The organism is Flagellimonas lutimaris (genome assembly GCF_003581615.1).
Lineage (GTDB): Bacteria > Bacteroidota > Bacteroidia > Flavobacteriales > Flavobacteriaceae > Flagellimonas > Flagellimonas lutimaris.
Genome location: NZ_QXFH01000077.1, coordinates 362,756 through 420,426, shown reverse-complemented (window position 1 = coordinate 420,426; position 57,671 = coordinate 362,756). Strand labels below are relative to the sequence as shown.

Here is a 57,671-nt window from a genome sequence, read left to right as displayed (position 1 = left end):
ATGCACTTGATGGAAATCAATGAAAATAAAGAAGCTAAAAAGGGCTTGATGATCATTTCCAGACAGCATCCGCCAGAAGTTACAGGGTTTTTAGCCATGAAATCCTTTATTGAAACCATTTCAGGTGATTCGGAACTTGCTCAAGAATTTAGACAAGAACATTCTATTTTTGTAGTGCCATTGATGAATCCTGATGGAGCAGACAACGGGCATTGGCGACATAATATGGGCGGTATTGACCTGAACAGGGACTGGCAAAACTTTAATCAGCCTGAAACTAGAAATGTTCGTGATTTCCTAGTAGAAAAGGACAAGGATTATGAGTTTGTTTTCGGAGCTGACTTCCACTCGACTTGGGATGATATTTACTACCCTATTGATACCACTGTGACAGGTGAAAAAGGAAAAATAATTTTTGATTGGATAGAGCATATCAGTGAAAGGTTACCTCAAAAGAAAACCAACATTAGCGCTTCCGATGAAATTGACCCAACCATGGTTTCCAGTAAATACTTTTACGTGCACCACGGAATGCCTGCCATTGTATTTGAGTTGGGCGATAACACTTCAAGACCTTTCCTAAAAGAAAAAGGTAAGGTGGCTGCCGAAGAAATCATGAAACTTTTAATGGAAGAATAGTCTATTTTTTGGCGTAATGCACTTTGTAGCGCCAAAAACTTATTCCCCCTAAAATAAAGACCCCAAGTACCGTATACCATACAAAGCTTGGGGTTATTACTTGGTCTCCACTTGCATAACTGTGCAAGCCTGCCAAGTAGAAGTTTACCCCAAAATAAGTCATCATAATACTGGCAAAGGCGACAATGCTAGCGAAATTGTAAATCCATTTTCCGCGTAGCCCTGGAACCAAACGCATGTGCAGTACAAAGGCATAAATCATAATGGAAATTAATGCCCAAGTTTCCTTGGGGTCCCATCCCCAGTAACGACCCCAACTCTCGTTGGCCCATTGGCCTCCCAAAAAGTTACCTATGGTAAGCATCACCAACCCAGCCGTCAATGCCAGTTCATTGATAACCGTAAGCTCTTTAATAGCAAGGTCCATCCGTTTTTTGTTCTTCTCGGTAGTAAGTATCATTAATAACAATGAAACCACACCCAAGATCATTCCCACTGTTAAAGGACCATAACTACCTACGATTACCGCCACGTGAATCATCAACCAATAGCTATCCAACACAGGAACCAAATTAGCAATGGCTGGATCCACCCAGCTTTGGTGAGCTATCCACAATAACATAGCCGTTACAAATGCACTTGCTGCGATAGTCAATTCACTTTTCCGACCCAATGCCAAACCAATACCCATGGTCGCCCATCCTACATATAAAATACTTTCGTAGGCATCACTCCAAGGTGCGTGGCCAGAAATGTACCAGCGCAATATCAAACCAATGGTATGCCAAATAAAGAACAAAATGATGGTCCCTTTCAACAAATAGGCAAACGCATCCAAAAACTTCCGCTCCTTAAATATTTTGGCAATGAGTACAAAGAACAATAGGACACCTACCATTGCATAATACTTGTACAAACGGTTGAACAAATCCAGCTTGTTGTAGATTATCTCGGTCTTTATTTTGTTTTCTGATGGTAATACTTCTTCACCATGATTCTTTTGGTTTTGCTGGAATGCTTCCAACATTCTGTCTGGTTGAGAATAATCCCCTGTAGCAATGGATTGTTGTAGCGAGTTTAAATAATAAGGCATCGCATTCCTTATAAAATTGGAATACAAAGAATCTTGCACTTGATATTGTCCGGAACGGTATTCCACGGCAGAAATCCATTTGTTGTTCTCATCGTTCAACAACGGAAATATCTTCACAATTTGCCCGCTAAGAGCGATATCCAACAAACTCAACCGCTCCCCTACTTTTTTAAAGTCCTTTTCAAAGTTGGATGGATTGTTCGTGGAAGTTGCTTTCTCCAGATAAGGTCTTAGTTTATAAGAACCTTTTGAATCGAAAAAGTCGGTAGCTTTTACAAACTCGGTTCCTTCGGGAACTCCAATTACCTTACGGATACTATCATTCTCCTTTTTGCCCAAAGCAATTATATCGGTAGTATACCAAACCCCTGGGTTCAGCATCATGGAAAGGAAAACTTGATTGGCGGAAAGGTCTTTGTACTCGTCATCACCACTCAACTTTCTTAGTAGCTCTGAAGCGAAAGTGTTCACAGGTTTCATTCGTCCACCTTCATCCTGAATGACCAAAGCACCAAATTTTTCTGCATGTTCCTTGGCTACTGTTGTAGCATGAATAACTGAGTCAATTTGAGCTTGTGTCGGTACAGAAGCATGTTCGTGGGTTTCCTGTGCGTTTGCCGATACGAAAGCAAATAAAATCGCGATAGTGGTCAATGCGGCTTTCTTGGCCTTTATTTTTTCGAGCATCTCCTGCAAATCCCTAAATCTAGTTTTACCAAAGAACATAATACCCATCAAACCAATATAGAGCAGAAAATAACCGATATAAGTTATCCAAGTTCCCCACCAATCGTGGTTTACGGAAAGTACCGTACCCTTTTCATCTGGATCAAAACTCGATTGGAAAAATCGGTATCCTTGGTGATCCAAAACATGGTTCATAAAAATATCGTAATCAAAAGGTCGGTCATCATGTACCGTTACCTTACTCATAAATGAGGCATAGCCTACTTCAGTACCCGGATATTTTTCCGCAATAAAATCGTTCAACTCAATGGAAAAGGGAAGTTCGTACACTTTAGATCCATAACTCAGTGAAAAATCCAAGCCGCCCACATTAATTTTATCCGAAAAATTCGAGGTTCCTTTGCTTCCTAGCAATTTTACTTCTTTGGTTTCTCCATTCGCAGAAATAGAAACAATCAAAGCATCTTGGGTAACCTTGGTAATTTCCTCATCGGGTACTTTAACAATGCCATATCTCCCTTTAACCAAAGGCTCGGGCACCACAAACTGCATGCCTCCCATAGTATAGAGTGAACGTAATTGCAAAGGTTGAATGCTATCACTGGCCACTTCGCCTTGGAATTGGTCCGCCATTCGCATAAAGTTACCCTCAAACGGAGATTCTATACGGTAACCGTTTTCTTCGTCATAAAAAATGTTGACAGCCCCGTCGGTTTCATTGTTCAGTGCAAAAAGAATATTGTGGACACTGGCTATTTTTCCGTTTTCCAGATAATGTTCATGGCGCTGTCCATTGCCAGCTTCCACGATTTGCAAGTATTCCTTTCCATTTTCATCTGGAATCAACCCCTTTTCTGCGCCTTTGATAAAATCCACATAACTGATGGAAAAAGGCTGTCCATTGAAATCGGATTTCCAAGGCAAGCTAGAGCGTTTACCTTCGGGCGTTACCAAAATATCATCCTCCAAAATTCTTCGTTTGGTTTCCCCGTTGATATCACCATCCACAAAAGCGGTTAAATAGGTTTTATCCGAATAAAATATTTTTTCCGTTGCGCCCTCTCGAATAGGCATCATCCCCTCGTAACTGATGTATCGGGTGACAAAAGCACCTACGATAATCAAAATCCAAGAAAGGTGAAGAATAAGTACAGGCCATTTTTTCCATGTCAAAAGACGATATCTGTAAATATTTCCAAAAAAATTAATCACAAAAAAGACCATGATAACTTCAAACCATGTGGTGTTGTAAATATAAATACGTGCGGTTTCTGTACTGTACCAGCTCTCCACAAAGGTTCCAATGGCCATTGCCGCGGCAAAAACCAAAAAAAGAACAGCCATAAGTCTTGTGGAAAAAAGCGTTTTCTTAAGAATATCGATCATGGAAATTCGGTCTACTTTCGGCTCGCAAAAATACGGCCTTTTTAGAACTTACGTGTTTTCTTCTGGCATAAAAATCTAACAGATTTGTTAATTCTTACTACCCTGCATCAACCCTAAATTTGTAGTTTTGGGTATGGTCAATATTGTGATTTTAGGAACTGGAAACCTGGCCAAACACCTCTACTCGGCTTTTTCAAAAGCTGATAATGTTGATGTGGTGCAAATTGTGGGACGAAATCGGGAAGAATTACAGCAGTTTTCTGAAAAAGTACACACCTCTAACGATTTTAATGCAATTTTAGATGCTGATGTGTATCTGATTGTAGTAAAAGATGATGCCATTGCAGAAGTGTCCAATTATTTAGCGAACAAAAAAGGTGTTGTAGTCCATACCTCGGGAGCTACGGATTTAAATGCAATAAAGCCCGAAAACAGCGGTGTTTTTTATCCGCTGCAAACCTTTACCAAAGGTAAAACGGTGGATTTTAGTTCCATCCCCATTTGTATTGAAGCAGAAGAAAAAGAATCATTGGAAACCTTGCGAAAGTTGGCTGGTTCCATTTCGCAAAACGTGCATCATATTGACTCGGAACAGCGAAAAAAATTGCATCTTGCAGCCGTTTTTGTGAACAACTTCACCAATTACCTTTATGGTGTTGGCGAAGAACTTTGTTTGGAAGAGGGACTCTCTTTTGATTTGTTGAAGCCTTTGATTTTGGAAACTGCCGAGAAGGTTCGGACCATGTCACCAAAGGAAGCACAAACGGGTCCAGCATGCCGAAATGATATAAAAAGCATGGAAAGCCATCAGGAACTTTTGAACAACGAAGAACATATTACACTCTATAAATTATTGAGTCAAGCCATAAAACAAGCCCATGAAGAAGAATTATAAAGAGCTTTTAAGCAGTATTACAACCTTTGTTTTTGATGTTGATGGTGTTTTTACAGACGGAACGGTATTGATTACTACCGACGGTGAACTTCTACGAAAAATGAGTGTTAAAGACGGTTACGCCCTCAAAACTGCCATAAAAAAAGGGTATAACGTATGTATTATCACAGGGGGCACCAATGAAGGGGTGAAAGAGCGCTTAAAAGGTCTCGGGGTAACTGATTTTTATATGGGTGCCCACCACAAGGAAGAACCTTTGGAAGAGTACTTGGATATTCATGGTATTGACCCTGAAACTGTTGTTTATATGGGTGATGATGTACCCGATATACCCCCGATGAAAATGGTTGCACTGGCCACTTCTCCACAAAATGCGGTGCCTGAGGTAAAAGCTATTTCGGACTATGTTTCCCATAAAAATGGCGGCGATGGTTGTGTTCGTGATATTATTGAACAGGTTTTAAAGGTTCGCGGGGACTGGAACGATAATTTTAGCGCTAAGAATGACTAAAAACCCACTCAAAGAAAAGCTTTCGGATAAAAATATTATTCTTGGTTCAGGTTCGCCAAGACGAAAAATGTTCTTGGAAGAGTTGGGCCTTGACTTTGAAATTCGTCCAAAATCAGTGGAAGAAATCTATCCCGAAGAACTGCAAGGTCTGGAAATATCAGAATATTTGGCACAGTTAAAAGCGACACCCTTCAAAGAAGAATTGGAATCCAACCATATTGTGATCACTTCGGACACTGTGGTTTGGCACAACAAAACTTCCTTGGCCAAAGCTGCCGACAAAGGGGAAGCCTTTAAAATGCTTAGGACCTTATCTGGCGATTGGCACGAGGTGATTACCTCCGTTTGTTTTACTACGAAAGAGAATCAAAAAACAGTGAGCAGCATCACCAAAGTGAAACTAAAAGATTTCACGGATGACGAAATCAACTATTACATCGATACTTGCCGACCCTTTGATAAGGCAGGTGCCTATGGGATTCAGGAATGGATCGGGATGATTGGAATTTCTGAAATTCAAGGTTCGTACACCAATGTAGTTGGGCTCCCAACCCATTTGGTCTATAAAACACTGATGGAGTTGTAGTCAAGTTCTTTTTACCGAAATAATTTTGACGGGACAGGCTTTGGAAGCTTGTTCGCAACTATCATAAATCCCTTCGTCGTGTGATTTAATGGTATGAAATCCCTTTTTGTTCTGGGAATGTAGCAGAACGGACTTACCATCTTTTTTGGACATGGCAAACTGATCTGGCGCCATCTCCACACAATAGTTACATCCAATACATTTTTCACGCTGAAGTGTAACAACAACCATTAAGCCTCGACCTTATTTTCAACGATTTTGTACAATTTGTCCGAAAGCCGAATTCTAAAATTCAAAGGAATGGTAACAGAATCTCCCTTTTTTGCGGTTGAAAGTTTCGCATCGTTCACTAACATTTCGGTCACCTTCATTTCTTTGGCTCCTGTGGTCGGGCCTGTCACCAAAATGGTATCTCCTATTGAAATGTCATAAGCTTCAATGGTAAACTCGCCGATATTACTCTTTGGGAAAAAATGAGCGCCCTTTCCAATATAAACTTTCTTTTGCGTAGCGGAAGAACCAGGGATTTTACTCCATTCCCCTAATTTTTGACCTAAATAGTACCCACTCCAAAATCCTCGATTATACACTTTCTCCAGTTCTTGCATCCAAGAAATCACTTTTTCCTTGTCATAATTGCCCTCATATAAACTATCCAAGGCCTGACGGTAACATTTAATCACCTTGGCAACATATTCGGGAGCGCGCCCCCTACCCTCAATCTTTAGAACTTTGATTCCTGCATCAGCTACTTGGTCCAAAAAATCGATGGTACACAAATCTTTTGGGGACATAATGTACTCATTATCCAGTTCCATTTCAAAACCAGTTTCTTGGTCAATTACCGTGTACTTTTTTCGGCAGTTTTGTTTGCAAGCCCCTCTGTTTGCAGATGAGTTGTAGGAATGTAAGCTCATATAACATTTGCCCGAAACGGCCATGCACAAAGCTCCATGGCCAAACACCTCAATCTCCACTAAACGACCAGATGGCCCTTTGATCTGTTCCTTTTCTATCTGTTCGGTAATCTTTTTTACCTGACGCAAACTCAACTCCCGACTCAACACCATGGTATCGGCAAACATGGCATAAAATTTTACCGTTTCAATATTGGTTACATTGATTTGGGTTGAAATATGCACCTCTAATCCCAATTCCCTTGCAGAAGCAATTACAGCTTGGTCCATGGCAATAATGGCCGTCAAACCAACTTCTTTGGCTTTCTTCAACAAGGTTTTGACAATGGAAAGATCGTGGTCGTAAATAATAGTGTTAAGAGTAAGATATGTCCTCACCCCTTTTGCGTTGCATCGCTTGGCAATCTCGGGAAGGTCGTCCAAGGTAAAGTTCATAGTGGCCCTTGCCCTCATGTTCAACTGTTCCACACCAAAATATACCGAGTCCGCACCATTTTCCAATGCTGCTTGTAAGGATTCGAAATTACCCGCAGGCGCCATTAACTCAATCTGTTGCATACCAAAAAAGTTTAACTTCCGAAATATTTTGCAAAACTACATTTTTCCTTTCATTACAAAAAGTTAAGTATATTGATACAATCCGACTATACCTATAACTTCGAAAAAATGCGCTTATGAAACCTTCATTTTCCACTTTCCTCAGATTCTTACTGTTATCCCTGATATTGTTTATAACAGGGTGTAAACAAGAAAAGACTAGAAAGACAAACACAGAGAACACACATTCAGAAACAGTAACACAATCACCCAAAAAACCGTTATCTGAAGATTTTAAGAAATACTGGTATGCCGGTGATGCGGAAATAACCTCATACAAGTTGGAACAGGCCCGGTATGGGGAACTTCGCGATGGCAATGCTGTGTTAATTTACGTTACGGAACCCTTTTTGCTGAAGGAGCAAGTAAAGGCGAACGGGAGCAACCCTGAAAACATATCAGTTTTAAAACTCAATGCCACCAAAAAGTTTTTGACGGGGATATATCCCTACTCCATAATGAGTAGCACTTTTTATCCAGTTTATGATAATCAACATGCCATCAAGACTAGCTTATCTGTACAGGAATGGTGTGGGCATGTATATTCACAACTCAACAATCGTGAAAAATTTGAGTTTACGTCACACTCTTATTTTGAAGGTGAGGCCGACCAAGCCTTTTCTATGGAAAAAACAATATTGGAAAATGAAATCTGGAACAAAATCCGTGTTAATCCAGATAATCTTCCTTTGGGTGATATTTCTTTAATTCCCTCATTGGAATTTCTCCGTTTAAGACATCAAGAATTGAAAGCCTATCAAGCTAAAGGAAGTATTTCATCAAAAGATGGGATAATCAATTACTCCTTATATTATCCAGAACTGGAACGTACGTTGACCATTAACTTTACTTCAGACTTCCCGTACTCCATTGAAAGTTGGACAGAAGAATTTAAAAGTGGATTTGGTCCAAATGCAAAATCAATGATGACATCTGCATCAAAAATTAAAACCTTAAAAACAGCATATTGGGGTCAAAATGACAACAAAAATGAAATTTTAAGAGATAGTTTAGGTTTATAACAACAATAAATTGCTATGTTAAAACTCTTCTAAATAAGCCGAAGACTGAATGCAAACTACCTATATTTGAATTAACCACTAAACGACCAACTATGAAGTATTTTTGGGTGTTTTTCTCCATTACATCACTTTTTTTCACAAACTCGTTTGCCCAAAAACCAGATAAGCTTACCTCTGCCGAACTGTTTCATGAAATCCAAAAATTGAATTTTTTGGGAACGGCACTCTACGTTGCAGCACATCCCGATGATGAAAATACAAGCCTGATATCCTATCTCTCCAACCACGAAAAAGCAAGGACGGTTTATTTATCGATGACAAGAGGCGACGGTGGACAAAATTTGATTGGTTCTGAACTAGCAGAGCTTTTAGGGGTATTGCGTACACAAGAACTTTTGGCCGCAAGGCATATGGATGGCGGTGAACAACGCTTTACCCGTGCAATCGACTTTGGATTTTCCAAGCATCCAAACGAAACTTTAAAAATTTGGGACAAAGAGAAAGTTCTGGCCGATGTGGTTTGGGCGATACGAAATATTAAACCAGATGTGATCATCAACCGTTTTAATCACAGAACCCCTGGGACCACACATGGTCACCATACTTCCTCCGCTATTTTGAGTGTGGAGGCCTTTGACCTCACCAATAACCCCGAAGTTTATCCGGAACAATTGGAATGGACAACACCTTGGCAACCTAAACGAATTTTCTATAATACTTCGTGGTGGCAATACGGTAGTCAAGAAGCATTTGAAAAAGTTGACAAATCTGGTATGGTTCGGCTAGATGTAGGCACCTATTATCCAGAACTGGGACTGTCCAACAACGAAATTGCCGCTCTGGCACGTAGTCAGCATTTGTGCCAAGGATTTGGCAGATTAACCGATAGAGGTTCCTCGAACGAGTATATTGAATTGCTCAAAGGCGACATGCCCAAAGAAAATGATGTTTTTGAGGGCATCAATACGACTTGGTCCCGAGTTCAGGGAGGTAAAGCCGTTGGTGATATTTTATATAAGGTTGAAGAGAATTTCGATTTCCAGAACCCGTCAAAACATATCCCCGAGCTTGTAAAGGCATATCAACTGTTGCAAAAGGTTGAAGATGAGCATTGGAGAACACTGAAGTCGGAAGAATTGAAGAAAATAATTTTAGCTTCGGCAGGATTGTATTTAGAAGCCAGTTCAGCTAGTTCTTCAGCCACACCTGGCAGCAAAGCTACCATCAATATTGAAACCATTAATAGGACGGCTCCTAGTGTCACTTTAAAGGAGATTGATATTGTTGGTGTAGATGTAAAACTAACGCCCAATAAAGTTTTAGGTGATAACCAAAGAGAAAATTTCGAGCTAAGTTTTACAGTTCCCCAAGACATTTCTTATACCAGTCCCTATTGGTTAAACAAGCCTGGAACTTTGGGGACGTATACTGTGAACAACCAAAGTTTGATTGGAAAGCCTGAAACACCAAGTGCATTTAAAGCTGTTTTTACATTGGTTATTGATGGTGTTGAAATTCCTTTTGAAAAATCTGTAGTACATCGTTATTCCAAACCGGATAAAGGAGAATTGTACGAGCCTTTTGCCATTTTACCCGAAGTAACCTCCAAAATCGATGAAAAGGTTTTGATTTTTGCTAATGCCGATACCAAAGAAGTACAGGTGAAAATAAGAGCTGGGAAAAATGATGTCTCTGGTTCTGTTGAGTTGAATCATCCATCAGGTTGGGTAGTTTCGCCATCTAGCATTCCTTTTTCCATTGCCCAGAAAAATGAAGAAATCTCAGTAACATTTAATGTTACTCCTCCCAATAGAGAAAGTGAAGGAAAAATTGAACCCAAAATCACTTCGGGCAACAAAGTATATGGCAAAGAACTTGTGGAGATAAATTACGACCATATTCCAAAACAATCTGTTCTACTTCCATCAGAAGCTAAAGTGGTTCGGATGAATATTAAAAAGTCTGGGGAGCACATTGCTTATATCATGGGAGCTGGTGATATGGTGCCAGAAAGCTTAGAACAAATCGGTTACCAAGTTCATATTGTAGATCCAAATGATATTCAAAATGGTGATTTGGATAAATACGATGCCGTGGTGATAGGAATTAGAGCATACAATGTGGTGGACGCCCTAAAGTTTAAACAACCTGTGTTGTTCGACTATGTAGAAAAAGGCGGCACCATGATTGTGCAATATAATACTGCTGGAAGATGGGCCAGTCAATTTAAAAATATTGCTCCTTACAATGTGACACTTTCAAGGGATCGAGTAACGGATGAAAACGCAGAGATAGAAATATTGGCACCCAACAATTCCCTCGTCAATTTCCCGAACCCCATCACAAAAAAAGATTTTGATGGATGGGTACAGGAACGGGGACTTTACTTTCCAAGCAAATGGAGTGGAGAGTTTACTCCCATTCTATCTATGAAAGATGAAGGAGAAACAGAGAAACAAGGTAGTCTTATTGTGGCACCTTATGGAGAAGGTCATTATATTTACACAGGTTTAAGCTTTTTCAGGGAATTGCCCGTTGGTGTTTCGGGAGCATACAAGCTCTTTGCCAATATGCTTTCCGTAGGAAAAGATGAAGTAAAAAAAGATAGCAATGTCAAAGGATAATATGGATACCAAATTCGAATGGAAAAAGGAATACAGCATAGTAATCCTTTTAAATGCCATATATATTTTAGTTTTTTACCTCATCATGATATTAAACAATTAGAATCCTGAATGGCATTACTTGATTGGATTATTCTTGGTAGTACCCTACTCTTCATCGTTGCATACGGTGTTTGGAAAACTCGTGGCAACAATAATGTGGACGACTATGTTCGAGGTGGGGACAATGTAAAATGGTGGACCATAGGTCTATCCGTAATGGCCACTCAAGCAAGTGCCATTACCTTTTTATCCACACCGGGACAAGCTTTTCACGATGGAATGGGGTTTGTTCAATTCTATTTTGGACTTCCCTTGGCGATGATTGTGATTTGCCTTGTATTTATTCCCATCTACAAAAAATTAAAGGTTTTCACGGCTTACGAAATGCTTGAAGGCCGTTTTGATTTGAAAACACGGACACTAACTGCCCTTTTATTCTTAGTGCAACGTGGTCTTGCGGCTGGTATCACAATTTTTGCCCCTTCTATAATCCTTTCTGCCGTATTGGGATGGGACTTAAGGACTTTAAACGTAATTATTGGGATTCTTGTAATCATTTACACCGTATCGGGCGGTACCAAAGCGGTTAGCATGACCCAAAAACAGCAGATGTTCATCATTATGTTGGGGATGTTCTTTGCATTTTTCTTTATCATGGGCGCCCTACCTACCGACCTTTCTTTTGGTAAAGCACTAAAAATAGCTGGGGCCAATAATAAGCTTAATATTCTCGATTTTTCCTTTGATACTAATAACAGATACACCTTTTGGAGCGGTATCACAGGAGGTTTCTTTTTGGCCTTGGCCTATTTTGGAACTGACCAAAGTCAAGTGCAACGTTATTTATCCGGAAGGTCTGTGCGCGAAAGCCAATGGGCATTGATTTTTAATGGGGTTTTTAAAATACCGATGCAGTTCTTCATTCTTTTGGTGGGGACTATGGTATTTGTTTTTTATCAGTATAACTCATCCCCTCTTAACTTTAATCCTGCAGCAACCGAAGCCGTTATGCAATCAGAATATGCAAATGACTACCAAGCGCTTGAAACGGACCACAAGGAATTGGAGAAAGAAAAAAGAATAGCCCAACATTCTTTCTCAGCTGCCCTTGAGTTGAAGGAGTACAATGCCATAGAGCAGGCGAAGCAGGATATTATTAAAATCAACGAAAAGGAAAGTGAGAACCGGGAAATCGCCAAAAATTTAATTTCCCAAGCAGATAATACGGTGGAAACCAACGACAAGGATTATGTATTTATTCATTTTATTTTAAATAATTTGCCCATGGGGCTGATTGGTCTTTTATTGGCGGTTATTCTTTCCGCAGCTATGTCGTCTACAGCATCGGAGCTCAATGCTTTAGGTACCATTACCGCTTTGGACCTATATAAACGAAATGTCAAAAAAGAACATACTCAAGAACATTATTTAAAGGCCACCAAGGCCTTTACCCTACTATGGGGGATTATTGCCATTATTATTGCGAATGTGGCCAATCTTTTTGATAATTTGATTCAATTGGTCAATATTATTGGTTCCATTTTCTATGGAAATGTACTCGGTATATTTCTATTGGCCTTTTTCTTCAAATTTGTAAAGGGGAATGCTGTTTTTGTAGCGGCCATTGTCACCCAAGTCATTGTGATTATTGGCTGGTATTTTGATTGGATGTCTTACTTATGGTTAAATGCCTTTGGGTGTGTTTTGGTTATCGTTTTGGCCACCATTACCCAAATGTTTGATAATTTCTTAGGTAACTCAGCTGTTGAAATCGAGAAATAAAAAAACCCACCGTACAGTGGGTCTTTCTATTATTTAAGATAAATGTTATTACATTTTAGCCCATTCTTTTAGGGAATCTTTGTTCATTTTTACATAATCTTGATTACCTGCGGCTTGGGCAGCGGCCATAGATTTTTTAGCAGCTTCGATGGCAGCTTTTTTGTCACCCATTTTCGCATAGATCAAGGATTGTGTACGCATCATCCAATACGCTTTGCCCCCATCCATTTCAACGGCTTTGTCCACCCATTCCTTGGCCTGCTCCATATTCACTCCCTCAGAGAAATAATAAGAACCTGCGGCAAAATAGTCATTGGCTTTGAGATCTTCTTTGTTGGCCATGGTTTCTTGAATGCTCTTCATTGCTTTATCAACCGTAGGAACCACAAAATCAACTCCTACATAAGTGTTCTCCCACATAATACCTAAGGCTGCCCCGTTGTTATGGAGGTCATCAATAGTTATTGTGAATGACTCAATTGGCATCGGAATATCCATGGTTTCAACTTTTACCGTTGCTGCAACTTTAGATGCATCCCATTCTTGCGGGTTTCCCCAATTATCAGTAGTAGTGTAAAAGAAAACTTCCCAAACAGCCTCATTTGGTCTTGTGTAAATGGCATAGCTACCAGCTTTAAGCTCTTTTCCTTTAACCGTTACATCATCACTAAAAGTGATTACCGTATTTTGATTGGCACCAGTTCTCCAAATAGCACCATAAGGGACCAAATCTCCAAATATTGTTCTCCCTCGCATGGCCGGGCGTGAGTATTTAACCGTAACATCTGTCAATCCAACTTTTTGTTCCAAAGTGGAAAATGGACTAGGCGCTGGCGTCTGTATCTGTGCTTCCAAAGAAAAACACAATGATACCATAAATAGTAAGAGTGCAAATTTTTTCATAGTTGTTGTATGTATTAATTGTTTAGCAAAGCAAAATTAAGACAAAGCGATGCTCTATTTGTTAATTAAACCTTAAAACAAAAATAGGAAATAAATACCCATGATTTAATTTTTGTTTAACTGTTTATTATTTTTATTAAACATTTTACTATTATCTTTGTTTAAAATCAATTGGATGCAACTCTATCAATTAAAGTCAAAGCAAGTATTTCCTATAAGTAAAAAGGAAGCCTGGGATTTCCTGTCAGACCCAAAAAATCTTGCTGTTATAACGCCAAAACACATGGGTTTCCACATTTTGACAGGAGCGGATAGACCCATGTTTCAAGGCCAGATAATCCAGTATATCGTAAAACCATTTCCTTTTGTTTCCACCAAATGGGTCACCGAAATATCCCATGTTAAAGAAGGTGAATATTTTGTGGATGAGCAGCGTTTTGGCCCCTACTCCCTTTGGCACCACAAACATTTTATAAAAGAAGTTGCCGAAGGTGTGGAAATGGAGGATGTTATCGACTATAAATTACCGTTTGGGTTTTTAGGTCAACTGACCCATCCCATTTTAGTGAAAAAACAATTGCAAAAGATTTTTCAGTTTCGCGAGAACAAACTAGCAGAATTGTTTGGTACGGTGGATGGAAAAGAAAACTATTTAAGCATAAGAAAGATATAAAATGGAAAAGAATATTTTATTGATTGGAGGCTCCTATGGCATTGGATTGGAAATGGCCGAAAAGCTATCCATGGAGAACAATGTATATGTCGCCAGCCGAAGTAACGAAGAACTTTCAAATTTGGATGTAACCCATATTCCTTTTGATGTTTTAACCGATGACATATCAGAGAAAGCTATCCCAGAAAAACTGGATGGCTTTGTGTACTGTCCAGGAAGCATCAACCTGAAACCTTTTAAAACTATGGGCGTTGATACCATTCAAAACGATATGGAAATCAACTTTATCGCTTTGGCGAAAACGGTTAAATCTATCATCAACAGAATGAACGATGGTTCCAGTATGGTGTTTTTTAGCACAGTTGCCGTTGGAACAGGAATGCCTTTCCATACCAGCGTTTCGGCAGCAAAAGGGGCTATCGAAGGATTTGCCCGAGCACTAGCAGCGGAATATGCACCAAAGGTGAGGGTAAATGTTATTGCCCCTAGTTTGGTGGACACCCCATTGTCCGAGCGGTTGTTGAGCAACGACAAGAAAAAAGAGATGATGTCCGAAAGACACCCAATGAAGAGGGTGGGTAATGCCAAAGATATTGCCAATATGGCCATCTTTTTGTTGGATTCTGTTAATTCATGGATTACCGGTCAGGTTATCGGGGTCGATGGTGGAATGTCTAGTTTAAATGTGAATTCATGAAAGACGATGTCATACTTTTTTGGTTCAGACGTGATTTAAGATTGGATGACAATGTCGGGTTTTATCAGGCACTTCAGAAAGATGTCCCTGTGCTTCCCATTTTCATATTTGATCCAGAAATCCTGGATAACCTGTCCAAAAATGATGCAAGGGTCAGTTTTATTCATGAACAGACTCAAAAAATAAGCAATCAACTAAGTACGAATTACGATAGTAGTCTTGCTCAGTTTCATGATTCACCAAAAGCAGTCTTCAAAAAATTGATGGAGGATTACAACATTGAAGCTGTCTACATTAACCACGATTATGAACCCTATGCTAAAAAACGTGATGGTCAAATAAAGGAATTTTTAGAGGAAAACGATATCCAGTTCAACACCTTCAAAGATCAGGTGATTTTTGAAAAAGAAGAAGTGGTTAAGGATGATGGTGACCCCTATGTGGTTTACACGCCATACATGCGAAAGTGGAAAGAAAACTTTAATCCTTCCATCCATTTGGTAACGTATGATACGCTAAATGATTTAAGTAAAAACCTATATCAGTCTAAATCTTTGCCACAGATTTCTTTGGAGGATATGGGGTTCGAAAAATCTTCCATCAAAGTTCCCGATTTCACTGTGACACCCAACCTCATTCAAAAATATGAGGATACACGGGACTACCCTGCCAAAGAAAAAGGCACATCCCGATTGGGTCCACATTTACGGTTTGGTACGGTTTCCATCCGGAAAATGGTAAAGAAAGCCATTGATGAGAAGAATGAAACCTTTTGGAACGAATTGATATGGCGGGAATTCTTTATGCAGATTCTTTGGCATTTTCCTCATACCGTAAACAAAGCTTTCCGCTCTAAATATGATAGAATTGAGTGGCGTAACAATGAAGAAGAATTCGAAAAATGGAAAACTGGGCAAACGGGCTATCCATTGGTGGATGCCGGAATGCGCGAACTGAACGAAACAGGCTATATGCACAATCGGGTTCGCATGCTGGTAGCTAGTTTTCTTTGCAAGCATTTATTAATTGATTGGCGTTGGGGGGAAGCCTACTTTGCCGAAAAGCTTCTGGATTACGAAATGTCCAGCAACGTCGGTAACTGGCAATGGGCCGCAGGCAGCGGTGTGGATGCTGCCCCTTATTTTAGAATATTTAACCCAACTACACAGATCAAAAAGTTTGATAAAAACAAAGAATACATCAATACATGGGTGCCCGACTTGCAAGAATTAAGTTATCCAGAACCCATGGTAGACCACAAAATGGCCCGCGAACGATGCTTAAAAGTGTACAAAGAAGCGGTAAGTTGAAGCATTTTCGTTAATTTTAGTTTCTGTTGATGGGTTTGGTATTTTACAAAAGAAGCTGGGCAAAATCAACGGAATGTAACTAACTCAAAACCTTTAAAATGAAGAAACTTTCAACCTTACTCCTTTTGGGATTGATATCGATGAACTTATCGGCCCAGAAGATGACCAAGGACAAAAAAGCCGTCGTCGCTTCGGTAGAAAAGCACAAGGAAAACCTTATTAAAATCAGTGATTCCATTTGGGCACTGGCAGAGACTGCATTTGAAGAGTCCATTTCAGCAGACTTGCTTGCAGATTATGCCGAGGAAAATGGAATGACCGTTACCCGAGGCGTAGCCAATATTCCAACAGCTTTCGTTGCCACATATGGTTCAGGGAAACCTGTAATCAGTGTATTGGGCGAGTTTGATGCACTTCCAGGGCTTTCTCAAAATACAGTCCCCACTAAAGACCCTAGAATTGAGGGTGAACCAGGTCACGGTTGTGGCCACAACATGTTCGGTGCTGCCAGTTTAGGTGCCGCCATCGCCATTAAAGAGCAAATTGAAGCCGGAAATATTAAAGGAACCGTAAAATTCTTTGGAACCCCTGCGGAAGAAAAGTTCTTTGGAAAAGTTTGGATGGTAGAAGCTGGACTTTGGGACGATGTTGATGTAAATGTAAGCTGGCACCCATCCGCGGAAATTGAAGCCGATGTGCAAAGCGGATTGGCCTTGGTAGATTTTATGGTAGAATTCTATGGCCAGGCAGCACATGCGTCGGCAGATCCTTGGAACGGCCGAAGTGCTTCGGATGCTTTGGAATTGTACACTACGGGTATCAATTATTATAGGGAACATATTAGACCAACATCGCGTATTCATTACCACATTCAAGATGGAGGACAAGTGGTTAACGTGGTTCCCGATTACGCTCGCTTATGGGTTCGCGTACGTGACCCCAAGAGAGATGTCATGCTTCCCACTTTTGAACGAGTCAAGGCGATGGCAGAAGGTGCTGCAATCATGGCCAATGTAGATTATAAATACTCATTGATTTCAGGTATTTACGAAACTTTGGTAAACCGAGAGGGCGGTAAAATCATGCAAAACAATTTGGAACTTTTGGGTCCCATAACCTATACTGAAGAAGAGGAAGCCTATGGCAAAGCTATTCAGGAAGCTACAGGAAAGCCTCAAGTGGGTATGGATGGTAAAGTACATCCGCTAAAGGAAACCGAGAAACTTCCGGGAGGTGGCTCTACCGATGTTGGCGATGTTAGCTGGAACGTACCGAACATTAACCTTGGTGTAACCGTTGCTCCAAAAGACACTCCGTGGCACTCATGGGCTGTTGTTGCATGTGGTGGAATGAGTATTGGCCATAAAGGAATGATCTATGCTTCTAAAGCAATGGGCATGACCATGTTGGACCTTTTTGATGATCCAAAATTGGTCGAAAAAGTAAAAAAAGAATATAAAACCAGAAAAGGTGATGTTAAATATGAGGCCATGATTGATGGTCCACCACCAATTCCTGGTAAATAATTTTAATTATTGTTTGATTGAAAAGCCTGCCAAGAGCAGGCTTTTTGATCTAATACAACACATATCAAAATAAATTGTACAATGAAAAATCCCGTTTTACAAACCTTTCCTTTAAGCACACCTTGGCAAACTTTAGATCCATTTTTGTTTAGTGTTTACCACTTAGATCACTTTCCAAAGGGAAATGGTGAAATGGGACCCGATGAATCTTTACTTAAAGGCAGAAATTTGGGAAGTGATTTCAACCCCAACGAAAAATGGCGCATGTACCACGGACAGACCATCCCTGGATTTCCATCGCATCCCCATTGTGGCTTTGAAACCATCACCATTGTAAACAAAGGGTTTTGCGATCATTCCGATTCTTTAGGAGCTGCGGGCAGATTTGGTCTTGGCGATGTGCAATGGATGACTGCCGGTAGAGGTGTGCAGCACTCCGAAATGTTTCCATTGTTAAAAGATGATGAGGAAAATACCTTGGAGTTATTTCAAATCTGGTTAAACCTACCCAAAGCGGGTAAATATGTAGATCCCCATTTTAAAATGATGTGGAACGAAGATATTCCAATAATAGAAGAAGAAAATGCAAAAATAAAAGTAGTGGCGGGCAGCTATAAAAATGTGGCCCCGATTGACCCTGCTCCCGATTCTTGGGCCGCTAACTCCGAAAACGAAGTGGCTGTATGGAATATTCATGTGGAAGCAGGTTCGGAATATGTACTGCCCAAAGCAAGCTCTTCAGAAGTAAACCGTGTTTTATATTTTTACGATGGCGATGAAATCCATATCGGTGACAAAAAAATCAATCCCAATTTTGGCATCGTTTTAGATCCGACCCAAGATATCAACATTAAAATCGATTCGGAAATAGGGCACTTTATGTTGTTGCAAGGTAAACCTATTGGAGAACCGGTTGCCAAATACGGCCCTTTTGTGATGAACACCCAAGCGGAAATCCAAAAAGTGATGGAAGAGTACCGTTTAACCCAATTTGGTGGATGGCCTTGGCCTCATCCTGACCATGTTCATGATAATGACAAAGGACGTTTTGCATTGTATCCAGATGGTACTTTGGTCGAAAAATAAATTGGGGTTAAACCCTCACAATATTGGCCCCGATAGCACGCAGGCGCTCATCAATGTTTTCATAACCACGATCAATCTGTTCAATATTATGAATGGTGGAAGTTCCCTTGGCAGAAAGCGCTGCAATTAATAGAGATACCCCTGCTCTAATATCTGGAGATACCATAGTCGTGGCCTTTAGTGTTGATTTAAAGTCGTGTCCGATAACAGTTGCACGGTGCGGGTCACAAAGTATAATCTTTGCCCCCATATCGATAAGTTTGTCCACAAAGAACAAACGGCTTTCAAACATTTTTTGATGAATCAGCACTTCTCCCCTAGCTTGGGTTGCCATTACCAATATAATGCTCAACAAATCAGGAGTCAGTCCCGGCCAAGGTGCATCAGCTATGGTCAATATAGAGCCGTCAATAAAATTCTGGATTTCGTATCCTTCTTCGTGTTTTGGAATAAAGATGTCATCACCCTTCCTTTCCAACGTAATTCCTAACTTTCTAAACACGGTCGGAATCTGACCTAAATCATCCCAACTTACATTTTTAATGGTAAGCTCACTTTGAGTCATGGCAGCCAATCCAATCCAGCTACCAATCTCGATCATATCGGGTAACATGGTATGCTCGGTGCCTCCTAGAGAATCCACACCTTCAATCTTCAATAGGTTTGAACCGATTCCTGAGATTTTGGCTCCCATTCGATTCAACATTTTACACAATTGTTGCAAATAAGGTTCACAAGCGGCATTGTAGATCGTGGTGGTACCTTCGGCCAAAACCGCAGCCATCAAAATATTTGCTGTACCAGTAACCGATGCTTCATCCAAAAGCATGTAGGTTCCGGTCAGTTTATCGGCTTCTACACCGTAGAAGTATTCTTCTTTGTTATAACGGAACTGCGCACCAAGTTTAATGAATCCTTCGAAATGAGTATCTAACCTTCTTCTACCAATTTTATCACCTCCAGGTTTGGGAATGTATCCTTTTCCAAATCTTGCCAACAAAGGTCCTACCAACATAATGGAACCTCTAAGTCCCCTACCATCTTCTTTAAACTTTGCAGATTGAAGATAATCCAGATTAACATCGTCTGCCTTGAACGTATAGGAACCCTTCCCTTTCTTTTGGATTTTTACTCCCAAATCTTCAAGGAGGGCAATTAATTTATTGACATCGACGATGTCAGGTATATTGTTTATGGTAATTTTTTCTTCTGAAAGCAATACGGCACAAAGAATTTGTAGTGCTTCATTCTTTGCTCCTTGGGGGGTGATCTCTCCATGTAATTGGTGTCCACCCTCTATTCGAAATGTACCCATTTATTCCTTTGGAATTTAATATCTTTTCTTGCGACTTCTTTGCCCTTTTTTACCTCGGTTGGTATTGGACCTACTTGGTTTGTTTTTCAGAAACTGTCCACTATCCGTTAAACTCTCATCACTCTGGGCCAAATCTATTTGTCCATCACTAAGTTCTTTCAAGTGATTAAATATTACAGAGTCCTCAACGGTATCTTTGTTCCATACCAAGTAACACTTTTTCATGTGGTTGGCGATGGCATATTCCAAACCAGACCTCATATCTCCCTCTTCCCATTTAACAGCTACATCTATCATTCGCTTGATATTGTTCCCATAAAAACGATACTTCGGATGGTTCTGTGGATAATCCAAAGGTTCAGGGCGTTGTTGCAAAACTTCTTTAGATGTAATGGGGAACGGTGAATCTACGTCCAATTTAAAATCGGCCATAATAAACAATTGGTCCCATAATTTATGTTGAAAATCCGGCACATCCCTTAAATGGGGCTGTAGGTTACCCATAACGCTAATAATGGACTTTGCCACTTTATTGCGCTCATCTCTGTCCTCAATGGCAACAGCATGGTCGACCATTTTTTGAAAATGACGGCCATACTCTGGTATAAAAAGTTTTGGACGCTCTGTATTGTATTCTAAGTTGTATACTTCGTTCAAATTAATGTATTTAGAAACTTGATTATTGGAAAGTAACTCTGATAATGCCTGCAAATTAATAAAATTATCGCAAACAATGGGCTTACAGGGAAATTACCCCTTCTACTACGGAAACTTCCTTGTATTTAAGGATCACTTCATCAGGGTCTTTTAAGTGAACCATGATCGACAGGCTGGTATAAGTTCCCTTTTTGGATTTTTTAGATTCGATAACAGCACCTGTGTTATCAAAAATTCCATGAATCTGTGCAATGCGCTCTTCGTCTGTGGGTACTATAAATTTATAGAGGTAGTTGGAGGGCCAATTTGTGGTCTCCAATAATTTTTCCCTAAGCTTTGAATAGAACTCCTCTGTATCCTTTTTATCCATGCCGCATTTTTTTACAAATATATGGCTTACCTACCAATTTTTTTTCCTTGGGGCTATTTCATTACTTTGTACTAATAATTTAAGGTCTTTGGGCAAGAACAAAGTAGTTATTACAGGAGCACCCGGTACGGGCAAAACATCCATTGTAAATGGATTGGAAAGCAAAGGTTTCCATTGCTTTCATGAAATTATTCGGGATATGACTTCCAAGGCAAAACAAGAAGGGCAGTCTGAAGAATACATTTCCAATCCCTTGGTTTTTGTTGATGATGCCATGAAGTTCAACAAAGATTTGCTTCAAGGGAGAACAGCACATTATAAACAGTCTCTAAAAACAAATGTACCCATAAGTTTTTTTGACCGAGGTATACCTGATGTTCTTGCTTATATGGACTTTTTCGGTCAGACCTATGATCAATACTTTATTTCACATTGTGAGAACCATAGATACGATTCCGTTTTTATTGTTCCTCCTTGGAAAGAAATCTATGTTTCCGATAATGAAAGAATGGAAACCTTTGAGGAAGCTGAAAGCATCCATCATTCCTTGATGAAAACATACACTCAATTTGGCTATAACCCCATCGAAGTGCCAAAAGATGCAGTCCTAAATCGGATTGATTTTATTTTGGAAACACTTAATGAATTATAGTGCATAAAGACACCACAAGCATTTTAAAACAATTTTGGGGCCATGATAATTTCAGGGGATCCCAAAAGGAAATTATTGATAACGTACTATCCGGAAAGGACGTTTTGGCGTTGATGCCAACAGGTGGTGGTAAATCTATCTGCTACCAGGTACCAAGCATAGCCATGGAGGGCATCTGCATTGTGGTATCGCCTTTGGTGGCTCTCATTCAAGACCAAGTAGCTCAACTCAGAAAGAGAAATATAAAAGCTATTGCATTGACGGGCGGCATTCCTCCAGACGAATTAAACAATCTTTTGGACAATTGCCTGTATGGCAACTACAAGTTTTTATATCTATCTCCTGAACGTCTGCAGCAAACCATTGTAAAGGAGCGCATCCAGCAAATGAACGTGAACCTTATTGCCATAGACGAGGCACATTGTATTTCGCAATGGGGAAACGATTTTAGACCCGCATATCTTGAATGTTCCATCTTAAAAGAGTTGATTCCAGACACACCGATAATTGCTTTGACGGCGACGGCAACCCCTCGTGTGGTAGATGATATTGTAGAGAACTTGGAATTGGACCCAGTAAATATTTTCAAGGACTCATTCTCCCGTTTCAACATCAATTTTAGGGTGAAGCATTCCGAGGACAAATTATATCAGATTAAAAAATATATGGACAAGGTTCCTGGAAGTGCTATTGTGTATGTTCGTTCCAGAAAAATGTCCATATCGTTGGCCAACTTCTTAATCAAGAATGGTATTTCTGCTGCATTTTTTCATGGAGGCATTTCTAAATCCGATAAAGAGGATAAACTTAACCTTTGGTTAAGTGGTAAAGTAAGGGTTATGGTAGCCACCAACGCTTTTGGTATGGGTGTGGACAAACCCGATGTTCGTTTGGTCGTCCATTATCAAATACCAGATAGTTTGGAAAGCTACTTTCAAGAAGCGGGAAGAGCAGGGCGGGACGGAAAACCTTCTACGGCAATTATAATAACCTCAAAAGAAGATGAGGACAAGGCCAAACAACAATTCTTGTCCAGTTTACCAGATGTGGCCTTCGTCAAAAATGTATATTCCAAACTCAATAATTATTTCCAAATATCGTATGGGGAGTTAATTTCGGAACCGTTGGCATTTAAATTCAACGAATTTTGTAAACAGTATGCGTTTAATCCGAACATGACCTTTAATGCCATCCGTATTCTGGATCAGAATTCTGTTTTATCACTTTCCGAAAACTTTAAGGAAAAAACCACACTTCAATTTGTGGCCTCTAAATCAGAAATATTTAACTATCTAGACAAAAACAGGAAAACGGCACCGATAATCCAAACCATTTTACGCACATATGGAGGCATTACCGAGTATGAGACCAAAATCAACCTGTATATGCTGTCCAAAAAAACAGGGACTAGCGAAGAACGATTAAAACAAATTCTAGAGCAACTCACGGACGATAACATTGCGGAATATCAAAATAATACCAGTGACTTGGAGATTACCTTTTTGGTTCCCCGTGAAGATGATCATACCATTAACCTGTTTGCCAAAAAAATTAAGGATTTTAATCAGGTAAAACAAAACAATATGGCCACGATGCTGGGTTATATTTCCAATAAAAAGGTGTGTCGCAGCATTTATTTACTCAATTATTTTGGTGAAAAGACTGCAGAAAAGTGCGGTACATGCGATATTTGCACCAAGAAAGAGAAACTGGCTTCCCCATATGATTTGGAGAAAAGGGTCTTGGAACTGTTGGAAATCCGCCCACGCACTTCCCGACAATTGGAAAAAGAAATGGGGGCCAATGAAAAAGAGCTTTTACAAACACTGGAAAGACTACTTGAAAACGATTTGGTTTCCCTAAATTTTAAGAATGAGTACATCAAAAAATAATTCCCTACGCGTTGTATTTATGGGCACTCCGGATTTTGCCGTGGGAACCCTAACAAAGATTTTGGAAGCCGGTTTCGAAGTGGTCGGCGTCATCACTGCACCCGATAGACCTGCAGGTCGCGGTCGCAAGGTTCAGGAATCCGCAGTGAAACAATATGCTATACAACAAAATTTAAAGGTGTTGCAACCTGCCAACCTAAAGGATGAAGCCTTTCTTGAAGAATTGAAAAGTCTTGATGCCAACTTGCAGGTGGTGGTAGCTTTCCGAATGTTGCCAAAAGTGGTTTGGCAAATGCCCGAATATGGTACTTTTAATCTTCATGCTTCCCTCCTGCCCCAATATCGTGGAGCAGCACCCATCAATTGGGCAATAATCAATGGGGAATCGGAAACGGGTGTCACTACCTTTTTTATTGATGAAAAAATTGACACGGGAAGTATTGTACTTCAAAAAACAGAAAAAATATTGCCTGATGACAGTGCAGGTACTTTGCACGATAGATTGATGGAGCTTGGTGCCGATTTAGTGGTGGAAACTTGCAAACAGATTGAAGCTGGAACCGTTACACGACTACCTCAGGATGAAAGTTTGGAACTTAAGCCCGCTCCAAAAATCCATAAGAATACTTGCCGAATCCATTGGAATGCTTCCATGGAAGACATTTATAATCATATTCGAGGACTGAGTCCTTATCCTGGTGCTTGGACCCAATTGGTAAATGATGGAAAGGCCGACCAAATGAAGATTTTTAAAACAGAAATGGAACAGGCCGAACATCACTACAACGTTGGAAGACTGGTGGTGGAGAAAAAATCACTTAAAGTTGCGGTAAAAGATGGCTATATTTCACTGTTGGAATTGCAACTTCCAGGGAAAAGGAGAATGCAGGTCAACGAGGTTTTAAATGGGTTAAATCTGGACAAAGAAGCCCATCTTCGCTAAAGCCTTGCTATGATTGGGCTGGGAAAATTTGTCATTTTTTTCCGACTTTATCAACAAACGTTTCAAGTTATCAACAAAAACCCCTATTTCCCTTTGTTTTACTTGCGTGAGTGGCAAATCCATATAAATTTGTTTAGCATTAAAATTATATTAACAACAATTAATTTAATTCCATTATGAACAAAACAGAATTAATCGATGCTATGGCAGCTGATGCTGGCATCACGAAAGCAGCAGCAAAAAAAGCATTGGAATCTTTCTTGGGAAATGTAGAAGGAACGCTTAAAAAAGGAGACAGAGTTTCCTTGGTAGGTTTTGGCTCTTGGTCAGTTTCTAGAAGAAGCGCTAGAGAAGGTAGAAATCCACAAACTGGTGCTACCATTAAGATTGCCGCTAAGAACGTTGTAAAGTTCAAAGCAGGCGCTGAATTGAGCGGTGCAGTAAACTAATCAATTATTTATTTAATATATGAAAGCACTCCTTTTAGGAGTGCTTTTTTAGTTGATATAGTTTCTGTTTTTTGTATATGTTAAATAATATGTTAAATTTAAATGTAAGAAACACATGTAAATGGTAACTCAAAAGCCAAAAAAAGGAAATTTGCTCGTTGCAGAACCTTCACTGACCGGTGACGTTTCTTTCAATAGGTCGGTGGTGCTTATTGCTGAACATAATGATGAAGGTTCGGTAGGCTTTATTTTAAATAAACCATTGGACTATACCATTTGCGACCTTGTTTCAGATATTTCCATCCCTTTTCAAGTATTTAATGGAGGGCCGGTAGAGCAAGACAATCTTTACTTTATCCATAAAGTACCCGACCTTATTGAAAACAGCGTTGAAATTTCTGATGGTATTTTTTGGGGAGGAAATTTTGATAAAACCATTGAACTTATCAACAATGGCACCATTACCGAACAGGATATTCGCTTCTTTTTAGGCTATTCTGGATGGGGCACGAGCCAGTTAGATCAAGAACTTTCTTCCAAGTCTTGGGTAGTTCTCCCCAATGAATATGAAAGTAATATTCTAGAAAAAGCCGCTAATGCTTTCTGGAAAGAAAAGATGGTGGAATTGGGTGGAGATTACCTTTTATGGTCGAATGCGCCCGAAAACCCTTCGTTGAACTAAACTACCCTATTCTAGCCTTAGCATTTAATTTTCCTACCAAGCTCTTGGATACTTTGGTATCAAATTCTTTTTTCCTGTATTTACTAATGGGTTGTATGCCTACTATGGAATTGGTAATGAACAATTCGTCAGCTTTTTGAAGTTCAAAAGGCGATATGGATTCTTCTACTAAATCAAGTTCTTCAGAGCCTGCAATAATTTTCATAAGGTTTTTTCGGATAATGCCGTCCAAACAGCCATCACTCAAAGGCGGCGTTTTTACCTCATTGCCCTTCACTAAAAACAGGTTTCCGTTGATGGCCTCGACTACCTTTTTATCCGTGTTTACCAGCAGACAATTGGCATAGCCGTTTTCTTCAGCATAAACTCCTGCAACAACATTCAGTATTTTGTTCGTGGATTTAAGATTGGAGAGCATGTCCTTGTTCACATAAAAATCTTTGAACAATTCCACTTCGTATTTCCCTTCATTCAGAATAAAAAAAGGAGATTCCATGGGGCTAGTCTCAATAACGTAGGAAACTTCGTTGTTGGCCGGCGTGTAAAATCCTCCTTCATTCCTAAAAACCGTTAAACGAACCCGAACGGCACCATTTTCCAGTCCGTTGGATTTTATTGTGTTTTTGATTTCCTCCTCTAAAAACTCCAGGGTAAAATCCATGGGGATTTCCATACGTAGTATTCGCATGGAGGCCATCAACCTAAAGTAATGGTCTTCCCAAAAAAATAGAGTGCCATTGACATAGCGAACTGTTTCAAAAAGAGCATCTCCATACTTAAATGCCCTATTGCTATGGGTGAAAATCGATTTATCCTCCGCTAAAATTTCTCCGTTATAATTGACCATAAAAAAGTCCCAATTTTTATCGGGACCAAAGATACGGTTTAGTTGAGAATTGGTCTAGGTAGATCCAAGAACCTGTTTAAGGTCCGAGACTTGGTTTTCCCAAAGCATTTTAGCTTCGTCCACCTCATCCTCCTCGGCAAAATCTGTTATAAATAGAGACACATCTTTGGTTATCTCGTCAACAATAATACGCATTTCAAAAAAGGAATCATCCTCATTTTCTTCCCATGCCAACTTTACAAACTCATCACTCTTGCGCTTAAGCATTTTAGCCTGTTCTTCTGCACCATCCCATATAAATGTAAACATTTCTCCACGTGAATTAACATTGTCTGCATACCATTCAGATAGTCCGGAAGGTGTGGAAATATATTGGTAAAGCAACTGAGGTGAAGAGTGGATCACAAACTCCAGTTCAAATTTAACCTTATCACTCATTGTCGTGTTCTTTAAATCGTTTTTCAACTTTAGTATAGTTTGGGAAGATATAAAAATAAATGTCAAATAATAAATTAATAATGAATTTTGATTCAGCGAAAATTTAAACATATATTTGCACCCGCTTAGCAAAATCATGGCGAGGTAGCTCAGCTGGTTAGAGCGTCGGATTCATAACCCGGAGGCCGAGGGTTCAAGTCCCTCTCTCGCTACTAAAAACAAAGTCATTTAGCTGTATTTCAGTTGAATGACTTTTTTTATGCTTGATATTTCAAAGTAGCCTATATTATTTACAAATTATAATCAAATATTGTTTGTCCAAGTTGGCATTTTAAAGCAGTGAAATTAGACTTTGAAGGGAGTGCCCGAAAAATTGAAAACACTGATTAATTTTCATGGGGCTACCCTGAGAGTTGTTTACTTTTTCCGTGTAATTAATTGGTTTACGATTTAGACGTTTATCACCCTTCTATTAAAAAAACTTTCTGACCATTTTCATTTCTCTTTTCACCGAAAAGGAAATTCTTATTCATTGGAAATTTCCTACATTTGACTAAAGTTCAAACAACGATTATTATAAAAAACATAAAAAGATGATCCAACTTGGAATGATTGGGCCTTGGCAAATAATGCTAATATTATGTGGGTTTTTAATCCCAATTATAGCACTGATAGATGTTATTAGAAATGATTTTACAAAGAATAATAAAATAGTATGGATTTTGGTGATACTATTCACAAATCTATTGGGTGCAATTCTCTACTTCATATTTGGAACCTCACAAAAAATCAAAACCAGTTGACTAATACAATTTCCGTTTCACCATAAACCAACATTTGATTTATCACAAATTTCATGTTTACAGAAAAGTTCAAATAAACAATTACCAACACAATGAGCTCATAAAATAAGCGAGTGGCGCATCCTTCCATTCGCACCAATACTGCCAGACAAGACCATAGGGTTATGTCAATCTCATTTGTTAAAATCAGGCACCTCTTCCACCCTCACATAGGGGTGTTGGGCTACTTTCACTAATTTGTAGTAGCTATTGAGTCCGGAAATACCAGTACTTTGTAGTTGCTCCAAGTTGATATCGTCGCTCTCATAGGCAAAATCTGGCAAAACCAAATGGGCTATTTCGCCAATCACCAATGTTGTTCCGTTCAAAGGAATGGGAACCATTTCTTTCAAACGCAGTCCCATTTTAACCGAACTTTCCTTTACAAAAGGTGCATCGAAGTCACCTATATATTCTTCCGAGAACCCGCACCGGTCAAACTCTGATATGTTTTTGTCAAATTTTGCCGAGGTGTAATGGGCCTGGGCAATGAATTCTGGATGGATATGGTTTATGGTGTACTCGCCTTTTTGCTCGATATTGCGAAGTGTATGACCCGAATCTTCCGTCTTTGGCCTTGCAATAAAGCCCAATAAAGGAGGTTGGCTGCCCAAATGAACCACAGAGCTGAAAACCGCCAAATTGGTCAGCTTATCATTGTCTATGGTTCCAATCAGATTGGCAGGCTTAATCCCAGTTATGGAATTGATTATTTTAAGCCGGGCAACCTTGTCCATTTCCCTAATATCCTTATTCGAATAATACATATTGTTTGGTTTGAGTATCGATAATATGTGTAAAATTTATTTCTTAGAATATCAATATATTCGATTGGTAAAAGATAAGCATCATACGCCAACAATACATAATGTCATGCCACATTATCAACCCTTAACCTCAATTGGTCAATGGGACCCAACTATTCATAGTTTTTATCACAAAGACTTTTGCGATGTAGTCCAGTGAACATAAATCCAAAGATCAAATAACGATGAAGAAAAATCGAGGAAATGCTGAACATTATAAATGGGGAGCCAATTGTGATGGCTGGCATTTATTGAAAGATGATAGACTAAGTATTATTGAAGAAATGATGCCTCCCAATACTAGTGAGGCAAAGCATTATCATACCATCGCCCAACAATTTTTTTACATTTTGAAAGGTGAAGCGGTATTTGAATTAAAAAATGGGACAGTAAGGGTTTTGGAACGGGAAGGGATTCATATTGAACCCCAAACGGTGCACCAAATACGAAATGAGGAAAAAGTGAATTTGGAGTTTCTTGTAATTTCAGAGCCAACTTCTAGAGCGGATAGAATAGAGATGGAATAAGTTCAAAAAAACAATAAGTAGGTTATTTAGTTGTATTTCAGTTGAATGGCTTTTTTAGTTTTAAGGGTATAGTTTTTTTCCTAACTTCAAGGATTTAAACCAACCTTCGAATGAATTACTTCAAAAAATTAGGAACCGCCAATTTGTTGATGTTGACTTTGTGTGCGCTGATCATTTTTGTAGCAGAATACTTATTTCTTAATGGCGACCCAGAACATGGCATATTTATAGGCCTTTGGGCACCTACCCTTTTAGGCGTTATGATTTACTTAAAACTTGTGGACAATGACAGCAAATGATATCGTTTTATGGTTTTCGGTAGTTGTTATTATACTCGTTGCTATTTGGGCGATACTCATGATACGGGCTTATAATAAAGCAAGTAATGGGAAGTAAGTAAAAGTGTTTTGCATCAATTGTTTTTGTCACCTGATTACTTAAACAATTCTATGTCTTTAATAAGTACGCTACATAGATGGTCTATTTCTTCAATCAGTAATCAAAACTGGCTTTAATAAGCGGTCTTTTTTTATTTTATGCAATGTATTCATGGGATTTACCCTTAAATTTAGGTTGCCATGAAGAATACCATTTCCGAACGCATTGCCGACTTTTTAAAAAACTATCCTCCATTTAGCACTATGGAGGAGAAACAGCTGGAACAATTGTCTATCGAAGTGGTGATCATCCACAAGGAGACCAATACCATTGTTTTTTCCGAAAACGAGAACCCGCATGAGCATTTCTATGTGGTTAATAAAGGAGCCATAGCCTTATCAAAAGAAGGTTCAACCCAAATACTGGATATCTGTGATGAAGGTGATGTGTTTGGCCTTAGGCCTTTATTGGCGCACGAAAACTATAAATTAGAGGCCAAGGCGTATGAGGAGACCATACTTTACGCCATTCCCATCAAAGATTTTAAGCCTTTGGCTTTAGAGAACAAACGCATCGGAAATTTTCTAATCGAAAGTTTCGCTTCCAATACCGGGAACCCCTACTCCATTAAGCACAGAGGAAAATTATACGGCACCAATAAAGAGGAAAATCAATATTCCACCAACAAAATATTGGATCTTCAGCCCATTAAATATTCCACGGACCTCATTACTTGTAAAGAAGGTTCGAAAATCAAGACAATCGCCAATAAAATGACAAAACACAATGTGAGTTGCATATTGGTAGAGAAAGATGGTATGCCCGTAGGCATTATAACCGATAAAGATCTCAGAAAAAAAGTTGCGACAGGACTATTTCCTATCACAGGCTTAGCTAAAACCATAATGTCATCTCCCATTATCACTTATCCCAAAGAACTGACTTTGGCACAGTCGCAAATGGCCATGATGAAAAGTAATATCAGTCACTTGGTTCTTACGGAAGATGGAACAACGGATACGCGGGCTGTCGGAATCCTTTCTAAGCATGATATCATGGTGGCAGTTGGAAACAATCCTGCAGTTCTTCTAAGGGCAATTAAAAGAGCTACAGACGCGAAGAGACTACGAGGGATTCGACATGGTACCATGAAACTGTTACGAGATTATTTGGATCAAAACATTCCCCTGGGACTTGTATCCAAAATTATTTCGGAACTCAATGATGCTTCTACCAAACAGGTTATACAAATTGCATTATCCAAAATGGAGAAAGAACCTCCTGTAAAATTTACCTGGCTCAGCATGGGAAGTCAAGGTCGTGGGGAACAATTGCTAAATACCGATCAGGACAATGCAATCATTTTTGAAGATGTTTCCGAGGAGCAATTGGAAGCGACCAAAAGCTACTTTTTAAAACTGGGTGAACGAATTTCCAAAATGCTGAACACCATCGGTTTTGAGTATTGTCCTGCGGATATGATGGCTTCCAATCGCTCTTGGTGCCATAGTTTAAGCGAATGGAAAAGCGTTACAGCACATTGGATTCACAATCCCGGACCCGAAGAAATTCTTTTATCATCCATCTTTTTTGATTACAATGTAACCTATGGAGAGAAAGCTCTGGCAGATGAGCTTTCCCATAGCATTTTCGATCATGCCAACCACTACCCGCAATTTTTCACCCATTTAGCGAGCGGGGCCTTACAAAACCCCTCACCATCAGGATTCTTTAGAGACTTTTTAGTAGAGCAAGATGGAGAGCACAAGGACTTTTTTGACTTAAAACTCCGTGCCTTAATGCCTATTATCGATGCGGCTAGGGTGCTTATACTTTCGCATTCCATCAAATCCATAAACAATACTGCGGAGCGCTACGAAAAACTGGCGGAGCTGGAACCCAATAATAAAGAACTATATCTTGCTTGTTCCTACGCTAGCAAGGCATTGCTCAAATTTAGGACTAGACAGGGTTTACTGCACAACGATTCGGGTAGGTATATTGCCTTGGATCAATTGAACAAGGAGGAGAAAATTAAACTTAAACGAACCTTTAAGACGGTGAAGGATATACAATCTTTGATTGAAGTAAGGTTCCAAGTAAAAAATCTGTTGCGCTAATGTGGCCGTTCTCTAGCAAGATAAAATTGGAGCTTCCCGATTTTTGGCGGGAGTATGAGGCCTATTTCAAGGAAAAGCTTCCGGAGGATATTCGCGAGAATACCTTTGTTGTATTGGATACAGAAACCACGGGGTTTAGCATCACCAAAGATCGGATGTTGTGTATTGGCGCACTCAAACTAATGGACAACAATATTGTGGTTAAAGATAACTTTGAAGTCTATATTAAACAGGAACATTACAATAAAGATAGTGCAGAAATCCATGGAATTCTGAAGAAAAGTAAAAGGGACAGCATCTCTGAGCTCAAAGCTTTGAAACAGTTTCTGGCTTATGCGAAAAACCACATCCTTGTTGGGCACCATGTGATGTTCGATGTGAACATGATCAATGCCGCTTTAAAAAGAAATGGATTGCCCAAATTGAAGAATAAAACGTTGGACACCGAATCCCTTTATGTTAGAACCTTGTTGATTTCTACTGTAGTGCAAAGAAAAGAACGATACTCTTTGGATGATTTGGCTAAAAAGTTTAGTATCTCTTGCAAGGACAGACACACGGCATTGGGCGATGCTTTTATTACCGCCATTGCTTTCTTGAGAATAGTAGAAAAATTAAAACCCAATAAATTAAAGGACCTCCTTAGATAAAGAGGTCCTAGTATATTTATTCACCAAAAGCTACTAAAGGCTTTCTTTCATAATGGATTCTACAATTTCTGGGTTCAACAAAGTTGACGTATCCCCTAGGTTGCTGGTATCCTTAGAGGCAATTTTTCTGAGAATTCTTCTCATAATCTTACCACTTCGTGTTTTTGGCAATCCTTCGGTAAACTGAATCTTATCCAATTTGGCAATGGGTCCAATATGGTCTGTAATTAATTGATTGATTTCCTTTTTGAGATTATCACGATTACGGTCCTCACCCGTTTCCTTCAAGATAATATACCCGTACAATGCATTTCCTTTGATATCGTGAGGGAAACCAACAATTGCCGATTCAGCTACTGCTGGGTGTTCGTTAATAGCATCTTCTATAGGTGCTGTTCCCAAATTATGCCCGGAAACGATAATCACATCATCTACCCTACCCGTAATTCGGTAATAACCTACCTCATCCCTAAGGGCTCCATCTCCTGTAAAATATTTTCCTTCAAAAGCAGAGAAATAGGTATCCTTATATCGTTGGTGATTTCCCCAAATAGTTCTGGCAATGGATGGCCATGGATATTTGATGCACAATCTTCCATCAACTTGATTACCCTTGATTTCCTTACCATTTTCATCCATAAGGGCAGGTTGAATCCCTGGCATGGGCAAAGTAGCATAGGTCGGTTTTGTTGGGGTAGAAAACGGAATTGGTGAAATTAAGATTCCCCCTGTTTCCGTTTGCCACCAAGTATCTACAATAGGACATTTCTTTTCTCCTACATGGTCGTTGTACCAGTGCCATGCCTCCTCATTGATAGGCTCTCCTACTGTTCCCAAAACTTTTAAGCTTGAAAGGTCGTACTCCGCAACAAAATCCAAATTTTCCTTGGCCAAAGCTCTAATTGCAGTTGGGGCAGTATAAAACTGGTTAACTTTATGTTTTTGCACCACATCCCAAAACCTCCCAAAGTCAGGATATGAAGGAACACCCTCGAACATTACTGTGGTAGCACCATTGGCCAAGGGGCCGTATACAATGTAAGAGTGTCCTGTAATCCAGCCGATATCGGCCGTACACCAATATACATCCTCTTCTTTGTACTGGAATACATTTTTAAATGTATATGCGGTATAAACCATGTATCCTCCTGTTGTATGCACCATTCCTTTGGGGCGTCCGGTAGAACCAGAAGTATAAAGGATGAACAAAGGGTCTTCAGCATCCATAATCTCAGGTGCACAGTCCAAGTATGCTTTGTCCAACAGCGGTTGAACCCATACATCACGACCTTCTTTCATGGTAACATCACCTCCTGTACGTTTGGTGACCAAAACGGTTTCTACATCAGGGCAGCTATCCAAGGCTTCATCCACAATGGCTTTTAGATCTATTACCTTGGTTCCTCGGAAAGAACCATCCGACGTAAGTACCATTTTAGCTCCACAATCGTTGATTCTTGTTGCCAAAGCAGTTGATGAAAACCCAGCAAACACAACGGAATGAATTGCCCCGATACGGGCACAGGCCAATAATGCTATGGCCAAATCTGGGATCATGGGTAAATAAATTACTACCCTGTCCCCTTTTTTGACACCTTTATTTTTTAAAACATTGGCATACCTACAAACACGCACATGAAGCTGATTATATGTAATATGCTCTGCCTCTTCCTTTGGGTCGTTCGGTTCAAAAAGAATTGCGGTTTTATCACCTCTAATTCTAAGATGACGGTCGATACAGTTTTCAGTAATATTCAACTTGGCGCCTTTGAACCAACTTATCTCAGGTTTGCTAAAATCCCATTCCAAGACGGAATCCCATTTTTTACGCCAGTGGAAGTGCTCTTCGGCAACTTCTTCCCAAAATCCCTCGGGGTTTCTCACGGATTTTCGATACACCTGAAAATACTCCTCCAAGTGTTTTATGTGGTAGTTACTCATTATGTGTAATTAAATTTTATGATGCTTTAAAAATAAGGAAAAAGAAAGCCATTTCACAGTCATTTTAATGTTCAGATGCTTTGCCAGCTTGGTTGGGGACACGAATATTTTCAACAATTTCCTGCACTTCTTCAGGTGGTTCAGCTGTAAATTGATTCACCACAATGGCCACAATAAAGTTGACAAGCATCGCTACGGTTCCAAAACCTTCTGGCGAAATACCAAACCACCAACTTTCTTGAAGGTTTCCGACAGCTTCCTTTCCGCCGTCAAAAATTCCAAACTTAAATTTCAGCATGTAGAAAAGCATCAGGCAAAGACCTACAATCATTCCCGATATGGCTCCTTTGCTATTCATTTTCTTATAGAAAATCCCCAAAATAATGGCTGGAAAGAACGATGCTGCTGCAAGGCCAAAGGCCAAAGCAACTACCGCAGCCACAAAACCGGGCGGATTGATTCCAAAGTATCCGGCAACAACAACAGCTAACGCTGCAGAAATTCGGGCAGCCCAAAGTTCTTGCTTTTCTGAGAGGTCTGGTTTAAGTACGTTCTTGATTAAATCATGGGAAACCGAAGAAGAAATCACCAGTAATAATCCCGCGGCTGTCGACAAAGCTGCGGCCAATCCTCCGGCTGCAATCAAACCGATGACCCATGCTGGTAAATCGGCAATCTCCGGATTGGCCAGTACCATAATATCCCGGTCAACGGTCAACTCGTTTATTTCCGGTGCGGCCACATATTGAATTTTCCCATCACCGTTTTTATCTTCATGGGCAATGAGTCCTGTTTTTTCCCAACGGCTGAACCATTCGGGCATATTATCGTACTCTTTCCCACTAACCGTTTCAATAAGATTGGTTCTGGCAAATACGGCTACGGCTGGTGCCGTGGTATACAAGATGGCGATAAACAACAAGGCCAATCCTGCCGATTTTCTGGCATCACGCACACGTCTTACCGTAAAAAAACGTACAATTACGTGGGGCAAACCTGCGGTACCCACCATCAATGCCAAGGTAATGGCAAAGACATCAATCGTACTTTTTGAACCATCCGTATAGGCTGCAAAACCAAGTTCGGTAGAAAGTCCATCCAATTTATCCAAAAGATAAGTTCCTGAACCATCGGACAAGGTATCCCCAAATCCAAGTTGTGGAATTGGGTTGCCCGTCATCTGAATGGAAATAAATATAGCAGGCACCATAAAAGCGAATATCAACACACAATATTGGGCGACTTGTGTATAGGTGATTCCCTTCATACCTCCCAATACGGCATAGAACAAAACAATCACCATACCGATGACAACTCCTGTGTTGATATCTACTTCCAAATATCTTGAAAAGACGATACCCACGCCCCTCATTTGCCCTGCCACATAAGTGAACGAAACAATTAGGGCGCAAATAACCGCCACAACTCGAGCTGTTTTAGAATAGTAGCGTTCCCCAATAAAATCGGGCACTGTAAATTTTCCGAACTTTCTAAGGTAAGGTGCCAATAGCAGCGCCAAAAGCACATAGCCGCCTGTCCATCCCATTAAATATACGGCGCCATCATACCCGGCAAAGGATATGATTCCCGCCATGGAGATAAAAGAAGCGGCCGACATCCAATCGGCTGCCGTAGCCATTCCATTTGCCAATGGGGAAACTCCTCCACCAGCTACATAAAATTCTTTGGTTGAACCGGCTCTAGACCAGATGGCAATTCCTATATATAGACCAAAGGACAATGCGACCAACACATAAGTCCAAATTTGTACATCACTCATTAGTTGTGGTTTTATTCAGTTGGTTGATTTATTCCTCCTCGTAGCCGTATTTCTTGTCCAATTTGTTCATTAGACGTACGTATACAAAAATAAGAATGACAAAAACGTAGATGGAACCTTGTTGTGCGAACCAAAATCCTAGTTTAAATCCGCCTATTCGAATATTGTTCAATGCATCTTTGAAGACGATGCCTGCTCCATAGGAGACCAGGAACCAGATGGTCAAGAGAATAACCAAATATTTAAGATTCTCCCTCCAATAGGCGGTGGCCTTTTTTTGTTTTTCAGACATAGTTTGGTGGTTTGTTTAGTTAATTAGATTATGCCATCTCAATATATCAATTTAGTTTTAAGGTTTATTACCGTTTGGACAATAAAAAAAGGGAATTCACAGAATTCCCTTTTATATATTGGTTAAATAACAAGTATGCGGTGGCTATTTTGACAAATATGCCTTTACATTAGTTAAGATGCGTTCTTGAAGATTAGTAACATCTGCTTTCACAAAAGTATCTCCAGTAATATTTTCATAGAGTTCTATATAACGATTAGAAACCGACTCAATGTACTCATCTGACATTTCGGGAACGGACTGACCTTCCAAACCTTGAAATCCATTAGAAATGAGCCATTGTCTCACAAACTCCTTGGAGAGTTGTTTTTGTGGCTCAGCCTTTTCTTGGCGCTCCTTGTATCCATCAGCATAAAAATACCTAGATGAATCTGGAGTGTGAATCTCATCAATCAATACGATTTCCCCGTCCTTGGTTTTACCGAATTCGTACTTCGTATCCACCAAAATAAGCCCTCGCTCCGCTGCTATTTCAGTTCCCCTTTGGAAAAGGGCTCGGGTATATTTTTCCAACACCTCGTAATCTTCTTTGGAAACGATGCCTCGCCTTAAAATATCTTCTTTGGAAATATCCTCGTCGTGATCTCCTTTTTCTGCTTTTGTGGCTGGTGTTATGATAGGTTCCGGAAATTTATCATTCTCCTTCATTCCCTCGGGCATCTGAACACCACAGAGCAATCTTTTCCCTGCTTTGTATTCACGGGCAGCATGACCGGACATATATCCTCGAATCACCATTTCCACTTTAAAAGGTTCGCAAGCTTTTCCCACTGCTACGTTGGGGTCTGGAGTGGCCATCAACCAGTTAGGAACTATGTCTGCGGTTGCCTCCATCATTTTGGTCGCAATTTGATTCAATATTTGACCCTTGTACGGAATTCCTTTGGGCATCACCACATCAAAAGCAGACAAACGGTCCGTGGCAACCATCACCAAAACATCATTTTCTAAGGTATAAACCTCTCTTACTTTTCCTTTATAAACAGATTTTTGCCCAGGAAAGTTAAAATCCGTGGACATCAGCGTATTCATTCCCATAATTGTTTCTAGAATTGATTCTGGTGCTCGATGTTTTGATAGGCATCAATTACTTTTTTCACCAATTTGTGTCGGATTACATCTTTATCATCTAAATAAATGATGCTGATGCCATCCACATTCTTCAAAATAAGCAATGCTTCCTTAAGACCTGATATCACCCTTCGCGGCAAATCAATCTGCCCTGGGTCTCCCGTCAACAAAAACTTGGCATTTTTCCCCATACGGGTCAAGAACATTTTCATTTGAGCATGGGTAGTGTTCTGGGCCTCATCCAAAATCACAAAGGCATTGTCCAAGGTACGACCACGCATAAAAGCCATAGGAGCTATCTGTATAGTCCCATCCTCAATATATTTTTCCAACTTTTCTGAAGGAATCATATCCCGAAGGGCATCGTATAAGGGCTGCATATATGGATCTAGCTTTTCCTTAAGATCCCCCGGAAGAAACCCTAGGTTCTCCCCTGCTTCCACCGCAGGACGGGTCAAAATAATCCGTCTTACCTGTTTTTCTTTTAATGCTTTTACGGCCAAAGCAACTCCCGTATATGTTTTTCCCGTTCCAGCTGGGCCAATGGCAAAGACCATATCATCAACTTTGGTGGCATCCACCATTCGTCTTTGATTGGCGGTCTGGGCCTTGATCAACCTACCACTTACACCATGCACCAAAACGTCACCGCTACTAGAGGAAGAAGTATAGTCAGCTTTGCTTGTGCTAGTTAGTATCCGCTCGATCATGTTTTCATCGAGCTTATTGTACTTGGCAAACTGTCCTGTGAGCTCATCAAAGCGCTTATCGAACTCTTCCAAAAGTTCTTCGTCTCCAAATACCTTTATCTTATTGCCCCTAGCTACAATCTTAAGCTTGGGAAAGTATTTTTTCAGTAGCTCAATGTTGGCATTTTGTTGCCCAAAAAATTCTTGTGGGCTAATCTCCGTAAGTTCTATTACAAGTTCGTTCAAAAAATGTGAGGTGTTACAGTTGTTTTTGAAGAATTTTATTCTTTCTTTTTTGACTAATTTTACAAACAAACTTAACTAAAAATCAATTTGAACGCGGAAAAACATATCAACAGTATTGTATGCCAATCATAACCTTAACTACCGATTTTGGATATAAGGATCACTATGTGGGTGCTGTGAAAGGGGCAATACTGGGAAATCTCCCCGATATTTCCGTTGTTGATATTTCGCACGCCATCAGTCCTTTCAATATCCAAGAATGCGCTTATATCCTCAGAAACGTGTACCGCTCGTTCCCAAAGGGAACAGTGCATATAGTGGGGGTGGACTCGGAAATTTCGCCAGAAAATGAGCATATTGTGGTTCAGGTGGACGGTCATTATTTTGTGAGTGCCAATAGCGGTGTCATTTCCTTGATAACTTCTGAGGTGCAGCCCGAAAAAGTGGTGGAAATCAATTTGCCGAATGCAGAACCCAGTGCTTTTCCCGTGCTCAATATATTCGTTCAAGTGGCCTGCCACATTGCTCGCGGCGGTAAACTGGAGGTTATCGGCAGACCTTTGGAGCGTTTGAAAGAGCTGCGCGATTTTGAACCACGGATAACCAACGAAGGCAAGAGTATATCTGGCAATGTAATTTATATTGATAACTACGGAAATGTAGTTACCAACATTCAGAAAAGCCTGTTCGAAGCTTACCGAAGCGGACGAGATTTTGAAATTATCGCGAGAACCACCAAAATACGGCAGGTGCAGCAAAGCTATAACGGCATCATTAACTATAATTTAGAGCGAAACCAGCGCAAAGGCCCTGGAGATGCCTTGGCCCTATTCAATTCAGCAGGCTACATAGAACTTGCGATTTATAAAAGTGACCTAAATTCCGTTGGAGGTGCTTCCTCCCTACTTGGACTAAATTACAGGGACACCGTAACCATAAATTTCCTCTAAATGTTGATACGCATTGTAAAACTGACTTTTAAACCCGAAAATATTGCTAGTTTTGAGCGAATCTTTGAAGAATCTAAAAACGGCATCTTGTCTTTTGAAGGATGTAATATGGTAGAGTTGTATCAAGACATTACGAATCCCAACATATTTTTCACCTATAGTTTTTGGGATACGGAGGCCCATCTGGATAATTATAGAAACTCGGATTTCTTTAAAGAGGTTTGGGGCAATACCAAAAAATTGTTCTCCGATAAACCCGAAGCTTGGAGTGTTCATAAAATTCAATCAACAAACCCATCTTAATGTTCGCAATTTTTAAGAGAGAGGTACGGTCCTTTTTTACATCGCCCATCGGTTATTTAATCGTGGGTTCGTTTTTACTTCTCAACGGACTTTTTCTGTGGGTGTTCAAGGGCGAATACAACATTTTTGATTACGGCTTTGCCGATTTGAGCAACTTCTTTTTGTTGGCTCCCTGGGTTTTTATCTTTTTGGTGCCTGCCATTACGATGAAGAGTTTTTCGGAAGAACGAAAAATGGGCACGTTGGAATTGCTGTTGATAAAGCCTATCTCTATTTGGAAATTGGTCCTTGGAAAATTTTGGGGCGCCTTTCTTTTGTGTGTTATCGCTGTTATTCCCACCATAGTGTATGTTTTTGCTATCTCAGGATTGGGAATGGTAGAAGGCAATTATGACCTTGGCGTAGTGCTGGGCTCTTACTTTGGATTATTGTTTTTGATGGCTTGTTATACCTCCATCGGAATATTTGCTTCTACCCTATCGGATAATCAAATTATCGCCTTTTTGGTGGGGATTTTGGTTTGTTTCTTGATTTTTAATGGGTTTGATGCCGCTTCTTCTTTGTTTTCGAACGGAGAAACGCAACAAACGATTCAAGCATTGGGAGCACAATCACATTTTGAAAGCATTGCAAGAGGTGTGATAGATACTCGAGATTTGGTCTATTTTATCTCCTTAACTCTTTTGTTTTTATATCTCACTTTTCAACGTTTAAAACAATTGTCAAGGTAATGGGGAAGTTTTTTGTATCCATAGTAAAAGTGATTGTGGCCGTGGTAATCATCAACCTATTGGCCAGTTTTGTCTACACCCGATTCGACCTTACCGAAGATAAACGCTATACACTCTCCGAACCCGCCGTTGAAGTGGCCCAAAAATTTGAAACACCCGTTATCGTTGATGTGTTGCTAGATGGGAACATTCCTGCGGAGTTTTCCAAGTTGAAAGCTGAAACCATTCAGTTGTTGGAATCCTTTGCATCGAAGAACAGCAACATCAAATATAATTTGGTGGACCCTTTGGAGGATAGCGAAAATCCACAAGAAACTGTTGCTCAGTTGCAAGCCTTGGGATTACAGCCCGCCAATGTAACCGTTGAAGAAAATGGAAAAGTATCCAACGAACTGGTTTTCCCTTGGGCTATGGTCAATTTTAACGACCAAACCGTAAAAGTGCCATTACTTAAAAACAAATTGGGCTCTAAGGCTGAGGATCGTATCAACAACTCGGTTCAGCAATTAGAGTACGCCTTTGCGGATGCTTTTACCAAATTGAGCATCGAAGAAAAAAAGAGCGTTGCCGTTATCAAAGGAAATGGCGAGTTGGATGATATTTTTATCGCCGATTATCTCACCACTATTCGGGATTATTACAACATAGGTGCCATTACGTTGGATTCGGTGGCTACCAATTCACAAAACGTATTAAATCAACTCAAAGGGTTTGATTTGGCCATCATTGCGAAGCCAACAGAGGCGTTTACCGACCAAGAAAAATATATAATGGACCAATATATTGTTCAGGGTGGTAAATCCATTTGGATGGTAGACCAGGTGAATATGGAAATGGACAGCATTTATGCGGGCGGTGGCGAGGCGATTGCTGTTCCAAGAGACCTTAACTTGAAGGATTTATTTTTTAAATATGGGGTTAGAATCAATCCCGTTTTGGTAAACGACCTATATTTTACTCAAATTGTTTTGGCTTCTGGCGAAGGAAACGATTCCCAATACAATCCGCTTCCGTGGTTGTATTACCCGATGGTTTTTTCTCAGAACAACCATCCTATCAACACGAATATTGAGTCGGTTCGTTTACAATTTACCAGTCCAATGGATGTATTGGAAAACGATTATCGGAAGACCATTTTGTTGCAGAGTTCGCCACTTTCGAAGACTGATGGAATCCCTAGAGTGGTGAGTTTGGATATGATCAACCAGCAACCCGACCGGGAAACTTATACTAATGGAAATCTGCCCTTGGCGGTTTTGATTGAAGGGAATTTTACCTCAATGTACAAAAACAGGGTGAAGCCACTCAAGCTCCAAAATACCTTGGAAGAAGGTCCTGAAAACAAAATGATCGTGATTTCCGATGGCGATGTCATCAAGAACCAATTACGAAATGGCAGACCCTTGGAATTGGGTTATGATAAATGGACGAACAGCTTCTATGGCAACAAGGAATTCTTGGTAAATAGCACAAATTACCTCTTGGACAATACGGGGCTTATTAACATTCGAAACAAGAAAGTTTCCATCCCGCTCTTGGATGTCAAAAAAATAGCAAAACAAAAAACCAAGTGGCAGCTTGTAAACATTGGATTTCCAGTAGTTTTAACCTTGTTGTTTGGCCTGTTTTTCAGCTACTACAGAAAGCGCAAGTTCACCGCTTAACTGTTGATAAATTTGTTTCTCTGCTAAATCCATTTGGGATATATTTGTTTTTATTGATTTTAAATGCCCTTAAAAAGGGGAAATTGCTAAAAAAGCAACTATACTAAAGTATTTCGTTGATGAAGTTTATTGTATCCAGTACATATTTATTGAAACAGCTTCAGGTTTTGGGGGGAGTTATCAACAATAGCAACACCTTGCCCATCCTGGACAATTTTTTGTTCGATCTTAAAGAAAGTAAACTAACGGTTTCCGCATCGGACTTAGAAACTACCATGAGTACGGTTTTGGAAGTGGATTCCGATTCCGAAGGCACTATCGCAGTTCCTGCTCGTTTGCTTTTGGATACTTTGAAAACATTTCCGGAACAACCTTTGACTTTTGTTGTTGAGGATAACAATACGGTGGAAATTAGTTCCAACCACGGTAAATATGCATTGGCATATGCGGATGGAGCAGAATTCCCTAAAGCGGTAGAAGTATCCAATCCGAGTTCCACTACTCTATTGGGGGATATTTTGGCAACCGCCATCAACAAAACTATATTCGCTGCAGGTAACGATGACCTTCGCCCAGTAATGAGCGGAGTGTTTTTCCAGTTCTCTCCAGAGAATTTAACTTTTGTGGCCACAGATGCCCACAAACTGGTAAAATATCAACGTCAGGATGTTTCAGCTTCCGAGGTGGCAGAATTCATTATGCCTAAAAAACCATTAACTCTTTTAAAAGGTATTTTGGCAGGTTCAGAATCTGAAGTGACTATCGAATACAATGACAGTAATGCCAAGTTTTATTTTGATAATACTGAATTGGTTTGTCGTTTGATTGACGGAAAATACCCGAACTACGAAGCGGTGATTCCAAAAGAAAATCCAAACAAATTAACGATTGCCAGAAACCAGTTCCAGAGTTCTGTTCGTCGGGTTTCTATTTTCTCCAATAAGACCACGCACCAGATACGTTTAAAAGTTGCTGGAGCTGAATTGAATATTTCTGCAGAAGATGTGGATTACAGTAATAAAGCTGAAGAAAGACTTTCGTGTTCCTATCAAGGAGACGATATGCAAATTGGTTTCAACTCTAGATTCTTATTGGAAATGTTGAACAATTTGTCCTCTGATGAAGTTTCATTGGAAATGAGCTTACCAAACAGAGCGGGAATCCTCACTCCTATCGACGGACTGGATGAAGGTGAGCACGTAACAATGTTGGTGATGCCCGTTATGTTGAACAGTTAGGACAATTCCCACAAATAAACCATTCGTAATCAGGGTATTAATATGCAATCCTGCAATTAATCGAGTAATCTATTCCTTCATCGGCGAAATCGTTTAAGGAAGTCTATTTTGTATAGTTTCGATAGAATAAGATTTAAACCTTAAACTATTGAACATGAAAAAATTAACACTAGCCCTTTTTGCGATATTCGCGTTCACTTTTTTTGCCTGTGAGGTGGAGCCTTCAGGAGAAAACTTGGAGGCCACAGCAGGAAAAGGTAAAATAAAAAATAACTCTGTTGAGTTTGATTTTTCTGAAGAATGCCTTACGTCGGAAGCTATTCTTTATGCAGGACAAAACATTGAAGTAGGTAAAGTAACAGTTTCTGAAATAGGGGGCAATTATTTAATTACCTATGAAATCACAAATGATGAATGGTGTATTACTGAGACTCACCTATCTGTTGTGAATTCTCCCGAAGAGTTTCCTATTACCAATGCCGGAAATCCTAAAAATGGTAATTTCGAATATTCAGACGAATTTGCCTGTGAAAAAACCGTTACTTATGAAGTTCCTATCGAAAAAGGACCATATATAGCAGCTCATGCGGTTGTGGAATGTGTTTCAAGTTCAGTTGAGACCATAGTAGCGAATCTTCCGGAAACCCTGGAATTTTGTACCGTAAATCAAGGCCCTGACGCATATCTTAATATTACAATAGGTGAAGGCTCTCTAGCTGGATCTTATGGAGCTTGGTGTATCGATAATGATTCTCCTATACAGTTAAGCAATTGTTATACTGCCGATGTTTATGCTTTAAATGAAGAACTTCCTGATAGTGCCTTTGAATATCCCGAGAATTTTGACTTAGTGAATTGGTTGTTGAATCAAAATATTGTCGGCGAGCCCAGTGTATCTAGTGGCGAAGCTTATACCTATGGAGATCTCCAGTTTGCCATTTGGAAACTATTGGATGATATTGAGGATGAATCCTGTGCAGAATGTAATCTGGGCACATTTACCTCTGGCCATGTTGATGAGTTGGTAGCACTCGCTCAAGAAAATGGAACTGATTTTAATCCTGAATGTGGCAATGTAACAGGTGTTATTTTAATTTCAGAAGGAGTACAACCATTAATTATTCCAACTCCTTTAGATTGTAACACATGTGAGGAAACAGCTTGGGCAGACGGTTGTGATTTCCCTGGTAATAACTGGGCTACTTATTTTCAATATGATTAAATCATAAAATATTTATTGAATAATTAAAAATCAGGGGGCGCAAATTTCCATTTGTTTGCCCCCTTTTGTTTATTTACCTAATTAGGATACCATTTCAAATGAAAAAACTAGGTGTAAACTACCATAATTTTGCTTTTTGTTTTTTTGAAAAAAATAAAGTGCCCTTCTATTATAAAGAAATCAAAAATGTTCCAAAATCTTATTTTGTGGATAACGATGCTGAAACGAATGAAGTTCAGATTGTCAATTATGTGATGCCATATGTAGGTAGAAGAAAAATGACTCTAAAGAATGGTTATGATTTTTATTCAAAGTCCTATCGTTTGGGATACGCTATGGATTTTTCAAATTCATTATCCGCTATAGACTACTTAAAAGATGTCTTGGGAAAGAAAACATATAAAAACTTACGACAAGATAGACAAAGACTACATCGAGATTATAGTATTCACTTAAAAGTGTATCATGGAGATATAAATAAAGACAATTATCATCTTTTATTTAAGACCTTAAAGGAATATATTCTTAAAAGATTTGAAGGAAGGACTCATAAGCATACGGCCTTGACTAAATGGAACTTCTACGTAAAATCTTGTTATAAGTTGATTCTATCCAAAAATGCTGCTCTTTTTGTCCTATACGCTAATAATAACCCAATAGCAATTTCTTTAGGATACACTCACAACAATATCCTTAAAGCAGCTATTTCTTCTTTTGACCAGTCCTATTACAAATATAGTTTAGGAAAACTAATGTTTGTTAATCAAATAGAATGGTGTTTTTTAAATAATTATAAGTTGTTGGATACTGGTTGGGGTAATATAAATTATAAGATTAAATTTTCGAACGCCGTATTTTACTATGATACAAAAGTCTTTTATCCAAAAGATAAATTATTTAAAAAAATATTGGCCTTTTTAATTAGCTGGGGGTTGTTTATCAAGTACTCTTTGGTAATAATATTTGTGGAAAAAAAACTTAGAAGACCTAAAAAAGTATATAAGAACAGATGGTTAGATCTGAATAGTACCAAAACTTATTTTTAATATCCTATCTTAAAAATCTTATCGTCATAAAATGCGACGGAGATTCGCCGTTTGCAGCCTTGACCGCGTTAACGATAGGTAATATAAACCCAATGATCCCTACTCCTATCAAGCCCAATATACCCAAGCCCAAAAGTAAAATGGCAGGAATGCTGATAATGATGTAAAGTATCAGACTAATTTGAAAATTTATAATAGCCTTTCCATGCTCGTCCATTCCCTGCACCTTATCTTTTGATGATAGCCAAATTATCAAGGGAACAATAAGGCTTCCAAAACCTGTTACATACGACAAAAGTTGTGTAAGATGCGTCACGGCCAACAAAGTGTTGTCCGTTCTTACTGCTTTTTGATTTATAACTTCCATTTTTGATTGATTTTGATGATTTAACTTATTAGTATACAAATCACTAAAAATGTTACAAACACCAGCTAATTTGTACTTTTGCACCCATGTCGTACACAGATAACATCGTAGCCTTGGCAACCCCTTCTGGAACAGGGGCTATTGCGGTAATCCGCGCTTCAGGACCAGATGCCATTACCTTGGTGGATAAGTTGTTCAAGTCCATTAAAGATAAAAAATTAGTGAAACAGAAAAGCCATACTATCCATTTGGGAAATATTGTTGATGGTGGTAAAATTCTGGATGAGGCGTTGGTGTCCATTTTTAAAGGGCCCCATTCCTACACGGGTGAAAATGTGGTGGAGATTTCTTGTCACGGCTCCCCTTTTATCCAACAGCAAATTATTCAATTGTTGCTGAGGAATGGTTGCCGTGCTGCATCTGCCGGAGAGTTTACCCTTAGAGCCTTTTTAAATGGGAAAATGGATCTCAGTCAGGCGGAAGCTGTGGCCGACTTAATTGCTAGCGATAGTGAGGCAGCCCACGACATCGCCATGCAACAAATGCGCGGTGGGTTCAGTAACGAAATCCAAGAACTAAGACAAGAACTGCTTAATTTTGCTTCGCTTATTGAACTGGAACTCGATTTTTCCCAAGAAGACGTAGAATTTGCGGACAGAACCCAGTTCAACGAATTACTTACCAAAATCAGCAACGTCCTTAAAAAACTGATTGACTCCTTCGCCCTTGGCAACGTCATCAAAAATGGAATTCCCGTAGCTATTGTAGGGCAACCAAACGTTGGGAAATCAACCTTACTGAATGTTTTGCTCAATGAAGAAAGAGCGATTGTGAGTGAAATTGCAGGAACTACCAGAGATACGGTCGAGGACCATATTAGTATAAAAGGTATCGGTTTTAGGTTTATTGATACCGCAGGAATCCGTGAAACGGTGGATGTGGTAGAAAAAATAGGCATTGAGCGTACCTTTGAAAAAATTGAAAAGGCCCGGCTCATTATTTACCTATTCGACGGAATGGATTTTGACAAATCTGAATTGGAACAAATTCAAAAGCGATACCCTAATAAACAGTTGCTTTCCATCTGCAATAAAATGGATCTCTTAAATCCAAAGCAAAAAGAAAAGATAGCATCAGAAATACCCAATGTACTTTTCCTTTCAGCAAAGTTTAAAACGGGTATTTCCGAACTAGAGGAAAAGCTTCTTTCGTTGGTAGATTCAGGGGCATTAAGCGGGGACACTACCATAATTACCAATAGTAGACACTACGATGCCTTGTTAAAAGCTTTGGAGGAAATTCAAAAGGTAAAAGAAGGCTTGGATATGGAACTGTCCAGCGACTTGATGGCCATTGATATTCGTCAAGCACTCTATCATTTGGGAGAAATCACAGGAAGTGTGACCACAGACGATTTATTGGGCAATATTTTTTCCAATTTCTGTATCGGAAAGTAATCAAACAACGAACGCCAATTGGTTTCCTTTCAAAAGTAAATGGAGGGTGTTCCTTCAAAATAAACAGCGCAAACAGGTTTACTCTCAATTTAAATCCTTTCCTTTACATTCCATTGTGTATTAGGGACAACGATTGCTCCAATCCTTAAATAAAAAGATAGCTCTCCATTGCATATTTCCAATTATCCAGAGCCGCTTCTTGGTATTTTTTGCTTGAAACAATAACCTCATCAAAGGCCAGTGAGGCCAAAGTCTAAAATTATACTGGTCAAGAAATCTTCATATTTCTTGGAAAAGGACCGTGCTTAAAAAAGTATTGTTCTGTGGCCGTATTCAAAATAATACATTAAAAATTAGATATGCTTAAAATTAAATTGGTTCCAGGTGAGAACATAGAAAGAGCTTTGAAAAGATATAGAAATAAAGTTCGAAACACTAAACAACTAAAAAACATTAGGAACAATCAAGAATTTACCAAAAAATCCAAGGAAAAAAGAGAGCTTATTGCAAAGGCTGTCTACAAAAATGAGTACTTGAAAAGGAACGAAGAGTGATTTTATGGATAAAGATTTAAACCTTGCCGTCTTAATCGATGGTGATAATATTCCCTCCAAATATGTCAAAGAGATGTTGGAGGAGATTGCAAAATATGGCAACCCTAGCATTAAGAGAATTTACGGGGACTGGACTAAACCAAGTTTGGTAAAATGGAAAGATGTTCTTCTTAAAAATGCCATTACCCCAGTTCAACAATATGGGTACACCACAGGCAAAAACTCTACGGATAGTGCCATGATAATAGATGCTATGGACATCCTCTATTCTGGAAAGGTAAATGGTTTTGCCTTAGTATCCAGTGATAGTGACTTTACAAGACTTGCCATACGCCTAAGAGAAGCTGGAATGACCGTATTTGGTATTGGGGAAAGAAAAACCCCAGACCCATTTATAGTTTCCTGTGATAAATTCATTTACCTAGAAATACTCCATAAACCCCAATTAGGTGAATCCAACACCCTGCAGAAGAATGATAAAAATAAGATTGACAAAATCACCCCTAAGGTAATTGACTTGATTCTTACCACCATTGCAGACGTGGAGGATGAAGAGGGCTGGGCATTCTTAGGCGAAGTTGGTACGTTGCTCCAAAAAAAGCATCCCAATTTTGATTCAAGGAATTATGGATTCCGAAAATTGACACCCATGGTCAAGTCCTTAGATCAAATAGAAATAGGTTCCAGAAAAAATCCCAAGGGTAATGGAAACCTCATTTATGTAAGGACAAAGACCTAATGAAAAAGAAATACTATGAGACCTCTATCCATATCAAAACAGATTACCAAAAGGGATACCCCTTCCCTTACCCTATATCTTAGTGATATAAGCCGTATCCCAATGATTACGGAACAAGAAGAGGTCGAATTAGCGATTCGAATCAGAAATGGGGATATTCCTGCACTGGAGAAATTAGTATCCGCCAATTTGAGGTTTGTTGTTTCGGTTGCCAAACAATACCAGTCGAGAGGGATGAATCTTCACGACCTTATTAATGAAGGGAACCTTGGATTGGTTAAAGCAGCCACAAAATTTGATGAAACCCGTGGCTTTAAGTTTATTTCCTATGCCGTTTGGTGGATACGTCAAGGCATCATACAGGCACTATCCGAAAAATCAAGAATGGTTAGGTTACCTCTGAACAAAATAAATGTCATCAATAAAATTAACCAAGCTTCTTCCCATTTCGAACAAGTTAACCAAAGACCTCCCACAGCAGAGGAAATATCTGAATTAATAGATTCATCACTATCAGAGATTCGGCTTTGTTTAAAACATTCTTCTTGGCCAATTTCCATGGATGAATCGTTAAAAGTTGGAGAGGAAGGTTTCAATTTGCACGATATCATGCGCTCAGATGACACCATCGGTCCAGAGCAAAACTTACTCAAAGGTTCATTAAAATTAGAACTAAATGATATTTTGGAAATACTAAACTATCGTGAAGCATATATCATTAAAATGTACTTTGGCATTGGCACCAATGATACAATGGGTTTGGAACAAATTGCCCTTAATTTAGATTTGACAACCGAAAGGGTAAGACAAATAAAGTTAAAAGCTTTGGCCCGATTAAGGAACTCGTCCAAAATTGAATGCCTAAAAGAGTACTTGGAATGAACATTACTTTATAACAAGTAAATGTAAAACGTACCCTTTTTTTTATTCCATTCTCAAGCCAACTCTTGTCTCAAAACGAATGAATCAAGATGTATGGGTTTTTATTGAGATACTAAATTTTACAGTTTGAAATAGCTGTCACTAGTCAAGTTTTTTACCATTAACTTCCTATGTGACAAATATCACAGTATTCCTTTTTATATCATCGTAAATTTACGATTGAATCTGATAATTACTATCAAAGCAAACCAAAGAACGATGAAACATTCCATTCAAATCTTGGGAACTGGTTGTCCCAAATGTCAAAAACTTACCAATGTTGTTAAAGATGTTGTAGATCAAAACCAAATCGATGCCACCATAGATAAAGTCGAGGATATAGCAGAAATCATGAAATTTGATGTAATGATGACTCCTGCCTTGGTTATAGATGGTGATGTTGTAGCCAAAGGGCGAATACCTTCCAAGACCGAACTAACAACTTGGCTTCAAAATTAAAAAGACGACCCATGAGCTACCAGATAGAAGCAATGTCCGTTGCGGGAAACAGTGGCACATTATCCATAAAAAACTCAATTTTTGAATTTGGAACAACTACCAAAACTGAGAATGATTTAGCCAATCCAGCAGAATTGTTCCTTGGGTCGTTGGCCGCATGTATCTTAAAAAATGTGGAACGCTTTTCTTCCCTTTTAAAATTTGATTACTTAAAAGCACACATAAACATTAAGGCACAAAGGCTTGATGGGCCGCCACGAATGGACGATATCTTTTATGAATTGACAATACATAGTCAGGATTCAAACTTAAATGCCAAGCTCTTACAAAAAAACTTAGAAAAGTTTGGCACTATTTACAATACAATTAAGCAGGTGTGTAACATATCTGGATCCGTAAAAATTAAACCCCTTGTTTGATTGGCTCGAACATATGGCCCAATGGTTGGTATATGACGTTTTTGGGATGAACCCTGAAGACCATTTAGCCAAGGCCTTGGACTTCTTTATCTATGACAGTATCAAAATATTGCTGTTGCTATTTACCGTCGTGTTCTTAATGGGGATTATCAACAGCTATTTCCCCATAGATCGAGTAAAAAATTATCTTTCCAGGAATAAACTGTATGGAACCGAATATTTTATGGCAAGCCTGTTTGGTGTAGTCACTCCATTTTGTTCTTGCTCTTCCGTACCCCTATTTATTGGTTTTGTAAGAGGAGGTATTCCTTTGGGAGTCACTTTTGCTTTTTTGGTGACATCACCTTTGGTGAACGAGGTGGCCATTGGTCTTTTTGTGGGACTTTTTGGAGTAAAAACAACAATTTTATATGTATTGAGCGGTGTATTATTGGGAACCATATCTGGATTGATACTTCAAAAGTTGAAGTTGGAAAAGTTTCTTACGCCATGGGTAAAAGAGGTATTGGCCAATGCACAAAGAGATCAAAAAAGGTTTGAAGAAGAAAAACAATCATTTAAACAACGATTGCCCATTATTTGGGACGAAGCCTTGAAAATATTGAAAGGAGTCTTACCCTATGTGATTATCGGTATAGCCATAGGTGGACTTATGCACGGCTATATTCCAGAAGGCTTTTTTGAAAAATATATGGCTAAAAACAATCTTTTTGCGGTTCCCATAGCCACTATTTTAGCTGTACCCATGTATTCCAATGCTTCCGGAATATTGCCCATTGTTCAGGTTTTGGTAGATAAAGGGATTCCCTTGGGAACAGCAATTGCATTTATGATGGGGGTTGTGGGCTTATCGCTTCCAGAAGCCATGCTTCTTAAAAAAGTAATGACCATTAAATTAATCGGGATATTCTTCGGAGTAGTGATGCTATGTATCATTGTTTCGGGCTATCTTTTTAACCTAATTCTATAACTTAAAATGACTTTTAAAAATTTTCTACTTACGATTACGGCTTCTTTATTTGTGATTCAGTTAAGCGCACAATTGCCAAAAACCCATTCTACTGGAGCCATGAAGGATATGGGAAATACTTATGACCTTAACATTTGGTTGGATACCATATCTCCAAAAAACCATTTGTACGGTATGGCCCTTACAATAAAATGAAGGGAGAAATTACGGTGGTGGATGGCAAACCCTATTTTGCCTCAGCCTTTATCGATGGAAAGTACGTAGTTGGAAAAGATTGGGATATCCGTTCCCCATTCTTTGTGTATTCCAATGTTCGTAAATGGAATATCTTTAAAATTGAAGGAGATTTTAATAGCGTTCATGATATTCAAGAAAAAGTAGCATCCATTGCCAAAGAAAACGGATATGACCTAAATCAAGCTTTCGCATTTAAGATAAAAGGTGAGTTTGATGCATTAACAGCTCATATTGTCACTCCTCGCTTACCTGAAGTAGAAGGCTATCGTAAAGGTGTAAAATCACAAAAATTCTCTTTTGAAAATACCAAAGGTGAGTTCATTGGTTTTTATTCGGAACACCACCAAGGAGTTTTTACACATACCGATGGTTTTGTACATGTTCATTTTTTAATGAAGGACAAATCATTTATGGGTCACTTGGATAAAATAAACACCACGGGCAAAACCTTTAAATTGTATTTGCCCAAAAGAAAATAGAAGATTACTTCTTCTTATTTGTATTGAACCAGTAGCTTAAGCCTACCGACCAATAAAATACATTCTCCAAATCCTCTTCAAATGTGCCCGTGTCTGTAGTAAGGGTTGCAGGGGTTTGGGGGAATGCCCAAGTAGGTGTAAACGACAAAATAAATTGACCGAAATGATATTGCATGGGAAAACCCAATTCCATGTTTAGTATATTGAATTCAGATGCTTCGGCAATTTGCACGGTCGTAACCTCGGTTCCTGAATCTACAGACCCTCCCGAACCACTACCCTGTCCATTAGTCCCACTCTTTCTGTTGCCCAATCTACTGGTAGTGTAGTATTCTTCATAAAAATATTGGGATCCTGCATAAACCGAAAATCGAGGGGCAAACAACAAATGATCGTTAAATGCCCTAAAGGTATGATCGGCCATAAGACCTAAAAATATGTCGGGTGAACTATTCTTATTAAAATAGGCACTGGCATAAACCGATAGTTCCAGCAATTCAAAATCGTAACTAATCAAACCAGTAATATCCGCCACCACCTCGGATTGTACATTGTAACTATCTTCATTGTAAAAATAAGCCGTTCCCGAAACACCTCCGCTCCAATTATCAGAATCAAACAAATACCCTCCAGTTAAATAAAAAAGGTCAACGCGTTGCTCATCGGAACTGGTTAGATACGATACAGTTGCATCAATGAACAATCCTGACTTGTCATAATATCCTATGGAAGGTAATAGGTACGGAGCGGTAATGGAATCTCGCCTACCCATAAATACCGCATCGTTCATATAACTTACATCCATCAAAACATAAGAATCTTCCTTATTGGCCTTTTCCTTAGTGGTCTTTTGGGCAAATGCCCCTGCCATGGTACCCAAACATAATATTACGCTTAAGAGTAAATACCGTTTCATGATAAATCATTTACAGATGAAACATAAGGGCTCAACCAAATGGTGGTCAAGCCCTTAATACAGTACCATCACATGACTCCCTTTTTTTTCTTAAGGGCAGCCTTGTTCATGGATTTTTTAGACTTCATGTTTTTGATGGACTTCATATTCTTGTTGACCATCATTTTACGATGCTTGTACATGTTTGTGAACTTTTCACCATTCAAATTCAAACATTCGCCGTCTTGAAGCCTTAATTGCTGACGATTTTGATTCATATAGGTACCATCTGGATTAACCGTGGTTCCATCTGCAAGTTCAAGTCGCTGTTGCAATCTATTTTGTGACTGTGTTCTAATTTGATAGATTTCACCATCAATGAGCATCAATTGAAATCTGTTTTGGTTACGTTGCTGAATCTGGGCATCGGTAAGTCCTTTGTCGGATTGCATCACTTTGTAACGATACTGATACTCATTACGGTACTTTATTCCATCACTATCCAAACACTCGCCATCTCTTAGCCTTAGTCTGTCTTGATCTCGGGTAAAATAGGTTCCGTTTGGATTTACAACCGTTCCATCGTTTAGTGCAATGGGGTCTTGCAAACGAATTTGGTCACGATCGCGAATTTGAAGTACATCGCCATCAACCAGCATTAAACGGTCTCGATCTTGATCGGGATCTTGGACTCTGTCCCTATCCCTGTCCTGTGCCATTAGTGTCACTGTTCCAAGAACAACGAACACCAACATTAAAATCTTTTTCATGGTACTCGTATTTAAATATTTATTGGAACCAAGGTATAATCACTGTTCTAGGAATCCAATGACTTTCGTCATCAAAACACTGTAAATCAGTTATTTATAATCATTATGCTGTAACTAAAGTTACACAATACCAAAAAAAAATTCTCTTTACTCCTGATTTACAAAACGATACAAATTATCCGTTGCTTGAAGTAGTTTTCCTTTTAAGGAAGAATTAACATTTGGATGGTCTTTTAGGTATTTTTCAACATGCTCTAAAGCTTCCTTGGATTGATACTGCCCCACTGTGGATGAAAGCCATCTCTTTGGGAAAAAGATATCTCCCGTTTTTTGTATTTCTTCGAGTAAATCCAAGGCCATAGGCACGTGCTTAATTGCCGTTTGTTGACGAAGCGGGTGATTCAAATAACCACAAGCTGTGACAACCCATGACTCTTTCTCCCGGTTATTGGCTTCCTTGAACGATTCAAAAAAGGCATCCCTTACAGATTCATCAGATGAAAACGCTGGTAACAAAAATTCAAAACGTTTCACCTTATCCGGATTTTTCAATTGCGCTTTTGCTTGTTCCAATATCGTTTCCGATTTAGGGTGCTCAAACAAAGAAAGGGACATAGCCATATCGGTATAATCATCCTGATTCAGCTTTAAGTCAGGAATTTCGATGCTCTTGTTCCAAATACTATAAAGCTTTTCTTTGGCGGCGTTGGAATATGCCAGTCCTTTCCAAAGTCCAAATATGTTCTTTTTGATATTGGGTTCATAACCATCATCAAGGAGTTCCTTCCAGAGCATACTTTCTACCAAAGCTTGTTTTTCTATTCGTTGCTCCTCATCCAAAAAACTCCAAAATATCCTGCTTACCTGTCCACAGATCATCCCTTGTACCAATTCGTTCTTTTCTTCTGAAACACTTTCTATATATAGGTCAAAAGCCTTTGTTGGTAAAATATTCCCGGACAATACGTTCTCGTAGGTATTGAGATAGGCATAACCACGTGCCACCTCATCTTTTAAAGCTGGGATTATGGGTAAATCCGACGGGGCCAAAGGAAAGACTCCGTACCCAAAGGCATTGGAATTATAGATTATAGCTTCTGGCTTTGGCAATCCTACAGCTAAATCTACTTCTACACTACTTTCAGAAATGGTAACTGGAATAGTTCGGGTATTGTCCGGATAAACCAGTGTCACTTCGAAAGATTGTGGCCATAGTTTGTCACTTCCATCTTCGGCATGTTGGGAGATAGTAAAGTTTGTTATTTTTCCGTTTGTATAATCTAATTTTTCTTCCAAAATGGGTCTGCCGGATTGGTTCACCCATACTTCACTCCATTTTTTTAAATCTTTTGGGGTGCGCTTATCCAAAATATTGACCAAATCGGTCCAAGTTGCATTTCCGTAGGCATAGGCAGAAATATATTCTCTTATTCCGTCCCGAAACGCCTTCTCTCCTATCGTTGCTTCCAATTGGCGCATCATAATCGGGGCTTTGTTATAAATAATTCCACCATACAGACTGCCAGCATTCTTCAAATTATCCAAATGTTGGCGAATAGGATTGGTTCCCCTTGTCCTGTCCTCCCCATAAGCTCCTCGAAAATGAGAAATCATAAATTGCAATCTGTGATTGATATCAGGAAACGTTGGATTAATGATTTTATCCGCCATAAAATTGGCGAAGACCTCTTTCATCCATACATCTTTGAACCAGTCCATGGTCACCATATCTCCAAACCACATGTGGGAAGTTTCATGGGCAATAAGCTTTGCACTTCCCATACGTCTTCTTTCCGTAGCACTCTCATCCAAAAAAATGGACGATTGCCGATATTGAATGGCCCCTACGTGCTCCATTCCTCCATATTGAAAACCTGGTATGGCCGCATAATCCAATTTTTGAAAAGGAAACTCGTATTGGGTATAATCCTTTAAAAAATCTATGGATTTTTGGTGCAAATCAAAAATAACGGGAAGGCTATAATCTATTTTAGTCGAATCCGTTTCACGGTATAGCAGCTTCATATCAAATACACCAGGGTTTTCTGTCACAGATTCAAATTTTCCTGCAACCATGGAGAACAAATATGTGCTCATTGGGTCACTTTTTCCGAACTGATAATGGGTTTTGCCATTTTTATTTGAGGCTTTTTCCACTGGGGCGCCACATAATACTTCCCAATCTTTTGGGGCGGTAATATCCAACACATAATGTGCTTTTATATTGGGTTGGTCAAAACATGGAAACAAGGTACTTGCCCTATCGGGCACTAAAAGTGTATATAAATAATCGTCGTTTCGGTTTAATGACAGTTCTCCTGCATCAAAAGCTATTTGGATGGTATTTGGCCCTTTTTGAAGATTTTCCGAAATTATTATGTGTTCCTTTTGATGATTGACCTCCTGCTCTTCACCATTCACCTGAATAGTTTTCAGTAAAGAAGCCTCTGCATTAAAATCAAGGTAAAGCGGTTGTGAAAGATCATTGATTTCCACATCTAGCTGTAATCGAGAAGGTATTGGCTCCTCTTTTTCCGAAGGAATATCAAAAGATAAAGTATATACCACATTGGAAACCTGCTGTTTCCTAAATTTTGCCATTTTTAGAGGAATACCTTCCTCCAATAAATCTACTTTGGGTTTTGAATCACAGGCTGAACCAAGTATCAATAAAAACAGGGAGAACACAATGTTCTTTTTCATAACAAGTGGGTTGGGTTTGGAGCTGTAAAAGGTACCAATTTTCCACAACCCAATCAATCAAAATTGATTTTAAGACCTACATGAAGTGAGTTCTACTCCCTAATGATATAATTGATTTTTTCAACCCCCGTATTACCTGTTTTGGAATTATAGGCATACACGGTAATTTGATAATATCCGGCTTCGGTTATTTGTAATCTCCCTTCAAAAGTATTTTGTTTTGGATTATCCAATGTTACTTCGCCAAAAGATTCACCATCCTTATGCACCATGGCCTTTACCTCCATAAGATTGGAGTCCCAAATACCGTCCTTTTGTATGGGACAACCGCACATCATCACAATATTGGCTTCAATCTGCAAACCGGATTTCGGAACAGATTCCAATGCGATGTATTGATGTGTGTTTGGTTTTAGGATATCGATTACAAAACCGGAAATTTCAACCACAACGCCATCGCCCAAAATATCCTTTCCGGGGATTAGCCATAGTTCGGTGCTTGCATGTACCTGTGCATTTTTTTTGTTGATAGGAGAAAATACTTCCACTCGGACAAAAGTGGGTACGTCAATATCTACAACTGCCAAAAATCCAGCAGTTTTATCATCGGAGAGTTGGGTGTAACGTTCATGGGCACTTTTCATAATAAGATTAGTGTTGCCCGTACTTCCGACTGTGTTTCCTTCTGCAAGAATTTCCCCGTTCAAGGTGTTTCTAATTATTACATGGGCACCTCCCAGAGAACTACCAACAAACTTGGCATCTTTAGCTTTTGCCCTAACCATAAGTTTGGTTTCTGTGGCAAATACATTGATACAAATTGAAAATAGGATTAGGGTTAGGATAGATTTTTTCATTCTTGAGATTTTTTGAGTCCTAAAATTACTCTTTTTAGAATGCTTTCTTAAATGAATCAGAGGTTTT

The 57,671-nt window shown here is 39.3% G+C and carries 58 protein-coding genes and 1 tRNA gene (1 of these 59 cut by a window edge); 39 read left to right on the top strand and 20 right to left on the bottom strand.

Going from position 1 to position 57,671, the window contains the following annotated elements:
• Positions 1–639 carry the 3' end of a M14 family metallopeptidase gene (locus D2V08_RS16075; protein WP_119609688.1) on the top strand. Its footprint begins 657 nt before the window's first position, so 639 of the gene's 1,296 nt are visible here — the last part of the coding sequence; the start codon falls outside the window, past its left edge; it ends in the stop codon at positions 637–639.
• Position 640: 1 nt separating this feature from the next.
• Here the strand turns inward: D2V08_RS16075 and D2V08_RS16070 are convergent, their stop codons facing one another.
• Complete coding sequence (locus D2V08_RS16070) at positions 641–3,805, bottom strand: cytochrome c biogenesis protein (RefSeq protein ID WP_119609386.1); 3,165 nt, start codon at positions 3,803–3,805, stop codon at positions 641–643.
• 133 nt (positions 3,806–3,938) lie between these two features.
• Here D2V08_RS16070 and D2V08_RS16065 point away from each other — a divergent pair, with 133 nt between their 5' ends.
• The 3 genes from D2V08_RS16065 to D2V08_RS16055 are packed head-to-tail and all read left to right on the top strand — an operon-like array spanning position 3,939 to position 5,797.
• Entirely contained in the window at positions 3,939–4,700 is a 762-nt protein-coding gene (locus D2V08_RS16065) for a Rossmann-like and DUF2520 domain-containing protein (protein ID WP_119609384.1), read from the top strand.
• Positions 4,684–5,211: a KdsC family phosphatase gene (locus D2V08_RS16060; RefSeq protein ID WP_119609382.1), complete on the top strand. Its 528-nt coding sequence runs from the start codon at positions 4,684–4,686 to the stop codon at positions 5,209–5,211. Before D2V08_RS16065 ends, D2V08_RS16060 begins: the two co-directional genes overlap by 17 nt.
• Positions 5,204–5,797, top strand: coding sequence for a Maf family nucleotide pyrophosphatase (locus D2V08_RS16055; RefSeq protein ID WP_119609380.1), 594 nt, complete (start codon positions 5,204–5,206; stop codon positions 5,795–5,797). Before D2V08_RS16060 ends, D2V08_RS16055 begins: the two co-directional genes overlap by 8 nt.
• On the opposite strand, the gene D2V08_RS16050 is transcribed toward D2V08_RS16055, so the two are convergent.
• Both D2V08_RS16050 and D2V08_RS16045 read right to left on the bottom strand, forming a co-directional pair.
• Positions 5,798–6,028, bottom strand: a complete 231-nt coding sequence (locus D2V08_RS16050; RefSeq protein ID WP_119609379.1) for a ferredoxin — start codon at positions 6,026–6,028, stop codon at positions 5,798–5,800.
• Complete coding sequence (locus D2V08_RS16045) at positions 6,028–7,272, bottom strand: peptidase U32 family protein (protein ID WP_119609377.1); 1,245 nt, start codon at positions 7,270–7,272, stop codon at positions 6,028–6,030. The genes D2V08_RS16050 and D2V08_RS16045 overlap by 1 nt, the downstream gene beginning before the upstream one ends.
• A gap of 116 nt (positions 7,273–7,388) precedes the next feature.
• Between D2V08_RS16045 and D2V08_RS16040 the strand changes: the two genes are divergently transcribed.
• From D2V08_RS16040 to D2V08_RS16030, 3 genes are all read left to right on the top strand, one after another.
• On the top strand, positions 7,389–8,333 hold the full coding sequence (locus D2V08_RS16040) for a septum formation inhibitor Maf (protein WP_119609375.1): 945 nt from the start codon (positions 7,389–7,391) through the stop codon (positions 8,331–8,333).
• Between the two features lie 92 nt (positions 8,334–8,425).
• Positions 8,426–10,957: a PIG-L family deacetylase gene (locus D2V08_RS16035; RefSeq protein WP_119609373.1), complete on the top strand. Its 2,532-nt coding sequence runs from the start codon at positions 8,426–8,428 to the stop codon at positions 10,955–10,957.
• 111 nt (positions 10,958–11,068) lie between these two features.
• The gene (locus D2V08_RS16030) at positions 11,069–12,781 is read left to right on the top strand and encodes a sodium:solute symporter family protein (RefSeq protein WP_119609371.1); all 1,713 of its coding nucleotides are present in this window, start codon (positions 11,069–11,071) and stop codon (positions 12,779–12,781) included.
• Positions 12,782–12,829: 48 nt separating this feature from the next.
• Here D2V08_RS16030 and D2V08_RS16025 read toward each other — a convergent pair whose 3' ends face one another.
• Positions 12,830–13,684, bottom strand: coding sequence for a DUF2911 domain-containing protein (locus D2V08_RS16025; RefSeq protein WP_119609369.1), 855 nt, complete (start codon positions 13,682–13,684; stop codon positions 12,830–12,832).
• A 175-nt stretch (positions 13,685–13,859) separates the two neighbouring features.
• Between D2V08_RS16025 and D2V08_RS16020 the strand changes: the two genes are divergently transcribed.
• From D2V08_RS16020 to D2V08_RS16000, 5 genes are all read left to right on the top strand, one after another.
• Positions 13,860–14,357 (top strand): SRPBCC family protein, encoded by a 498-nt coding sequence (locus D2V08_RS16020; RefSeq protein ID WP_119609367.1) that lies wholly within the window; start codon positions 13,860–13,862, stop codon positions 14,355–14,357.
• Between the two features lies 1 nt (position 14,358).
• Positions 14,359–15,054 carry an SDR family NAD(P)-dependent oxidoreductase gene (locus D2V08_RS16015; protein ID WP_119609365.1) on the top strand — a complete coding sequence of 232 codons (696 nt, stop codon included), beginning with the start codon at positions 14,359–14,361 and terminating at the stop codon, positions 15,052–15,054.
• Positions 15,051–16,364 (top strand): cryptochrome/photolyase family protein, encoded by a 1,314-nt coding sequence (locus D2V08_RS16010; protein ID WP_119609363.1) that lies wholly within the window; start codon positions 15,051–15,053, stop codon positions 16,362–16,364. Before D2V08_RS16015 ends, D2V08_RS16010 begins: the two co-directional genes overlap by 4 nt.
• Before the next feature lie 98 nt (positions 16,365–16,462).
• A complete protein-coding gene (locus D2V08_RS16005; protein WP_119609361.1) occupies positions 16,463–17,890 on the top strand; it encodes an amidohydrolase in 1,428 nt (475 codons plus the stop codon).
• Between the two features lie 81 nt (positions 17,891–17,971).
• Positions 17,972–18,976, top strand: a complete 1,005-nt coding sequence (locus tag D2V08_RS16000; protein WP_119609359.1) for a pirin family protein — start codon at positions 17,972–17,974, stop codon at positions 18,974–18,976.
• A 7-nt stretch (positions 18,977–18,983) separates the two neighbouring features.
• On the opposite strand, the gene murA is transcribed toward D2V08_RS16000, so the two are convergent.
• The 3 genes from murA to D2V08_RS15985 all read right to left on the bottom strand — a co-directional run bounded on the left by murA (position 18,984) and on the right by D2V08_RS15985 (position 21,318).
• Positions 18,984–20,291 carry a UDP-N-acetylglucosamine 1-carboxyvinyltransferase gene (murA, locus tag D2V08_RS15995; protein ID WP_119609357.1) on the bottom strand — a complete coding sequence of 436 codons (1,308 nt, stop codon included), beginning with the start codon at positions 20,289–20,291 and terminating at the stop codon, positions 18,984–18,986.
• A 15-nt stretch (positions 20,292–20,306) separates the two neighbouring features.
• On the bottom strand, positions 20,307–20,948 hold the full coding sequence (locus D2V08_RS15990) for a DUF4290 domain-containing protein (protein WP_119609687.1): 642 nt from the start codon (positions 20,946–20,948) through the stop codon (positions 20,307–20,309).
• An 82-nt stretch (positions 20,949–21,030) separates the two neighbouring features.
• Positions 21,031–21,318: a DUF493 family protein gene (locus D2V08_RS15985; RefSeq protein WP_119609355.1), complete on the bottom strand. Its 288-nt coding sequence runs from the start codon at positions 21,316–21,318 to the stop codon at positions 21,031–21,033.
• Positions 21,319–21,406: 88 nt separating this feature from the next.
• Here D2V08_RS15985 and D2V08_RS15980 point away from each other — a divergent pair, with 88 nt between their 5' ends.
• From D2V08_RS15980 to D2V08_RS15960, 5 genes are all read left to right on the top strand, one after another.
• Positions 21,407–21,970 (top strand): AAA family ATPase, encoded by a 564-nt coding sequence (locus D2V08_RS15980; protein ID WP_119609686.1) that lies wholly within the window; start codon positions 21,407–21,409, stop codon positions 21,968–21,970.
• Positions 21,970–23,862 carry a RecQ family ATP-dependent DNA helicase gene (locus D2V08_RS15975; RefSeq protein WP_119609353.1) on the top strand — a complete coding sequence of 631 codons (1,893 nt, stop codon included), beginning with the start codon at positions 21,970–21,972 and terminating at the stop codon, positions 23,860–23,862. Before D2V08_RS15980 ends, D2V08_RS15975 begins: the two co-directional genes overlap by 1 nt.
• Positions 23,843–24,805: a methionyl-tRNA formyltransferase gene (fmt, locus tag D2V08_RS15970; protein WP_119609351.1), complete on the top strand. Its 963-nt coding sequence runs from the start codon at positions 23,843–23,845 to the stop codon at positions 24,803–24,805. Before D2V08_RS15975 ends, fmt begins: the two co-directional genes overlap by 20 nt.
• Before the next feature lie 176 nt (positions 24,806–24,981).
• A complete protein-coding gene (locus tag D2V08_RS15965; protein WP_100818110.1) occupies positions 24,982–25,254 on the top strand; it encodes an HU family DNA-binding protein in 273 nt (90 codons plus the stop codon).
• A 121-nt stretch (positions 25,255–25,375) separates the two neighbouring features.
• Entirely contained in the window at positions 25,376–25,936 is a 561-nt protein-coding gene (locus tag D2V08_RS15960) for a YqgE/AlgH family protein (RefSeq protein WP_119609349.1), read from the top strand.
• A 1-nt stretch (position 25,937) separates the two neighbouring features.
• Here the strand turns inward: D2V08_RS15960 and D2V08_RS15955 are convergent, their stop codons facing one another.
• Both D2V08_RS15955 and D2V08_RS15950 read right to left on the bottom strand, forming a co-directional pair.
• A complete protein-coding gene (locus D2V08_RS15955; protein ID WP_119609347.1) occupies positions 25,938–26,783 on the bottom strand; it encodes an aminotransferase class IV in 846 nt (281 codons plus the stop codon).
• A gap of 54 nt (positions 26,784–26,837) precedes the next feature.
• Positions 26,838–27,221, bottom strand: a complete 384-nt coding sequence (locus tag D2V08_RS15950; RefSeq protein ID WP_119609685.1) for an START-like domain-containing protein — start codon at positions 27,219–27,221, stop codon at positions 26,838–26,840.
• Between the two features lie 138 nt (positions 27,222–27,359).
• Here D2V08_RS15950 and D2V08_RS15945 point away from each other — a divergent pair.
• Together D2V08_RS15945 and D2V08_RS15940 are read left to right on the top strand one after the other, a co-directional pair.
• Positions 27,360–27,433: transfer RNA gene (locus D2V08_RS15945), tRNA-Met, on the top strand.
• A gap of 381 nt (positions 27,434–27,814) precedes the next feature.
• Positions 27,815–28,024, top strand: a complete 210-nt coding sequence (locus D2V08_RS15940; protein ID WP_119609345.1) for a PLDc N-terminal domain-containing protein — start codon at positions 27,815–27,817, stop codon at positions 28,022–28,024.
• Positions 28,025–28,197: 173 nt separating this feature from the next.
• On the opposite strand, the gene D2V08_RS15935 is transcribed toward D2V08_RS15940, so the two are convergent.
• Complete coding sequence (locus tag D2V08_RS15935; RefSeq protein WP_119609343.1) at positions 28,198–28,830, bottom strand: flavin reductase family protein; 633 nt, start codon at positions 28,828–28,830, stop codon at positions 28,198–28,200.
• Between the two features lie 224 nt (positions 28,831–29,054).
• Between D2V08_RS15935 and D2V08_RS15930 the strand changes: the two genes are divergently transcribed.
• From D2V08_RS15930 to D2V08_RS15915, 4 genes are all read left to right on the top strand, one after another.
• Complete coding sequence (locus D2V08_RS15930) at positions 29,055–29,396, top strand: cupin domain-containing protein (protein WP_119609341.1); 342 nt, start codon at positions 29,055–29,057, stop codon at positions 29,394–29,396.
• A gap of 110 nt (positions 29,397–29,506) precedes the next feature.
• A complete protein-coding gene (locus tag D2V08_RS15925; RefSeq protein ID WP_119609339.1) occupies positions 29,507–29,695 on the top strand; it encodes a hypothetical protein in 189 nt (62 codons plus the stop codon).
• 279 nt (positions 29,696–29,974) lie between these two features.
• Positions 29,975–31,894, top strand: coding sequence for a DUF294 nucleotidyltransferase-like domain-containing protein (locus D2V08_RS15920; protein WP_119609337.1), 1,920 nt, complete (start codon positions 29,975–29,977; stop codon positions 31,892–31,894).
• Positions 31,894–32,544 carry a 3'-5' exonuclease gene (locus D2V08_RS15915; RefSeq protein WP_119609335.1) on the top strand — a complete coding sequence of 217 codons (651 nt, stop codon included), beginning with the start codon at positions 31,894–31,896 and terminating at the stop codon, positions 32,542–32,544. The genes D2V08_RS15920 and D2V08_RS15915 overlap by 1 nt, the downstream gene beginning before the upstream one ends.
• 33 nt (positions 32,545–32,577) lie before the next feature.
• Here the strand turns inward: D2V08_RS15915 and acs are convergent, their stop codons facing one another.
• From acs to D2V08_RS15890, 5 genes are all read right to left on the bottom strand, one after another.
• Entirely contained in the window at positions 32,578–34,485 is a 1,908-nt protein-coding gene (acs, locus tag D2V08_RS15910; protein ID WP_119609333.1) for an acetate--CoA ligase, read from the bottom strand.
• A gap of 64 nt (positions 34,486–34,549) precedes the next feature.
• On the bottom strand, positions 34,550–36,265 hold the full coding sequence (locus D2V08_RS15905) for a sodium:solute symporter family protein (protein ID WP_119609331.1): 1,716 nt from the start codon (positions 36,263–36,265) through the stop codon (positions 34,550–34,552).
• Positions 36,266–36,293: 28 nt separating this feature from the next.
• Positions 36,294–36,557 (bottom strand): DUF4212 domain-containing protein, encoded by a 264-nt coding sequence (locus D2V08_RS15900; RefSeq protein WP_119609329.1) that lies wholly within the window; start codon positions 36,555–36,557, stop codon positions 36,294–36,296.
• A gap of 144 nt (positions 36,558–36,701) precedes the next feature.
• Positions 36,702–37,655: a phosphoribosylaminoimidazolesuccinocarboxamide synthase gene (locus D2V08_RS15895; RefSeq protein WP_439108283.1), complete on the bottom strand. Its 954-nt coding sequence runs from the start codon at positions 37,653–37,655 to the stop codon at positions 36,702–36,704.
• An 8-nt stretch (positions 37,656–37,663) separates the two neighbouring features.
• A complete protein-coding gene (locus D2V08_RS15890; RefSeq protein WP_119609684.1) occupies positions 37,664–38,623 on the bottom strand; it encodes a PhoH family protein in 960 nt (319 codons plus the stop codon).
• A gap of 119 nt (positions 38,624–38,742) precedes the next feature.
• Here D2V08_RS15890 and D2V08_RS15885 point away from each other — a divergent pair, with 119 nt between their 5' ends.
• The 7 genes from D2V08_RS15885 (at position 38,743) to D2V08_RS15855 (ending at position 45,777) form a co-directional block, all read left to right on the top strand.
• Positions 38,743–39,573 (top strand): SAM hydrolase/SAM-dependent halogenase family protein, encoded by an 831-nt coding sequence (locus tag D2V08_RS15885; RefSeq protein WP_119609325.1) that lies wholly within the window; start codon positions 38,743–38,745, stop codon positions 39,571–39,573.
• A complete protein-coding gene (locus D2V08_RS15880) occupies positions 39,574–39,876 on the top strand; it encodes a putative quinol monooxygenase (RefSeq protein ID WP_119609323.1) in 303 nt (100 codons plus the stop codon).
• Positions 39,876–40,607, top strand: coding sequence for a gliding motility-associated ABC transporter permease subunit GldF (gene gldF / locus D2V08_RS15875; RefSeq protein ID WP_119609321.1), 732 nt, complete (start codon positions 39,876–39,878; stop codon positions 40,605–40,607). Before D2V08_RS15880 ends, gldF begins: the two co-directional genes overlap by 1 nt.
• Positions 40,607–42,271 carry a gliding motility-associated ABC transporter substrate-binding protein GldG gene (gene gldG, locus D2V08_RS15870; protein WP_119609319.1) on the top strand — a complete coding sequence of 555 codons (1,665 nt, stop codon included), beginning with the start codon at positions 40,607–40,609 and terminating at the stop codon, positions 42,269–42,271. Before gldF ends, gldG begins: the two co-directional genes overlap by 1 nt.
• Before the next feature lie 119 nt (positions 42,272–42,390).
• Complete coding sequence (gene dnaN, locus D2V08_RS15865; RefSeq protein ID WP_119609317.1) at positions 42,391–43,509, top strand: DNA polymerase III subunit beta; 1,119 nt, start codon at positions 42,391–42,393, stop codon at positions 43,507–43,509.
• 154 nt (positions 43,510–43,663) lie between these two features.
• On the top strand, positions 43,664–44,731 hold the full coding sequence (locus D2V08_RS15860) for a hypothetical protein (protein WP_119609315.1): 1,068 nt from the start codon (positions 43,664–43,666) through the stop codon (positions 44,729–44,731).
• Between the two features lie 98 nt (positions 44,732–44,829).
• Positions 44,830–45,777, top strand: coding sequence for a GNAT family N-acetyltransferase (locus D2V08_RS15855; protein WP_119609313.1), 948 nt, complete (start codon positions 44,830–44,832; stop codon positions 45,775–45,777).
• A 4-nt stretch (positions 45,778–45,781) separates the two neighbouring features.
• Here D2V08_RS15855 and D2V08_RS15850 read toward each other — a convergent pair whose 3' ends face one another.
• A complete protein-coding gene (locus D2V08_RS15850) occupies positions 45,782–46,144 on the bottom strand; it encodes a DUF4870 domain-containing protein (RefSeq protein WP_119609683.1) in 363 nt (120 codons plus the stop codon).
• 86 nt (positions 46,145–46,230) lie between these two features.
• Here D2V08_RS15850 and mnmE point away from each other — a divergent pair, with 86 nt between their 5' ends.
• The 9 genes from mnmE (at position 46,231) to D2V08_RS15805 (ending at position 52,379) form a co-directional block, all read left to right on the top strand.
• Positions 46,231–47,601 carry a tRNA uridine-5-carboxymethylaminomethyl(34) synthesis GTPase MnmE gene (gene mnmE / locus D2V08_RS15845; protein ID WP_119609311.1) on the top strand — a complete coding sequence of 457 codons (1,371 nt, stop codon included), beginning with the start codon at positions 46,231–46,233 and terminating at the stop codon, positions 47,599–47,601.
• Positions 47,602–47,960: 359 nt separating this feature from the next.
• Entirely contained in the window at positions 47,961–48,155 is a 195-nt protein-coding gene (locus tag D2V08_RS15840; protein ID WP_119609309.1) for a small ribosomal subunit protein bS21, read from the top strand.
• 4 nt (positions 48,156–48,159) lie between these two features.
• On the top strand, positions 48,160–48,894 hold the full coding sequence (locus tag D2V08_RS15835; RefSeq protein ID WP_119609307.1) for an NYN domain-containing protein: 735 nt from the start codon (positions 48,160–48,162) through the stop codon (positions 48,892–48,894).
• Between the two features lie 15 nt (positions 48,895–48,909).
• Positions 48,910–49,776: a sigma-70 family RNA polymerase sigma factor gene (locus tag D2V08_RS15830; protein WP_119609305.1), complete on the top strand. Its 867-nt coding sequence runs from the start codon at positions 48,910–48,912 to the stop codon at positions 49,774–49,776.
• 258 nt (positions 49,777–50,034) lie between these two features.
• Complete coding sequence (locus D2V08_RS15825) at positions 50,035–50,274, top strand: thioredoxin family protein (RefSeq protein WP_119609303.1); 240 nt, start codon at positions 50,035–50,037, stop codon at positions 50,272–50,274.
• 11 nt (positions 50,275–50,285) lie between these two features.
• The gene (locus D2V08_RS15820; RefSeq protein ID WP_119609301.1) at positions 50,286–50,693 is read left to right on the top strand and encodes an OsmC family protein; all 408 of its coding nucleotides are present in this window, start codon (positions 50,286–50,288) and stop codon (positions 50,691–50,693) included.
• Positions 50,686–51,663 (top strand): permease, encoded by a 978-nt coding sequence (locus tag D2V08_RS15815; protein WP_245980607.1) that lies wholly within the window; start codon positions 50,686–50,688, stop codon positions 51,661–51,663. Before D2V08_RS15820 ends, D2V08_RS15815 begins: the two co-directional genes overlap by 8 nt.
• 6 nt (positions 51,664–51,669) lie before the next feature.
• Positions 51,670–51,858 (top strand): hypothetical protein, encoded by a 189-nt coding sequence (locus D2V08_RS15810; protein ID WP_119609300.1) that lies wholly within the window; start codon positions 51,670–51,672, stop codon positions 51,856–51,858.
• Entirely contained in the window at positions 51,855–52,379 is a 525-nt protein-coding gene (locus tag D2V08_RS15805; RefSeq protein ID WP_119609298.1) for an acetolactate decarboxylase, read from the top strand. Before D2V08_RS15810 ends, D2V08_RS15805 begins: the two co-directional genes overlap by 4 nt.
• A 4-nt stretch (positions 52,380–52,383) precedes the next feature.
• Here the strand turns inward: D2V08_RS15805 and D2V08_RS15800 are convergent, their stop codons facing one another.
• The 4 genes from D2V08_RS15800 to D2V08_RS15785 all read right to left on the bottom strand — a co-directional run bounded on the left by D2V08_RS15800 (position 52,384) and on the right by D2V08_RS15785 (position 57,604).
• Positions 52,384–53,295 carry a hypothetical protein gene (locus tag D2V08_RS15800; protein ID WP_119609296.1) on the bottom strand — a complete coding sequence of 304 codons (912 nt, stop codon included), beginning with the start codon at positions 53,293–53,295 and terminating at the stop codon, positions 52,384–52,386.
• 68 nt (positions 53,296–53,363) lie between these two features.
• Positions 53,364–54,044: a DUF6799 domain-containing protein gene (locus D2V08_RS15795; RefSeq protein WP_119609294.1), complete on the bottom strand. Its 681-nt coding sequence runs from the start codon at positions 54,042–54,044 to the stop codon at positions 53,364–53,366.
• 147 nt (positions 54,045–54,191) lie between these two features.
• On the bottom strand, positions 54,192–56,747 hold the full coding sequence (locus tag D2V08_RS15790) for a M1 family metallopeptidase (protein WP_119609681.1): 2,556 nt from the start codon (positions 56,745–56,747) through the stop codon (positions 54,192–54,194).
• A 92-nt stretch (positions 56,748–56,839) separates the two neighbouring features.
• On the bottom strand, positions 56,840–57,604 hold the full coding sequence (locus tag D2V08_RS15785; RefSeq protein WP_119609292.1) for a hypothetical protein: 765 nt from the start codon (positions 57,602–57,604) through the stop codon (positions 56,840–56,842).
• Positions 57,605–57,671: the final 67 nt, after the last annotated feature.

Bases quoted from the DNA above. Each gene is read 5' to 3' on its own strand.
- D2V08_RS16070 (WP_119609386.1), bottom strand. From the start codon at position 3,805: ATGATCGATATTCTTAAGAAAACGCTTTTTTCCACAAGACTTATGGCT.
- D2V08_RS16065 (WP_119609384.1), top strand. From the start codon at position 3,939: ATGGTCAATATTGTGATTTTAGGAACTGGAAACCTGGCCAAACACCTC.
- D2V08_RS16060 (WP_119609382.1), top strand. From the start codon at position 4,684: ATGAAGAAGAATTATAAAGAGCTTTTAAGCAGTATTACAACCTTTGTT.
- D2V08_RS16055 (WP_119609380.1), top strand. From the start codon at position 5,204: ATGACTAAAAACCCACTCAAAGAAAAGCTTTCGGATAAAAATATTATT.
- D2V08_RS16050 (WP_119609379.1), bottom strand. From the start codon at position 6,028: ATGGTTGTTGTTACACTTCAGCGTGAAAAATGTATTGGATGTAACTAT.
- D2V08_RS16045 (WP_119609377.1), bottom strand. From the start codon at position 7,272: ATGCAACAGATTGAGTTAATGGCGCCTGCGGGTAATTTCGAATCCTTA.
- D2V08_RS16040 (WP_119609375.1), top strand. From the start codon at position 7,389: ATGAAACCTTCATTTTCCACTTTCCTCAGATTCTTACTGTTATCCCTG.
- D2V08_RS16035 (WP_119609373.1), top strand. From the start codon at position 8,426: ATGAAGTATTTTTGGGTGTTTTTCTCCATTACATCACTTTTTTTCACA.
- D2V08_RS16030 (WP_119609371.1), top strand. From the start codon at position 11,069: ATGGCATTACTTGATTGGATTATTCTTGGTAGTACCCTACTCTTCATC.
- D2V08_RS16025 (WP_119609369.1), bottom strand. From the start codon at position 13,684: ATGAAAAAATTTGCACTCTTACTATTTATGGTATCATTGTGTTTTTCT.
- D2V08_RS16020 (WP_119609367.1), top strand. From the start codon at position 13,860: ATGCAACTCTATCAATTAAAGTCAAAGCAAGTATTTCCTATAAGTAAA.
- D2V08_RS16015 (WP_119609365.1), top strand. From the start codon at position 14,359: ATGGAAAAGAATATTTTATTGATTGGAGGCTCCTATGGCATTGGATTG.
- D2V08_RS16010 (WP_119609363.1), top strand. From the start codon at position 15,051: ATGAAAGACGATGTCATACTTTTTTGGTTCAGACGTGATTTAAGATTG.
- D2V08_RS16005 (WP_119609361.1), top strand. From the start codon at position 16,463: ATGAAGAAACTTTCAACCTTACTCCTTTTGGGATTGATATCGATGAAC.
- D2V08_RS16000 (WP_119609359.1), top strand. From the start codon at position 17,972: ATGAAAAATCCCGTTTTACAAACCTTTCCTTTAAGCACACCTTGGCAA.
- murA (WP_119609357.1), bottom strand. From the start codon at position 20,291: ATGGGTACATTTCGAATAGAGGGTGGACACCAATTACATGGAGAGATC.
- D2V08_RS15985 (WP_119609355.1), bottom strand. From the start codon at position 21,318: ATGGATAAAAAGGATACAGAGGAGTTCTATTCAAAGCTTAGGGAAAAA.
- fmt (WP_119609351.1), top strand. From the start codon at position 23,843: ATGAGTACATCAAAAAATAATTCCCTACGCGTTGTATTTATGGGCACT.
- D2V08_RS15965 (WP_100818110.1), top strand. From the start codon at position 24,982: ATGAACAAAACAGAATTAATCGATGCTATGGCAGCTGATGCTGGCATC.
- D2V08_RS15960 (WP_119609349.1), top strand. From the start codon at position 25,376: ATGGTAACTCAAAAGCCAAAAAAAGGAAATTTGCTCGTTGCAGAACCT.
- D2V08_RS15955 (WP_119609347.1), bottom strand. From the start codon at position 26,783: ATGGTCAATTATAACGGAGAAATTTTAGCGGAGGATAAATCGATTTTC.
- D2V08_RS15950 (WP_119609685.1), bottom strand. From the start codon at position 27,221: ATGAGTGATAAGGTTAAATTTGAACTGGAGTTTGTGATCCACTCTTCA.
- D2V08_RS15940 (WP_119609345.1), top strand. From the start codon at position 27,815: ATGATCCAACTTGGAATGATTGGGCCTTGGCAAATAATGCTAATATTA.
- D2V08_RS15935 (WP_119609343.1), bottom strand. From the start codon at position 28,830: ATGTATTATTCGAATAAGGATATTAGGGAAATGGACAAGGTTGCCCGG.
- D2V08_RS15930 (WP_119609341.1), top strand. From the start codon at position 29,055: ATGAAGAAAAATCGAGGAAATGCTGAACATTATAAATGGGGAGCCAAT.
- D2V08_RS15925 (WP_119609339.1), top strand. From the start codon at position 29,507: ATGAATTACTTCAAAAAATTAGGAACCGCCAATTTGTTGATGTTGACT.
- D2V08_RS15920 (WP_119609337.1), top strand. From the start codon at position 29,975: ATGAAGAATACCATTTCCGAACGCATTGCCGACTTTTTAAAAAACTAT.
- D2V08_RS15915 (WP_119609335.1), top strand. From the start codon at position 31,894: ATGTGGCCGTTCTCTAGCAAGATAAAATTGGAGCTTCCCGATTTTTGG.
- acs (WP_119609333.1), bottom strand. From the start codon at position 34,485: ATGAGTAACTACCACATAAAACACTTGGAGGAGTATTTTCAGGTGTAT.
- D2V08_RS15905 (WP_119609331.1), bottom strand. From the start codon at position 36,265: ATGAGTGATGTACAAATTTGGACTTATGTGTTGGTCGCATTGTCCTTT.
- D2V08_RS15900 (WP_119609329.1), bottom strand. From the start codon at position 36,557: ATGTCTGAAAAACAAAAAAAGGCCACCGCCTATTGGAGGGAGAATCTT.
- D2V08_RS15895 (WP_439108283.1), bottom strand. From the start codon at position 37,655: ATGGGAATGAATACGCTGATGTCCACGGATTTTAACTTTCCTGGGCAA.
- D2V08_RS15885 (WP_119609325.1), top strand. From the start codon at position 38,743: ATGCCAATCATAACCTTAACTACCGATTTTGGATATAAGGATCACTAT.
- D2V08_RS15880 (WP_119609323.1), top strand. From the start codon at position 39,574: ATGTTGATACGCATTGTAAAACTGACTTTTAAACCCGAAAATATTGCT.
- gldF (WP_119609321.1), top strand. From the start codon at position 39,876: ATGTTCGCAATTTTTAAGAGAGAGGTACGGTCCTTTTTTACATCGCCC.
- gldG (WP_119609319.1), top strand. From the start codon at position 40,607: ATGGGGAAGTTTTTTGTATCCATAGTAAAAGTGATTGTGGCCGTGGTA.
- dnaN (WP_119609317.1), top strand. From the start codon at position 42,391: ATGAAGTTTATTGTATCCAGTACATATTTATTGAAACAGCTTCAGGTT.
- D2V08_RS15860 (WP_119609315.1), top strand. From the start codon at position 43,664: ATGAAAAAATTAACACTAGCCCTTTTTGCGATATTCGCGTTCACTTTT.
- D2V08_RS15855 (WP_119609313.1), top strand. From the start codon at position 44,830: ATGAAAAAACTAGGTGTAAACTACCATAATTTTGCTTTTTGTTTTTTT.
- D2V08_RS15850 (WP_119609683.1), bottom strand. From the start codon at position 46,144: ATGGAAGTTATAAATCAAAAAGCAGTAAGAACGGACAACACTTTGTTG.
- mnmE (WP_119609311.1), top strand. From the start codon at position 46,231: ATGTCGTACACAGATAACATCGTAGCCTTGGCAACCCCTTCTGGAACA.
- D2V08_RS15840 (WP_119609309.1), top strand. From the start codon at position 47,961: ATGCTTAAAATTAAATTGGTTCCAGGTGAGAACATAGAAAGAGCTTTG.
- D2V08_RS15835 (WP_119609307.1), top strand. From the start codon at position 48,160: ATGGATAAAGATTTAAACCTTGCCGTCTTAATCGATGGTGATAATATT.
- D2V08_RS15830 (WP_119609305.1), top strand. From the start codon at position 48,910: ATGAGACCTCTATCCATATCAAAACAGATTACCAAAAGGGATACCCCT.
- D2V08_RS15825 (WP_119609303.1), top strand. From the start codon at position 50,035: ATGAAACATTCCATTCAAATCTTGGGAACTGGTTGTCCCAAATGTCAA.
- D2V08_RS15820 (WP_119609301.1), top strand. From the start codon at position 50,286: ATGAGCTACCAGATAGAAGCAATGTCCGTTGCGGGAAACAGTGGCACA.
- D2V08_RS15810 (WP_119609300.1), top strand. From the start codon at position 51,670: ATGACTTTTAAAAATTTTCTACTTACGATTACGGCTTCTTTATTTGTG.
- D2V08_RS15805 (WP_119609298.1), top strand. From the start codon at position 51,855: ATGAAGGGAGAAATTACGGTGGTGGATGGCAAACCCTATTTTGCCTCA.
- D2V08_RS15800 (WP_119609296.1), bottom strand. From the start codon at position 53,295: ATGAAACGGTATTTACTCTTAAGCGTAATATTATGTTTGGGTACCATG.
- D2V08_RS15795 (WP_119609294.1), bottom strand. From the start codon at position 54,044: ATGAAAAAGATTTTAATGTTGGTGTTCGTTGTTCTTGGAACAGTGACA.
- D2V08_RS15790 (WP_119609681.1), bottom strand. From the start codon at position 56,747: ATGAAAAAGAACATTGTGTTCTCCCTGTTTTTATTGATACTTGGTTCA.
- D2V08_RS15785 (WP_119609292.1), bottom strand. From the start codon at position 57,604: ATGAAAAAATCTATCCTAACCCTAATCCTATTTTCAATTTGTATCAAT.